The 54,559-nt window shown below is 68.9% G+C and carries 57 protein-coding genes and 1 other RNA gene (2 of these 58 cut by a window edge); 28 read left to right on the plus strand and 30 right to left on the minus strand.

The features are described from left to right. Positions 1-677, plus strand: the final stretch of a protein-coding gene (locus JC881_RS13470; RefSeq protein WP_198786215.1) for a glycosyltransferase family 4 protein. 2,053 nt of this gene lie to the left of the window's left edge; the window shows 677 of its 2,730 coding nt (coding positions 2,054-2,730); the start codon falls outside the window, past its left edge; its stop codon occupies positions 675-677. 17 nt (positions 678-694) lie between these two features. On the opposite strand, the gene JC881_RS13475 is transcribed toward JC881_RS13470, so the two are convergent. The 5 genes from JC881_RS13475 to JC881_RS13495 all read right to left on the minus strand — a co-directional run bounded on the left by JC881_RS13475 (position 695) and on the right by JC881_RS13495 (position 5,143). Continuing rightward, entirely contained in the window at positions 695-1,456 is a 762-nt protein-coding gene (locus JC881_RS13475; protein WP_198786216.1) for an alpha/beta fold hydrolase, read from the minus strand. Positions 1,457-1,506: 50 nt separating this feature from the next. After that, complete coding sequence (locus JC881_RS13480) at positions 1,507-2,205, minus strand: type 1 glutamine amidotransferase domain-containing protein (RefSeq protein WP_198786217.1); 699 nt, start codon at positions 2,203-2,205, stop codon at positions 1,507-1,509. A gap of 104 nt (positions 2,206-2,309) precedes the next feature. Next, entirely contained in the window at positions 2,310-2,915 is a 606-nt protein-coding gene (locus JC881_RS13485; protein ID WP_198786218.1) for a TetR/AcrR family transcriptional regulator, read from the minus strand. A 68-nt stretch (positions 2,916-2,983) separates the two neighbouring features. Next, positions 2,984-4,144, minus strand: a complete 1,161-nt coding sequence (locus tag JC881_RS13490; RefSeq protein WP_233101766.1) for a serine hydrolase domain-containing protein — start codon at positions 4,142-4,144, stop codon at positions 2,984-2,986. Positions 4,145-4,159: 15 nt separating this feature from the next. After that, positions 4,160-5,143: a Bug family tripartite tricarboxylate transporter substrate binding protein gene (locus JC881_RS13495; protein ID WP_198786220.1), complete on the minus strand. Its 984-nt coding sequence runs from the start codon at positions 5,141-5,143 to the stop codon at positions 4,160-4,162. Positions 5,144-5,260: 117 nt separating this feature from the next. Between JC881_RS13495 and JC881_RS13500 the strand changes: the two genes are divergently transcribed. Next, complete coding sequence (locus JC881_RS13500) at positions 5,261-6,169, plus strand: LysR family transcriptional regulator (protein WP_198786221.1); 909 nt, start codon at positions 5,261-5,263, stop codon at positions 6,167-6,169. Between the two features lie 42 nt (positions 6,170-6,211). On the opposite strand, the gene JC881_RS13505 is transcribed toward JC881_RS13500, so the two are convergent. The 3 genes from JC881_RS13505 to JC881_RS13515 form a co-directional block, all read right to left on the minus strand. After that, a complete protein-coding gene (locus JC881_RS13505; protein ID WP_233101767.1) occupies positions 6,212-6,514 on the minus strand; it encodes a hypothetical protein in 303 nt (100 codons plus the stop codon). A 184-nt stretch (positions 6,515-6,698) separates the two neighbouring features. Beyond that, positions 6,699-7,073 carry a hypothetical protein gene (locus tag JC881_RS13510; RefSeq protein ID WP_198786223.1) on the minus strand — a complete coding sequence of 125 codons (375 nt, stop codon included), beginning with the start codon at positions 7,071-7,073 and terminating at the stop codon, positions 6,699-6,701. Between the two features lie 50 nt (positions 7,074-7,123). Then, complete coding sequence (locus JC881_RS13515; RefSeq protein ID WP_198786224.1) at positions 7,124-8,059, minus strand: LysR family transcriptional regulator; 936 nt, start codon at positions 8,057-8,059, stop codon at positions 7,124-7,126. Between the two features lie 129 nt (positions 8,060-8,188). Between JC881_RS13515 and JC881_RS13520 the strand changes: the two genes are divergently transcribed. The 6 genes from JC881_RS13520 (at position 8,189) to JC881_RS13545 (ending at position 14,404) form a co-directional block, all read left to right on the plus strand. Beyond that, positions 8,189-9,208, plus strand: coding sequence for a Bug family tripartite tricarboxylate transporter substrate binding protein (locus tag JC881_RS13520; RefSeq protein ID WP_443083347.1), 1,020 nt, complete (start codon positions 8,189-8,191; stop codon positions 9,206-9,208). A 35-nt stretch (positions 9,209-9,243) separates the two neighbouring features. Beyond that, a complete protein-coding gene (locus JC881_RS13525) occupies positions 9,244-10,290 on the plus strand; it encodes an Ldh family oxidoreductase (protein WP_198786225.1) in 1,047 nt (348 codons plus the stop codon). Positions 10,291-10,298: 8 nt separating this feature from the next. Next, complete coding sequence (locus tag JC881_RS13530) at positions 10,299-11,033, plus strand: ABC transporter substrate-binding protein (protein ID WP_198786226.1); 735 nt, start codon at positions 10,299-10,301, stop codon at positions 11,031-11,033. Between the two features lie 120 nt (positions 11,034-11,153). Next, positions 11,154-12,218 carry a MerR family transcriptional regulator gene (locus tag JC881_RS13535; protein ID WP_198786227.1) on the plus strand — a complete coding sequence of 355 codons (1,065 nt, stop codon included), beginning with the start codon at positions 11,154-11,156 and terminating at the stop codon, positions 12,216-12,218. Between the two features lie 24 nt (positions 12,219-12,242). Next, on the plus strand, positions 12,243-13,670 hold the full coding sequence (locus tag JC881_RS13540; RefSeq protein WP_233101768.1) for a carotenoid oxygenase family protein: 1,428 nt from the start codon (positions 12,243-12,245) through the stop codon (positions 13,668-13,670). Positions 13,671-13,771: 101 nt separating this feature from the next. After that, positions 13,772-14,404, plus strand: coding sequence for a DUF5701 family protein (locus JC881_RS13545; protein ID WP_198786229.1), 633 nt, complete (start codon positions 13,772-13,774; stop codon positions 14,402-14,404). A 180-nt stretch (positions 14,405-14,584) separates the two neighbouring features. On the opposite strand, the gene JC881_RS13550 is transcribed toward JC881_RS13545, so the two are convergent. The 3 genes from JC881_RS13550 to JC881_RS13560 all read right to left on the minus strand — a co-directional run bounded on the left by JC881_RS13550 (position 14,585) and on the right by JC881_RS13560 (position 16,570). Next, complete coding sequence (locus JC881_RS13550) at positions 14,585-15,106, minus strand: RICIN domain-containing protein (RefSeq protein ID WP_198786230.1); 522 nt, start codon at positions 15,104-15,106, stop codon at positions 14,585-14,587. Between the two features lie 38 nt (positions 15,107-15,144). Continuing rightward, positions 15,145-16,176: a patatin-like phospholipase family protein gene (locus JC881_RS13555; RefSeq protein WP_198786231.1), complete on the minus strand. Its 1,032-nt coding sequence runs from the start codon at positions 16,174-16,176 to the stop codon at positions 15,145-15,147. Between the two features lie 148 nt (positions 16,177-16,324). Further along, positions 16,325-16,570, minus strand: coding sequence for a hypothetical protein (locus JC881_RS13560; protein ID WP_198786232.1), 246 nt, complete (start codon positions 16,568-16,570; stop codon positions 16,325-16,327). Positions 16,571-16,725: 155 nt separating this feature from the next. On the opposite strand from JC881_RS13560, the gene JC881_RS13565 reads away from it, so the two are divergent. Beyond that, on the plus strand, positions 16,726-17,142 hold the full coding sequence (locus tag JC881_RS13565; RefSeq protein WP_198786233.1) for a hypothetical protein: 417 nt from the start codon (positions 16,726-16,728) through the stop codon (positions 17,140-17,142). A gap of 12 nt (positions 17,143-17,154) precedes the next feature. On the opposite strand, the gene JC881_RS13570 is transcribed toward JC881_RS13565, so the two are convergent. Together JC881_RS13570 and JC881_RS13575 are read right to left on the minus strand one after the other, a co-directional pair. After that, positions 17,155-17,868, minus strand: coding sequence for a hypothetical protein (locus JC881_RS13570; protein WP_198786234.1), 714 nt, complete (start codon positions 17,866-17,868; stop codon positions 17,155-17,157). Between the two features lie 21 nt (positions 17,869-17,889). Next, positions 17,890-18,921: a saccharopine dehydrogenase family protein gene (locus tag JC881_RS13575; protein WP_198786235.1), complete on the minus strand. Its 1,032-nt coding sequence runs from the start codon at positions 18,919-18,921 to the stop codon at positions 17,890-17,892. A gap of 108 nt (positions 18,922-19,029) precedes the next feature. Here JC881_RS13575 and JC881_RS13580 point away from each other — a divergent pair, with 108 nt between their 5' ends. Continuing rightward, the gene (locus JC881_RS13580) at positions 19,030-19,650 is read left to right on the plus strand and encodes a TetR/AcrR family transcriptional regulator (protein ID WP_198786236.1); all 621 of its coding nucleotides are present in this window, start codon (positions 19,030-19,032) and stop codon (positions 19,648-19,650) included. Positions 19,651-19,665: 15 nt separating this feature from the next. Here the strand turns inward: JC881_RS13580 and JC881_RS13585 are convergent, their stop codons facing one another. Beyond that, the gene (locus JC881_RS13585) at positions 19,666-19,923 is read right to left on the minus strand and encodes a hypothetical protein (protein WP_013539384.1); all 258 of its coding nucleotides are present in this window, start codon (positions 19,921-19,923) and stop codon (positions 19,666-19,668) included. Between the two features lie 111 nt (positions 19,924-20,034). Next, positions 20,035-21,237 carry an amidohydrolase family protein gene (locus JC881_RS13590; RefSeq protein WP_198786237.1) on the minus strand — a complete coding sequence of 401 codons (1,203 nt, stop codon included), beginning with the start codon at positions 21,235-21,237 and terminating at the stop codon, positions 20,035-20,037. A 104-nt stretch (positions 21,238-21,341) separates the two neighbouring features. Here JC881_RS13590 and JC881_RS13595 point away from each other — a divergent pair, with 104 nt between their 5' ends. Further along, positions 21,342-22,262: a DMT family transporter gene (locus JC881_RS13595; RefSeq protein ID WP_198786238.1), complete on the plus strand. Its 921-nt coding sequence runs from the start codon at positions 21,342-21,344 to the stop codon at positions 22,260-22,262. A 126-nt stretch (positions 22,263-22,388) separates the two neighbouring features. Continuing rightward, on the plus strand, positions 22,389-23,219 hold the full coding sequence (locus JC881_RS13600; protein ID WP_198786239.1) for a TorF family putative porin: 831 nt from the start codon (positions 22,389-22,391) through the stop codon (positions 23,217-23,219). 166 nt (positions 23,220-23,385) lie between these two features. Here JC881_RS13600 and JC881_RS13605 read toward each other — a convergent pair whose 3' ends face one another. Further along, on the minus strand, positions 23,386-24,405 hold the full coding sequence (locus JC881_RS13605) for a Bug family tripartite tricarboxylate transporter substrate binding protein (RefSeq protein WP_198786240.1): 1,020 nt from the start codon (positions 24,403-24,405) through the stop codon (positions 23,386-23,388). Positions 24,406-24,546: 141 nt separating this feature from the next. Here JC881_RS13605 and JC881_RS13610 point away from each other — a divergent pair, with 141 nt between their 5' ends. From JC881_RS13610 to JC881_RS13620, 3 genes are all read left to right on the plus strand, one after another. Beyond that, positions 24,547-26,247, plus strand: a complete 1,701-nt coding sequence (locus JC881_RS13610) for an MBL fold metallo-hydrolase (protein WP_198786241.1) — start codon at positions 24,547-24,549, stop codon at positions 26,245-26,247. Next, positions 26,244-26,966, plus strand: a complete 723-nt coding sequence (locus tag JC881_RS13615) for an RNA pseudouridine synthase (RefSeq protein ID WP_198786242.1) — start codon at positions 26,244-26,246, stop codon at positions 26,964-26,966. The genes JC881_RS13610 and JC881_RS13615 overlap by 4 nt, the downstream gene beginning before the upstream one ends. Before the next feature lie 76 nt (positions 26,967-27,042). Next, positions 27,043-27,606, plus strand: coding sequence for a hypothetical protein (locus JC881_RS13620; protein ID WP_198786243.1), 564 nt, complete (start codon positions 27,043-27,045; stop codon positions 27,604-27,606). 10 nt (positions 27,607-27,616) lie between these two features. Here the strand turns inward: JC881_RS13620 and JC881_RS13625 are convergent, their stop codons facing one another. The 8 genes from JC881_RS13625 to JC881_RS13660 all read right to left on the minus strand — a co-directional run bounded on the left by JC881_RS13625 (position 27,617) and on the right by JC881_RS13660 (position 35,675). Continuing rightward, a complete protein-coding gene (locus JC881_RS13625) occupies positions 27,617-28,846 on the minus strand; it encodes a multidrug effflux MFS transporter (RefSeq protein ID WP_198786244.1) in 1,230 nt (409 codons plus the stop codon). Next, complete coding sequence (locus JC881_RS13630) at positions 28,843-30,315, minus strand: efflux transporter outer membrane subunit (protein ID WP_198786245.1); 1,473 nt, start codon at positions 30,313-30,315, stop codon at positions 28,843-28,845. Before JC881_RS13630 ends, JC881_RS13625 begins: the two co-directional genes overlap by 4 nt. Positions 30,316-30,319: 4 nt before the next feature. Next, positions 30,320-31,246 (minus strand): efflux RND transporter periplasmic adaptor subunit, encoded by a 927-nt coding sequence (locus tag JC881_RS13635; RefSeq protein WP_198786246.1) that lies wholly within the window; start codon positions 31,244-31,246, stop codon positions 30,320-30,322. Positions 31,247-31,259: 13 nt separating this feature from the next. Continuing rightward, a complete protein-coding gene (locus JC881_RS13640; protein ID WP_198786247.1) occupies positions 31,260-31,466 on the minus strand; it encodes a DUF1656 domain-containing protein in 207 nt (68 codons plus the stop codon). Beyond that, entirely contained in the window at positions 31,463-33,598 is a 2,136-nt protein-coding gene (locus tag JC881_RS13645; protein ID WP_198786248.1) for an FUSC family protein, read from the minus strand. Before JC881_RS13645 ends, JC881_RS13640 begins: the two co-directional genes overlap by 4 nt. Further along, positions 33,599-34,042, minus strand: a complete 444-nt coding sequence (locus tag JC881_RS13650) for a MarR family winged helix-turn-helix transcriptional regulator (protein ID WP_198786432.1) — start codon at positions 34,040-34,042, stop codon at positions 33,599-33,601. It lies immediately after the preceding gene. 168 nt (positions 34,043-34,210) lie between these two features. Continuing rightward, positions 34,211-34,570, minus strand: an RNA gene (gene rnpB / locus JC881_RS13655) — RNase P RNA component class A. Between the two features lie 43 nt (positions 34,571-34,613). Then, a complete protein-coding gene (locus JC881_RS13660; RefSeq protein WP_233101770.1) occupies positions 34,614-35,675 on the minus strand; it encodes a molybdopterin-dependent oxidoreductase in 1,062 nt (353 codons plus the stop codon). Positions 35,676-35,849: 174 nt separating this feature from the next. Here JC881_RS13660 and msrB point away from each other — a divergent pair, with 174 nt between their 5' ends. Further along, positions 35,850-36,371 (plus strand): peptide-methionine (R)-S-oxide reductase MsrB, encoded by a 522-nt coding sequence (gene msrB, locus JC881_RS13665; RefSeq protein ID WP_198786249.1) that lies wholly within the window; start codon positions 35,850-35,852, stop codon positions 36,369-36,371. Here the strand turns inward: msrB and JC881_RS13670 are convergent, their stop codons facing one another. Beyond that, positions 36,372-37,319 (minus strand): AraC family transcriptional regulator, encoded by a 948-nt coding sequence (locus tag JC881_RS13670; protein WP_198786250.1) that lies wholly within the window; start codon positions 37,317-37,319, stop codon positions 36,372-36,374. Between the two features lie 127 nt (positions 37,320-37,446). Between JC881_RS13670 and tehA the strand changes: the two genes are divergently transcribed. The 6 genes from tehA (at position 37,447) to JC881_RS13700 (ending at position 43,396) form a co-directional block, all read left to right on the plus strand. Further along, positions 37,447-38,412 carry a dicarboxylate transporter/tellurite-resistance protein TehA gene (gene tehA / locus JC881_RS13675; RefSeq protein ID WP_198786251.1) on the plus strand — a complete coding sequence of 322 codons (966 nt, stop codon included), beginning with the start codon at positions 37,447-37,449 and terminating at the stop codon, positions 38,410-38,412. A gap of 67 nt (positions 38,413-38,479) precedes the next feature. Then, positions 38,480-39,400, plus strand: coding sequence for a cysteine synthase A (gene cysK / locus JC881_RS13680; protein ID WP_042578971.1), 921 nt, complete (start codon positions 38,480-38,482; stop codon positions 39,398-39,400). A gap of 107 nt (positions 39,401-39,507) precedes the next feature. Next, positions 39,508-41,154: an NAD(P)/FAD-dependent oxidoreductase gene (locus tag JC881_RS13685; RefSeq protein ID WP_198786252.1), complete on the plus strand. Its 1,647-nt coding sequence runs from the start codon at positions 39,508-39,510 to the stop codon at positions 41,152-41,154. Further along, a complete protein-coding gene (locus JC881_RS13690) occupies positions 41,154-41,711 on the plus strand; it encodes a VUT family protein (RefSeq protein ID WP_198786253.1) in 558 nt (185 codons plus the stop codon). The genes JC881_RS13685 and JC881_RS13690 overlap by 1 nt, the downstream gene beginning before the upstream one ends. A gap of 13 nt (positions 41,712-41,724) precedes the next feature. Further along, positions 41,725-42,348 carry a flavin reductase family protein gene (locus JC881_RS13695; protein ID WP_198786254.1) on the plus strand — a complete coding sequence of 208 codons (624 nt, stop codon included), beginning with the start codon at positions 41,725-41,727 and terminating at the stop codon, positions 42,346-42,348. Positions 42,349-42,412: 64 nt separating this feature from the next. Then, positions 42,413-43,396: a ProQ/FinO family protein gene (locus JC881_RS13700; RefSeq protein ID WP_198786255.1), complete on the plus strand. Its 984-nt coding sequence runs from the start codon at positions 42,413-42,415 to the stop codon at positions 43,394-43,396. Positions 43,397-43,490: 94 nt separating this feature from the next. Here JC881_RS13700 and htpX read toward each other — a convergent pair whose 3' ends face one another. From htpX to JC881_RS13725, 5 genes are all read right to left on the minus strand, one after another. Further along, complete coding sequence (gene htpX / locus JC881_RS13705) at positions 43,491-44,363, minus strand: protease HtpX (RefSeq protein WP_013539363.1); 873 nt, start codon at positions 44,361-44,363, stop codon at positions 43,491-43,493. 150 nt (positions 44,364-44,513) lie between these two features. After that, a complete protein-coding gene (locus JC881_RS13710; protein ID WP_198786256.1) occupies positions 44,514-45,242 on the minus strand; it encodes a DUF3025 domain-containing protein in 729 nt (242 codons plus the stop codon). Between the two features lie 4 nt (positions 45,243-45,246). Continuing rightward, complete coding sequence (locus tag JC881_RS13715; protein WP_198786257.1) at positions 45,247-46,050, minus strand: NYN domain-containing protein; 804 nt, start codon at positions 46,048-46,050, stop codon at positions 45,247-45,249. After that, a complete protein-coding gene (pyrC, locus tag JC881_RS13720; protein WP_198786258.1) occupies positions 46,047-47,078 on the minus strand; it encodes a dihydroorotase in 1,032 nt (343 codons plus the stop codon). Before pyrC ends, JC881_RS13715 begins: the two co-directional genes overlap by 4 nt. A gap of 55 nt (positions 47,079-47,133) precedes the next feature. Further along, positions 47,134-47,862: a peptidoglycan-binding protein gene (locus JC881_RS13725; RefSeq protein ID WP_198786259.1), complete on the minus strand. Its 729-nt coding sequence runs from the start codon at positions 47,860-47,862 to the stop codon at positions 47,134-47,136. A gap of 227 nt (positions 47,863-48,089) precedes the next feature. Here JC881_RS13725 and JC881_RS13730 point away from each other — a divergent pair, with 227 nt between their 5' ends. From JC881_RS13730 to JC881_RS13755, 6 genes are all read left to right on the plus strand, one after another. Further along, the gene (locus tag JC881_RS13730) at positions 48,090-49,769 is read left to right on the plus strand and encodes an ABC transporter substrate-binding protein (protein WP_198786260.1); all 1,680 of its coding nucleotides are present in this window, start codon (positions 48,090-48,092) and stop codon (positions 49,767-49,769) included. A gap of 135 nt (positions 49,770-49,904) precedes the next feature. Next, positions 49,905-50,858 (plus strand): ABC transporter permease, encoded by a 954-nt coding sequence (locus JC881_RS13735; RefSeq protein WP_198786261.1) that lies wholly within the window; start codon positions 49,905-49,907, stop codon positions 50,856-50,858. A 20-nt stretch (positions 50,859-50,878) separates the two neighbouring features. Next, positions 50,879-51,799, plus strand: a complete 921-nt coding sequence (locus JC881_RS13740; RefSeq protein ID WP_198786262.1) for an ABC transporter permease — start codon at positions 50,879-50,881, stop codon at positions 51,797-51,799. A gap of 4 nt (positions 51,800-51,803) precedes the next feature. Beyond that, positions 51,804-52,850 carry an ABC transporter ATP-binding protein gene (locus JC881_RS13745; protein ID WP_198786263.1) on the plus strand — a complete coding sequence of 349 codons (1,047 nt, stop codon included), beginning with the start codon at positions 51,804-51,806 and terminating at the stop codon, positions 52,848-52,850. A 38-nt stretch (positions 52,851-52,888) separates the two neighbouring features. Then, positions 52,889-53,878, plus strand: a complete 990-nt coding sequence (locus JC881_RS13750) for an ABC transporter ATP-binding protein (RefSeq protein WP_198786434.1) — start codon at positions 52,889-52,891, stop codon at positions 53,876-53,878. A gap of 29 nt (positions 53,879-53,907) precedes the next feature. Beyond that, positions 53,908-54,559 carry the 5' portion of an amidase gene (locus tag JC881_RS13755; RefSeq protein ID WP_198786264.1) on the plus strand. 527 nt of this gene lie beyond the right edge of the window, so only the first 652 of its 1,179 coding nucleotides appear in the window; its start codon is at positions 53,908-53,910; its stop codon lies off the right edge, out of view.

Below are 54,559 nucleotides of genomic sequence, written 5' to 3' on the forward strand. Positions count from 1 at the left end.
TCTCGCTGCACCGCGCCGAAGGCTTCGGTCTCTCGCTTGCAGAAGCGATGGCCTACGGCCTACCGGTGGTGGCGACCGGTTGGAGCGGCAACGTCGATTTCACGCACGCCGGCAACGCCGCGCTCGTGCCCTTCGATCTCGTGCCCAGCGCCGTTGCCCATGGGCCCTATCCGGCGGGCACGCTGTGGGCTGAGCCCAGGCTCGACGCCGCAGCCGGGCTGATGCGGCGCGTGTGGCTGGACGCGGCATGGCGCGCACAGATCGCGCTGGCCGGCCAGCGGACCATGGCGGCGAACTTTTCCGCCAGCGTCGTCGGACCCGCCATGCGGGATCGCCTCGATCAGGTGTCGGGTCTGCGCCGAGGCCAGACTGCTGCGCAGCAACGGCAATCGCCCGGGCGCGACCACAAGGCGGCAGGTGCACGCAACGCATCGCTATGGACCCGGGTGCTGCGGGACGTGCTGCGCTATCCCGGCTATTACTTCGTGCGGCTGCCACGGGTGCCCGTGCTCCTTTGGCGCTACGGGATTTCCGGCGTGGTGACCAGGGCTGAACTGGTCGCGAGCGCGGCCGTGGACGTCAAGGGCCAGTACCTCGTGACGCGCATGCTCACGCGCTTGCGACAGCGCATCCAGCGCTGGCGCTACGGCGACGAGTTTCGCCATGACAAGCCCTAGCGCAGCGCACCCACAGGTCACTTCGCGCTGGCATTGACCGCCGCGATGATCACGGCAGCAACGTCCTTGGGCCGCGACTGCTGCGGCACGTGGCTGGTCGGCAAGGTCGTGATGGTCGCGCCGATCTTCCTGGCCATGGCGCGCTCCAGGTCGGGCGAGATGATGCGGTCGTTGGCGCTCACGATGAACCAGGAGGGGCGCGTCTTCCATGCGGCCACGGTCGTCTTGTCTTCGAGGGCCTTGGCCTGGAGCGGTCCCTGGGTCACGGCCATGACGGCGGCCTGCGCGGGCGGCACGTCCTGCGCGAAGTCTTGCGCGATGGCCTTGGGCGGCAGCGTCAGCCAGCCGTTCTTGTCGGCCACCAGTTGCTTGATGCCGGGCGACGGCGGGTAGTCCTTGCCCAGTTCGGCGGAGGTTTGTCCCGCATCGGGCGCGAAGGCCGCGACGTAGACGAGCGCGGCGACCTTGTCGTTCTCGCCAGCCTCGGTGATCACGGTGCCGCCCCAGGAGTGGCCCACCAGCACGACCTTGCCCTTCTGGTTGTCGATGGCGCGGCGGGTGGCGTCGACGTCGCCGGCAAGCGACGCGAGGCCGTTTTGCACCGCGGTCACATGGATGCCCTTGGCCTGCAGCAGCGGGATCACCTTGGCCCAGTCGGAGCCGTCGGCGAACGCGCCGTGCACGAGAACGACCGAAGGCAAGTCGGCTGCGAAGGCATTGCCGCCGAGCAAGGCTGCGGTGGCGAGGGCGACGGAAGAGAGAACGGTGCGGATTTTCATGAGGGATCTCCAGTGAATGTGAGGTTGGGTCGGATCGGTTGGCGAGCGGTTTACCGGCTGGTGTCGGCGGAATTTGCGAAGTGCGCCAGCAGCGCGGTGGCGGCCGAGGCGGAGGACGCGGGGTTCTGTCCGGTGATGAGCAGTCCGTCTTCGACGACGTAGGGCGCCCAGTCCTCGCCCTTGGAATACACGCCGCCCTTGGCCTTGAGTTCGTCCTCCACGAGGAAGGGCACGACGTTCGTCAGACCCACGCCCTCTTCTTCGGAATTGGTGAATCCGGCCACGCGCTTGCCTTCGACAAGCGGCCTTCCGTCGGCGCGCTTCACGTGGCGAAGCACACCGGGCGCGTGGCACACGAGGGCGACGTACTTGCCCGCCGCGATGAACGATTCGATGAGGGCGATCGAGTGCTTGTCTTCGGCCAGATCCCACAGCGGACCGTGGCCGCCCGGGTAGAAGACGGTGTCGAAATCGGCTTGGGAAACGCTGTCCAGGCGCACGGTGCTTGCCAGTTGCGCCGTGGCCTCTGCGTCGGCTTCGAAGCGCCGGGTCAAGTCGGTCTGGAACGACGGCTCGTTGCTCTTGGGGTCCAGCGGCGGCTGGCCGCCCTTGGGCGAGGCCAGCACGATGTCTGCGCCGGCTGCCTTGAACGCGTAATAGGGCGCGGCGAGCTCTTCGAGCCAGAAGCCGGTCTTGCGACCGGTGTTGCCGAGTTCGTCGTGCGAGGTGAGGACCATCAGGACTTTCATTGAGCTTCTCCAAAAAACGTTGACTACTAACAATAGACCGGTCTACTAGTGACACGGCGAGAAAAAAGCACTTCGGCTTGAAGTGCATCCGAGGGCCTGTCCGTTCAGGGGGACAGGTGAAGGATCCGGCGTGTGGTTTTGAGGGCGGTTTCGAAGGGGTCGCCATGGCGCGCGATCTTGACCATCACGCTCGCGCCCATCCAGAGTTGATAGAGGCTTTGTGCCGTCTCTTCGGCGCTTTCGTCGACCGAGAGGGAGCCTTCGGCAACGCCGGCCTCGATCGCCTTGGCCAATCGTTCGACGATGCCGGAGGTACCCTGCTTCATGGCCAGCCGCATGGGTTCGGACATGTCCGCCACTTCGGCGCCGAGCTTCACGGCGAGGCACTTGCCTTGGCAGTCAAGGAACGACTGGGTGTCGCGCCAGCTGGCGAAGTAGGTCATCAGGCGCTGCGCCATGGTCTGCTCCGGAGCTGCGAGGGTCCGGTCGATGTCGGCAAGGTACTCGTCGAAGTAGCCGTGGAGAACGGCTTCGCCGTAGGCTTCCTTCGAGCTGAAGTAGTGATAGAACGACCCTTTGGGCACGCCCGACGTGGTCAGGATTTCGTTCAGCCCGACGGCCGTGAATCCCTTGGCCGCCATCATCCGTTGACCCGCCGCGAGGATGTTGTCGCGGGTGTCGGTGGATTCGGATGCGATTGCTTTGGGCATGGCGCAAGTCTATGCGAGAAATAGACCGGTCGTCTAGTGCCTATCGAAAGAATTTTTCGCATCTCTTTTCAGGCCGCGCGGCAGGCCGTGAGGAAGCTGTTCAGCTCGGCGTCGCGGTCGTGCTCCGCCCCGCTCACATAGCGCGGCTCGGGGTACACGGCCAGGTTCACGACCACCAGGCGCTCTTCCCGATGCACATAGATGCGCTGGCCCGAATGGCCCAGCGCCAGCATGGCGCCGTCGTCGGTCAACCACCAGCCGTAGCCATACCCGGTCACGCCCAGGGAGAGCCGCGACGGATGGAATTCCGCGGGAATCGAAAACGCGCGCCGCGACGCCGACTCGACCCAGCCCGCCGGCAACACCTGCGCCCCATCGAGCACGCCGTCCGCGGCCACCAGCATCGCGAAACGGCCCAGGTCGCGCAGCGACATGCCGGCGCGGCTGCCCGCGATTTCCTGGCCGCCTTCGGATTCGAGCGTGTAGTACGCCTCGTCTTCCATGCCGCAGGGCTTCCACACGGTCTCGGCCATGAAGTCGGCCAGCGTGCGGCCGGTGGCCGCGCACAGCACGCATCCGAGCAGGAAGGTGTCGCCGGTGTTGTAGTGCCAGTGCGTGCCGGGCTCGTGCAATGCGGGCACCTCGCGCAGCATTTGCAAAACGCCGCCGGGCACCTTGTCCGCCAGCGACTTGCTGTAGCGGTTCACGTCGGAGTTCTTGTCGGCGTAGACCTCGGACCAGCCCACGCCCGACGACATGGTCATCAGGTGACGGACCGTGGCGCGCGCATAGCCCGAGCCCGCGAGTTGCGGTAGGTAGCGCACGATGGGATCGTCGATGGACCCGATGGCGCCACCCCGCACCGCCGCGCCGACCAGCAGGCCGGTCATCGACTTGACGGTCGACATGGTGCTCCACCGCTCGCCGGGCGAAAGCCCCAGGCCATAGCGTTCGAGCAGCACTTCGCCATTGCGCGCCACCAGCAGGCCGGCCACGCTGTTGCGGTCCATGAAGTCTTCGACGGTGCGCGCCTCGCCGTCGTGGCGGTAGTTCAGCTGCAGTTCACGGCCGCGCGACAACGGGCGCGCGACGCCGCGCTCGATGGTGCGTGTCGCAAAAAGCCGGTCGACGATGCGGTAGCCGTACGACTGCAGGCATGGCGACCAGAGCAAAAAATCTTCACCGCGCGGCAGATGGGTGCGAGGCAAGGCGAGGCCAGGTTCGTTCATCGCGTGAGCCATCCTTCAATCGTTCTGGATGCCAAGGCGCGTGATCACAGGCCCCCACACCGCGGCCTCTTTCTTCATGGTCTGCGTCACGGCATCGGGGCCGAGCGCGCTCGGCGGGTCCATGTAGAGCGCGTCCATGCGCTGCTTCACGCCGGGGTCGGCCCAGAACTTCGCGGTCTCGCCGTTCAGGCGCGCGACCACCTCCTTGGGCGTTCCCCGGGGCACCATCAGTCCGTACCAGCCGCCGGCGGGATAGTCCTTGAGCCCGGCCTCGAACACCGTGGGCACGTCGGGAAAAGCCTTCGAGCGCTGGCTCCCGAAGATCAGCAGCGGCACCACGCGCCCGCCCTTCACCTGAGGCACCACGCTGACGACGGCGTCGGCGACCAGTTGCGTCTCGCCGCCGATCAGGCCGACCATCGCGGGCGCGGCGCCCTTGTAGGGCACGTGGGTCATCTTCAGGCCGTAGTGCTGCGCGACGAACTCGACATTGAGGTGGGTCGAATTGCCTTTGCCCGCAGAGCCGAAATCGAGCCCGCCCGATTTGCGCTTCGCGGCCTTGACCAGGTCATCGAGAGAACGGATGCCTGTCGCCGTGCTGGTAACGAGCACCTGCGACGTGCCCGCGAGCATCGAGACGGGGTCGAAGTCTTTCAGGGGGTCGTACGACAGCGACTTGTACGAGAACGGATTGAGCGACATGTTCGACGTGCTCGCGAACAGGACGGTGTAGCCATTGGGAGCCTGCTTGGCCACATAGCTCGCCGCCACGCTGCCGTTCGCCCCGGGGCGGTTGTCGACCACCACGGGCTGCCCCAGCGCAGCGCCGACGTGCTCGGCCCAGGACCGCGCCAGTGCATCGGCGGCACCGCCCGCGGCCACCGGGACCACGAGCGTGATCGCGCGGGAGGGGTACGCGGGCTGCGCCCACGCGGCTACGCCGGACGAGGCCATCGCGCACGCCACGACAACGGTGGAACAGAGGGCTCTGCAGTTCATGGGCCGCTTTCGATGAGTGAAAACGCTGGCGATGCTAGGCCTGGTGCCGCAGAACGTCCAATGCATACTCAGTCACATCTGCATTACCTGAACTCATGCCACCAGAAGGGCCGCGCGATGAACCTGCAGCATTTCGAACACCTCCTCGCCGTGATCGACACCGGCTCCTTCAGCCGCGCCGCCGAGCGGCTGCACCTCACGCAGCCGGCCTTGAGCCGCAGCATCCAGGCGATGGAAGACGAGCTGGGCGGCGCGCTCATCGACCGCGCGGGCAAGCGCAAGGGATTGACGCCGCTGGGCGCGCTGGTCGCATCGCGGGCGCGCCGCGTGACGATCGAAGTCTCGGAAATGAAGCGCAGCGCCGCGCTGCTCGCCGACCTCGCGGTGGGCGCGGTGCGGTTGGCGCTCGGCTCGGCGCCCACCGCGGTGCTGGCGCTGCCGCTGCTGCGGCACGTCGCCGAGACCTATCCGCGCCTGAAGGTCCAGTTGGTCGGCGGACCCGCGGAGCAGCAGCTGGCGGCGCTGCGCGATCGCGCGGTCGATGCGATGGTGGTGCACAAGCGGCTGCTGCCGCCGGCCGACGATCTCGACGTGAGGCTGCTGCCCGAAATGCGCATCGGCTTCGTGTGCCGCCGCGATCACCCGCTGTGCGGTGCCAACGCCGTGTCGCTGTCCCGGTTGCGCGACTATCCGCTGGCTGCGAGCGGCATCGGGCTGAGCCGCGAGGCCGCGCAAAGCCTCGACGCGTACTTCGGCAAGGCAATGCACATCAGCGACGCAGTGCGTTTCCAGTCGGACGAGGCGTGGTGCCTGCTCGAGCTCGTGCGAAGCAGCGATGCGATCTTTCTCGGGGCTGTCGAAACCGCGCGCACGCTGATCGATGCGCGTGAACTCGTGGAACTGCGCATGCCCAAGCCGCTGCGGCTGACTTCGCAGTTCGCCTTCATCACGCTCGAAGGCGTGACCGAGGCACCCGCCTTGGAGATCGTGCATGCCTTCTGCGCCGAGCACATGCGCGATCGCTGAATCCCGGGCGTTGATATCCGCTGGCGGGCTTCGCGTGCCGCCTTACTGCGGACTCGGCGTCTGTGCTTGCCCGGTGCCTTGCGTGTTGCCGGCCGCGCCCCTCTTGTCTGACTTTCGCTCCGACTTCATCGCGCCGCCAGACGACTTGGCCCTGCCCGACAGGTTGCCCTCCGCGCTCGAATTGCCCTGAGCCGAGGGCGCGGTCATCGTGCCGTTCGGGTTCGTCGGCCCCGTGCCACCGGTCGTTGGCTTCTGCTGCATGGCGCTGCTGTCGGGGCTGTTCAGGCCCGGGCCGCCGCCGCCGCTGCCACTGCCGCCTCCCCCTCCCCCGCCTGCTTGTGCCATGGCGGACGCAGCGCCCAGGGCGATGCAACTTGCAATGAATGTGGTCGCGATTCGGTTCATGTCTGAAGCCTCTGAAAAGAAGTGGTTGGAGACTTCAATAGAGGGGCTGCGCCTTGGCAACCGGGTCGGGCCGCGTCGCGGTTCCGTGTCAGTGAAGGCCCACCTTACCCAAGGGGTGCGTCGCTTACCCGGCGACCACCGGGCCCGCCTTCTTCTGCGCGGAGATGGCGGCGGGCTTGATGTGCAGCGCCTCCAGCGCATCGCACTCTGTCTTCAACTCGGCAGCGACCTTCTCGGGCGACACGCGCAGTTCCACGATGTCGCGCTCGCCGACGCAGTGGCCGTCGAGCCGCACGTAGATGCGCCTGAAGTTGCCGCCCAGCGCCTTGGCCACATCGCGCAGGCACTCGGGCAGGGTGGCGAAGCCGCCGTTCTTGTAGGAGCTCGGGGGGATCACGCCCTTGGAGCGCGGCGCGCGCACGGCGTACGCAAACGTCGCGCCTTCGCCCCGCAGTTCCACGACGGGCTGGAGGGGCTGGGCTTCGCTGGGGCGCTGCATGGGCTCAGTTTAAGTGCGGCGCTTGCGGCCGCTGCAACCAGCGCGGCCCCTCAGCGGCCGGCCGCCTTCTTGCGCGCCGGCGCGGCGGCCGCGGGCTTGTCGCGGCGGGCGTGCAGCAGCATGTCGTGAAAGAGCCGCGCAGCGGGCATCAGCTCGCGGCCGCGCCGCTTGATGAGGCCGATCACGCGCGTGACCTTGGGGTCTTCGAGCGGGATGCTGATGAGCCCCGTATGCCCCTTGGGCGGCATCGCCAGGCGCGGCACCACCCCGAGGCCGAGGCCCGCTTCCACCAGGCTCACGAGCGCCGGCACATGCCGCACTTCGCAGATCCACTGCGGCTTGTTCTCCACGTGACTGAGCGCCTGGTCGATGAGAAAGCGATTGCCGCTGCCTTGCGCGATGGTGACGTACTCGTGTGCCGAGAGCTCCGCCCACGTCACGCGCTTGTGCCTGGCGAGCGGATGGCCCGCGGGGCAGGCGACGACGAAGCGCTCTTCGAGCAGCGGTTCGAAGTCGATGTCCGACTCCTGCGTGCCGATGTAGGTGAGGCCGAAGTCGGCATCGCCCCGCGCCACGGCCACGAGGATTTCCGCGGACGACTCGTCGATGAGGCGGATGCGCACCCGCGGGTACGCGGCGTGAAAGCGCTTGATGGCCACCGGCAGGAAGTAGCCGACCGCCGAGGGCACGCAGGCGATGGTCACCTGCCCCGAGATGCGCTCGGTCGTGTCCTTGATGCCGACGAGCGCGTCTTCGAGCTCGCGCATCACGTTGCGCGCCCGGGGCACGAACGCGCGGCCGACGGTGGTGAGCTCGACCTTGCGCGTGGTGCGGCTGAAGAGCTTCACGCCCAGCGCCGCTTCGAGCTTGTCGATGCGGCGGGACAGCGCCGACTGCGACAGGTGCAGGTTGTCGGAGGCCGCGCGAAAGCTCGCGAAGTCGGCCACCGAGAGGAAGGCGCGGAGGTCCGCGAGATCGAAATTCATGCGTCGGCTGCAAGAGTAGAGCGAATATTTGCAATTTACACCGGGAGCGGTCGTCACGATCATTCAGTCTTCGATCGCACAAGCAGATGCAGCGCCATGAAGCGCCGCATGAACGACAAGGAGACATGAATGCGTATTTCGACCCGCGCGGGCCTTCGCCATCGGCGCCCGCTTCTCCCGCCCATCGCGCGCCGCGTGATCGGGTTCGCGTCCATCGCCGTGATGACCGCCATCGCCCCGCTGGCCCACGCCGCATGGCCCGAGCGGCCCGTGCGCCTGGTGGTGCCCTACGGCCCCGGCGGCAGCTCCGACGTGATCGCGCGGCTGCTGGCCAATGAAATGGGCAAGACGCTCGGGCAGGCCGTGATCATCGACAACAAGGCCGGGGCCTCGGGAATCATCGCCATGCAGGAGGTCGCGCGCGCCGCGCCCGATGGCTACAACGTGGTGCTGGGCCACGTGGGCACGCTGGCGGTCAACCCGGCGATGTTCGCCAAGCTGCCCTACCGCGACGAAGACTTCGCGCCCGTCGTGCTGCTGGCCAAGGTGCCGATGGTGTTCGCGGTCGGCGCCAAGGTGCCGGCGCAGACGCTGGCCGAATTCGTCGCGCTCGCCAAGGCGCAGCCCGGCAAGCTGAACTACGGCTCCGCGGGCAACGGCAGCGCGGGGCACCTGGCGTTCGAGATGCTGAAGGTGACCACCGGCATCGACGTGACGCACGTGCCCTACAAGGGCACCGGCGCGCAGCTGAACGACCTCTTGGCCGGCAACACCGATGCGGCCTCGGCGGGGCCGCCGGGCTTCGTCGCGCAGGCCAAGGCGGGCAAGCTCAAGATCATCGCGAGCGGTTCGCCGCAGCGGCTCGCGGCGCTGCCGAACGTGCCCACGGTGGCCGAGCTCGGCTATCCGGGGTTCGACAGCTCGCAGTGGTTCGGCATCCTCGCGCCGGCCAACACGCCGCCCGACGTCGTCGCGCGGCTGCACGACGCGGCCGTCAAGGCGCTGAACGTGCCCGCGGTGCGCGCGCGCCTGGAAGAAGACGGCAGCACCGCCTCGCCGATGGGCCCCGCGGAGTTCGCGAAGTTCATCAAGGCAGAGCGCGAGCGGTGGAGCGCCGTGGTGCGCAAGGCCGGCCTGAAGGCCGAGTGACCCGAATTTCAAATCGACATCAACGCAATCACCCAATGAACACCCTCACCGCAGAAAAAACCACGCTCAGCGAATCCGAGCTCATGGCGCTCGGCACCCGCGCCTTCACCGGCCTGGGCCTCGAAGAGAACGATGCGCGCGACGTGGCGCGCATCCTGGTCACGGCCGACCTCTTCGGCCTCTCCACCCATGGCTTGAGCCGCATCGAGTCGTATGGCGAGCGGCTGGCCGTCAAGGGCATCAAGGCGCGGCCGCACATCACGGTCGAGCAGGTGGCACCCGCGCTGGTGCGCGTGGATGGCGACAACGGCGTGGGCCCGCTGGTGGGCATGCGCGCGCTCGAAGCGGCCATGGCCACGGCCAAGCAGACGGGCGTGGGCGTGGCCTTCGCACGCGGCAGCAACCATTTCGGGCCCGTGTCGCCCTACTCGCTCATCGCGGCGGAGGCGGGCTTCGCGAGCATCATCGGCAGCAACGCCACCACCACGATCGCGCCCTGGGGCGGCAGCGATGCGCGCCTGGGCAACAGCCCCGTTGGCTTCGGCGTGCCCAACCCGGGCGGGCGGCCCTTCATGCTGGACATGGCCATCAGCGTGGTGGCCCGCGCGAAGATCCGCAACGCGCTCAAGCGCGGCGAGGCGATTCCCGACACCTGGGCCACCGACAAGGCCGGCCGCCCGACGACGGACCCGGCCGCGGCGCTCGACGGTTTCCTGCTGCCCATCGGCGGGCACAAGGGCTACGGCCTCGCGCTGATCGTGGACATGTTCGCGGGCCTGCTCTCGGGCGCGGCGTACCTCACGCATGTGAAGTCGTGGGTCGATGCGCCCGACGAGCCGCAGAACCTGGGTCACTTCTTCATCCTCATCGACACGCGGCACCTCGGCTCCACCGCGTGGCTGGCCGAGCGCATGAACGACTTCGCGGCGATCCTGCACGACAGTCCGCCGGCGGACGCATCGCGCCCGGTGCTGGTGCCCGGCGAGATCGAGCTGGACAACCTCGCGCGCCACCGGCGCGACGGCCTCGCGCTGGACCCGGCCGTGCTCGCATTGCTCGAACAGCACGCGGCCCACGCATGAGCACGGCGATGACAGTCGACAACGCCCTCCGCGCCGCGCTCATGCCCACCGGCGTGCTGCGCGCATCGATCAATCTCGGCAACCCGATCCTTGCGAACTGGGACGCCGAGAACAAGCGGGCGCGCGGCGTCTCGGTCGATCTCGCGAACGAGCTGGCCCGGCGGCTCGGCGCCGAGTTGCAGCCCGTGGTGTTCGATGCCGCGGGCAAATCGGTCGCGGCCGTCACCGGCGAAGAGGCCGACGTGGGCTTCTTCGCGGTCGATCCGCTGCGGGGCGAAGGGCTGCTGTTCACGGCGCCGTACATCCTGATCGAAGGGGCTTATCTCGTGCGCGAGGGCTCCGCTCTTCGGGCCAACGAAGAGGTCGATGCCGAGGGCGTGCGCGTCATGGTCGGCAAGGGCAGCGCCTACGACCTGTACCTGACCCGCGAATTGAAGCGCGCCGCGATCGTGCGTGCGAACACATCGCCGGCGGTGGTGGACGAGTTCATCGCGCAAGGCGTCGAAGTGGCCGCGGGCGTGCGCCAGCAACTGGCCGCGGATGCGGCGCGGCTGCCGGGGCTGCGATTGCTGCCGGGGCGGTTCATGGTGATCCAGCAGGCGATGGGGCTGCCGCGCAGCCGGGGTGTGGAGGCGGCGAATTTCCTCAGCGGATTCGTGGAGGAAATGAAGGCGACGGGGTTCGTTGCCGATGCGATGGCGCGGCATGGCATCGAGGGGGCGCTGGTCGCGCCAGCCCGATAGAACTTGCCGGCCTGAAGGCGGCGCGGCGCGCCGTTTTTCTTCAAGAAGTTGCTTGACCCTCTCGTTGCGGCACGGTCTAGGATGCCTTTCACTTGAAGACAGAGAGAAGGCAGGCAAGGCATGTTTCTGAGGATCGGCGAACTCGCCCGGCGCGCGGGCCTGACCGTGCGCGCGCTGCGGCACTACGGCGACATCGGCCTGCTGGTGCCGTCCGAGCGCTCCGGCGGCGGCTACCGCCTGTACGACCGCAAGGACGTGGCGCGGCTCTATCGCATCCAGGCGTTGCGGCGGCTGGACCTGTCGCTGGCCGAGATCGGCGCGCTGCTGGACAACGACGCCAACGGTGCCAACGACACGGGCGGCCTGGCCGGCATCGTCGACCAGCAGGTGGCGCAGCTGGACCACGAGATCCGGCAGGCCTCGGCGCTGCGCACGCACCTGCTGGCGATCAAGGGGCAGTTGCAGGCGAGCGAGGAGCCCGCCATCGACGACTGGCTGCTCGCGCTCGAAAGCATGGTGGCGGGCGCCAAGTATTTCAGCGACGACGAACTGCGCACGCTGGCCTCGCAACGCGACGGCCAGGCCGAAGCGGCCGCGCCCGAGCGCGCGGCGCTCACCGCCCTGTTGCATGAGTTGATCTCGGCGGGCGCATCGCCCGAAACCCCGCAGGCACAGGCACTGGCCCGACGCTGGATCGCCATGCTGCTCGCGGAAACCGGGGGCGACGAAGGCCTGTTGATGAAGCTCTACGACATGCACTGGAACGAGCCTGCGCTGCATTCGCTGACCGGCGTGGACCGCGAGGGCATGCGCTTCATCTCGCACGCCATGGCCTTCGCGCGACTGCAGCTGTATGCCCCGCACTGCAGCGACGGCGAGATGGCGACGCTGCGTGCGCACTACGTCGCGCAGACCGATGCGTGGCCGCCGCTCATTGCCGACGTGCGCGAGCAGATGCTGCAAGAGGCGCATGCGGACAGCACCGCCGTGCGCGCGCTCGCGCTGCGCTGGCAGGCGCTCTCGCTGGCCAAGGCGGGCGGCGATGAGGCCTTGCACATCAAGCTGCAGCACGCGTTTCGCAACGATGCAGCCTTGCGCGCCGGCTCCGGCATCGATGCGCCGCTCGCGACCTATATCGGGCGGGCCATTGCGCAAATCGACACCGCTCCTGCTCCGCTCCCCTGAATGAATCCACAAGAAAGAAAAACCTTGAACGCAACGACGCAGGCCCAACCCCATTTCTTCACGGGCAACTACGCGCCACTCACCGAGGAGCACGACATCGCAGCGCTCGACATCGAGGGCACGATGCCGCCGGGGCTTTCGGGCAGCCTGTACCGCGTGGGGCCGAGCCCGCAGTACGCGCCGCGCGACGACCACTACCACTGGTTCTCGGGCGACGGCATGGTGCATGCGTTCCATATCGAGGGGGGCCGCGTGTCGTACAGCAACCGCTGGGTGCGCACGCCCAAGTGGCAGCTGGAGCACGAGGCCGGCCGCGCGCTCTTCGGCACCTTCGGCAACCCGGCCACGAGCGACCCGCTGACGCACGGCCAGAACGGCGGCACGGCCAACACGAGCATGCTGTGGCACGGCAACCGCCTTTTCGCGCTCGAAGAATCGCACCAGCCCTTCGAGCTCGATGCGCGCACGCTGGCATCGACGGGGCACCAGAGTTTCGGCGGCCGCATCGCCTCGCGCTGCACGGCGCACCCGAAGGTGGACCCCGACAGCGGCGAGCTGCACTTCTTCGCCTATTCGCCCGATGGCCCCGGCTCGCCGACGATGCTCTACGGCACGATGGACCGCGACTGCGAAGTGACCGGGCTGCAGTCGTTCACCGCGCCGTACGCGAGCATGGCGCACGACTTCATGGTGACGCGCGGGCATGTGCTGTTTCCGGTGATGCCGCTCACGCTCAGCGTGGAGCGCGCGATGCGCGGGAAGCCGCTGCTGGCGTGGGATGCGCAGCTGCGCACGCACGTGGGCGTGATGCGGCGCGGCAGTTCCACCGACACGCTGCGCTGGTTCGAGGCCGAGGCCTGCCATGTGTTCCATGTGATGAACGCGTGGGACGACGGCGACACGCTGGTGGCGTACGTGATGCAGTCGGAAACGGCACCGGGCCTGCCCGATGCCGAAGGCCGGCCGGGCGACCCCGGGGCCATGGCCGCGCGCCTGTGCAGGTGGACCTTCGATCTCTCCAGCGCCGGCAACGAATTTCGCCGCGAGTACCTCGACGACCTGGCGGCGGAGTTTCCGCGCATCGACGAACGCCACGCGGGGCGCCGCAACCGCTACGGCTTCTACACCTGCCATGCGACATCGCGTGCGCGGGGCGACGACGAAAGCGTTCTGTACGACAGCCTGGCGCGTTTCGATTTCGACACGGGCGAGCGCCGCATGCACACGCTGCCGCCGGGCGACGTGGTGTCGGAGCCGGTGTTCGTGCCGCGCCATGCTGATGCGGCGGAGGGCGACGGCTGGCTGCTCGCGGTGGCATGGCGCGCGCAGGAGCGGCGCAGCGACCTGCTGGTGATCGAAGCGGCCGATGTGGGCGCGGGGCCCGTGGCGATCGCGCGGCTGCCGCATCGCGTGCCGTTCGGCTTTCACGGCAACTGGCGCGGCAACGCTTAAAGAAAGAGAAAGAGAGAGACCGTCCGCGGCGCACGGCCTTGCCGCCGATGCCGGCCTCCGACGACGCAGAATGGCGCCCCTTGAAAACAGGAGGAGACGCGTTGAAAGCCTTCGATGAACAGGTCGAGCGGTTGGCGGCACTCGGGTATCCGGCGATGCTCGGCTGCCCGCCCGGCGAATTCCGCGAGCGCCTCGATGCGTTGCGCGTGCATGTGCCCGCGGAGGCAGCGGCACTGGACGTGGCACAGGGCACGACGGGCTTCGTGCTGGTCGTGCACTGCGCGGCCGCAGCGGCGGCCAAGACCTTGCCTCTCGTCGTGCGCGACGGCCGGGCCGCGATCGAGCGGCTCTTTCCGCGCACGCCCGATTTCTTCAGGCCGCTGCCGTCGCTTTCGATGCCGTCGGGTCATGCCTATCTGTTGCTCGACGTGGACCGCGGCAACGGCTCGCTCAACGCGGTGCCGAAGGAGGCCGAAGCGCGCATCGCGGCCGACGGGCGCACGCCGCTCACGCTCGAAGACGGCATCGCACTGCTGACGCAGCACCCCGAATTTCTTCAGCCCAACCGCTGCTTCATGATGCTCGGCTCGCGCGGCGACGACAAGCGCGTGCCCGCGCTCTGGCTCAGCAACAAGCAGCCGAAGCTGGGCTGGTGCTGGGAGGGCAATCCGCACACGTGGCTGGGCTTTGCTTCGTGCGGTGCGCGGTCGCCGGGCGTGGCTGTTCTCGGATAGGACAAGCCTCGATCGCGAAGGGGCGAGGCGGACGTGGGCCAGAACATGCCGGTGCGCTTCGCGGTGCTGGCCGTCCGGATGGTGTTCACGCGCGCGCCCTGAGCTTTCGCGCGCGTGAACCCGGGTGGGTCGGCTGCCCTCTTTCTCCTCCCTCGTCCTCCCTCATCCTCCCTCTCGCTGCTACCAATACACCGGCCGGAACCCCCACGCCTGCTTCTCGTATTCGACGAAGCTCAGCATCACGGCCGATGCATCGCCGTTGTCGACAAGCCCGATGACGTAGGGCGTCTGGGAGTTGCTCACGATGGTCTTGCTCTGGATGTACCAGTAGCCCAGCTTCTCGGTGGGCACGAGGCTCCAGAGCTGGTTGTCGGCGTTGACCAGTTGCTTTTTCATCATGACGACCGGCACCGGCACGGTGGTCGAGCCGGGCTTGAGCGTCATGACGAAGCCGGTGTCCATCTTCGATTGCAGGTACCACCACCCCGGCGTTTCCGGGCCGGCGGGCACGAAGGTCCATTGCTGGTTGGCTTGCTGGTTCAGTTCGTACGCGATGACCCGCGTCTGGTCGGCAGGCGAGCCCTCCCGCACGTCCAGCACCTTGTGGCCGCCGAGCATGTGCTGGATGAAGTACGGGCCCAGGTTCAGTTCGCCCGTGATGGGTCCGGATGCTGCGGCACCCGCTTTTTCGGTGGTCGACATCGTTTCTCCTTGTCCAGGAATACGTTCGTGGATGCCGCTCAGGTGCGAGCGGCGCCGCCTTTGTTGGGGTTCTTGGCCGGGCCGAGCACGTGGTCGACCCAGTAGGCCTCGAGCAACGCCTCCGCATGCGCGGTATCCGCGGTCTTGCCCTTGTCCTGCAGCAGCTGGATGGCCTCGGGGTAGGTGGTGTTCTCCGGAATGAAGCACGGCAGCGTGGGGTTGATGTTCACGTAGCGGTCGCCCAGCAGGTAGCTGGCCAACTGCGGCATGAGCTCGGTCGACGTGCCGTTCAGGCACATGTCCAGCACGGGCCCGGGCCTGGACTGGTTCATGAGGAACGGCGGCGTGTTGTTGAACGGATTGGCCACGCCGTTCATCCACTGGTCGGCGCCCCAGTCGGTGGTGTCGCTGGCGATCCAGTCGGGCATGTAGCCGGTGCCGATGGTGATAGCGGTGATGTCCTCCAGCGCATACCCCGCGTTCACGGCCAGCGAGATGGCCGCGACCGTCGGGTCGTGATTGAAGAAGGCGCCGTCGACGTTGCCCTGGTAGGAGCCCAGTTGCGCGGGCATGGCGCCGCTGGAAGTAGCCGCCTTCGCGATGGTCACGTCACCCAGGCTCGGGACCATGTTGGTGTACCAGAGCGGCTTCCACGGCGTGGGGGTCTGGATGCCGTCCTGCACCGTGAGGCCGCCGACGTTGAAGGACACGAACAACACCTTGCGCTCGAGCGCGGAAACCTTCTTGTCGGCGTGCAGCGCGAACTGCGAGCCGTAGGCGTCCAGGATCTGGTACGCGGGCTTGTGCGGGTCGGTGTTCATGTTGTCGTAGAACCCGATCTCGCCTTTCTTGTCCTTGGTGAAGAAGGTGATGAGGTCCGATGGCGTCTTTCCCGCCACGAGCTCGCTCGTGATGATCGACCCGGTCGAGCAACCGGCGATCAGGTCGGTGTTGTCCAGCATGTGCGGGAAGCGCTTGTAGAGCTTCTCCAGGATCGTGACCGACATCAGTCCGCGTATGCCACCGCCGACGAACGAGAGGATGGTGAATTTTTTTCCAGGCTCTGCCATGACCAGCTCCTTTCAAATGAATGAACCCCGGGTTGGGGAAGCGGAGTCTCGGCCTTGGGCACATGCATCGTCTACGCGTGAAATCCCGTTCAATCCATCTGCGTAATTCCGAATGCCGCGGAAGATATCGGTTCCCTCCGAAGCATCGTCATACGAGCTCTCGCAGCGCATCGAGCGAGGTCCTAAGTTCGCGCGCTTGCGCATGATCGAGCGATAGTGCGATGCGGCGGAACCCGGCCTCGTAGCACGGAAGCATCAGTGCGGCGGTGAGGGCATGAACGCCGTCGCCGCGCGCGATGTGCGCATGGCATGCGGCGATGCTTCGATGGATGGCGAATGCGCGCTCGACAGGTGTTTGCGCCGTCGCTTCGTCGTCGTTTCTCGTGATGGTCATTGCAGGCTCCTTGTGGCGCACTGCAGATGGCGCCGCATCACGACTCTAGGGATGTGGACGCGCGGCAGGGAGTAACAACATCGTCGTGAATCGGCTGCGATCGGCGATGACGAGGTGCTGGGACAATGGATGACTCCCTGCAAACGAATGCATCCATGTCGACCGAACCCCGCAAGCCTTCTTCTTCCCCCACCGATCAACCGCCAGCCGATGCATCCGCGCCGGCCGCTCCGACGCGCGCCGCGCAGAGCGCGGGCAAGGCACGGCGCCTGCGCACCGAGGCCGACAAGCTCGAGGCGTTCTGCATCATCGTTCGCGCGGCTTCGTCGGCGGCGGACCACGCCGCGTTCGCCGAGGTGAGCCGTGCGGCATCGAAGGCGCTGAAAGCCAAGTTCGGCGGCGGCTCGATCACCTCGGTGTTCGCGTGGCTGACGAGTGCTGCGGGCAAGGACGCGCTGGACAGCGTGCTGGCCGGCGAGGTCGAGTTGACCGGGCCGCTCTCCACCGAGGAGATCGTCGAGGCGGTGGCACTGGCGCAGAAGGCGGAGCTGCTGCGCACCAAGGAAGGCTGAGACTGCTTCGGCTCAGCCGGCCGCGCGCCACGCGCCCGTGTCGGGGCACACGCTGGCGCGCGCGCCGTTCAGCCAGACCTGCTCTTCATTCAGTTGCGATGCGGTCGAGGGGTCGGTGTCGAAGTCGATGCGCAGTGCGCGTGCGACGTCGGCGTTCTCGATGGGGAGCTCCCACGTGAGGAAGAGCTGGCTGCAGTCGACGTCTGGCGCGAAGTGGGTTGCATCGAAGCCCGCACTGCCACGACGGATCACCGCATGCGGCTGCGCAGTGTCGAACATCAGCACCGTGCCGCGGACCAACGGGATGCGATCGCCCGTCGAGGGGAAATGCACATCGAGCCCCTTGTCCTCGCTCACGAAGAGATTGCAGAAGGCCGCGCCGCCGTATTGCTCGCCGTCGTGGTGGTAGCGCGCGCCGCGGCAGGCCATGAGGGCGATGTCGCTTGCGGCGAGCACGTCATCGAGGCCGAGCGTTTGCGTCCACTCGGCCATCACCTGCACGCACTGCTTGTAGTCGGGCCAGCGCATGCGGGCGCGGGCCAGCGGCAAGGGCTCGACGTCGCCCGGTTCCAGAAAGAGCGTCGATGCGATGTCGCGCTCCCAATCGGCCACGAGCCGCGCGGGCGGCGCGGGCACATCGACCATGCCCGACAGCACGACGCCGCCCACGCTGCGGCTGCGCAGGGCGGTGCCGCTCCAGAAGTAGGACGTGTGGCGTTGGCTCATCGGAGCCAGTGTAGTGAGCGCCTAGCGGACCTCGAACGACAGGTGCTCGGGGCCGAGCGATGCGAGGAAGTCGCGTGCATCGAAGGCTTCGCCGGCCGTCAGCACGCCGGGCGTCCTGACCTGCCCGCCGAGGACGCGCGCCAACGCTTCGACGACGAGCGGCGCGGAGACGGCGTAGATGTCGCGCCCGCGCGCGACCGCCCTGCGCTCTTCGCCGCCCTTGCGCGCGATCACTTCGACGACGAAGGTCTGCGACGAGCGGCCGCTTGCGTCGCTGGCCACGGGCGCCTTCGGGCTCGGATCGATCAGGTCCTTGACGGCGGCGAGCGTCATGTACGAGCGGATCTCGGGCACATCGATGTGGCGCGCGATCGTCACCGTGTCGGCCATGGTGAATTCCGAGACGGCCTGCTGCGTGCCCACGGGCGCTGGAAATTCCCATTCGACGACCGGCGCGGCGCCCGTCGCGTGCGCGATCTTTCCGTTCGCAAAGACGACGCGGCGGCCGTCGCGGCGCTGACGGGACACCTGGCCCGCGGCCAAGGTGCCTGCGGTCGGCAGCCAGCTGTCGAGGCCGTAGGCGATGGAGATGTCATCGGCCGATGCCCAGTCGCCCATGGCCGCGGTCGCCAGCAGATCGCCGAGGCCGCCGTAGAACGCCATCGCGTGCACGACGACGATGCCTGCCTCGCGTGCGCGGTCGGCGTACTGCGTGAAGGTGTCGATGTTGGCTTCCACTTCGGCGGCGACGTCGAGGTACGGAACGCGTGCGCGCAATGCCGCTTCGATGACTGGTCCGGCCGTGCTGGCGAAGGGGCCGGCGCAGTTGATGACCGCGGCTGCGCCCTCGAGCGCGCGGTCGAGCGAGGCAGGTTCATCGACCGATGCGGGCTGCACCGTGAGCCCTGGATATTCGGTGGCCAGCGCGTCGAGCTTGCGTGCATCGCGCCCCGAAAGCACGGGCGTCCACCCGCGCTTGCGCAGTTCCGAAACCACGAAGCGGCCGGTGTGGCCATAGGCGCCATAGACGACGACTGATTGATTGGATGCCACTGGAACTCCTCTGATGCAGAGCCATCCGCGGCACAACGCTACAGATCTGTACTCCTCGGCGCGGAGCTTAGAGTACAGATCTGTAGCGTGTCAAGGTAAACTGCGCGAATGAACAAACGCACGGTCGCGACCACCACCGAAGCAGTCGCCAGCGAACGCAGCCCCTCCGTCGCGCGGGCGCGCATCCTCGAAACGGCGGCGGCGCTGTTCTATCGGGAGGGTGTGAGGGCCGTCGGCGTGGACCTGGTGGTGGAGCGCTCGGGCGTTGCGAAGACCAGCCTCTACCGGCACTTCACGACGAAGGACGACCTGGTCGTGGCGTTCCTCGAGCAGGAAGACGCCGAGTACTGGCGCGATTGGGACGACGTGGCCGAAAAGACGAAGGGCGATGCCGCGGCGGAACTCGAAGCGCACATCCGCTGGATCGCCAATCACATCCTCAAGCCCACGTACCGCGGCTGCCCGTTCCTCAACGTGGCCACGGAGTTTCCGGATGCCGCGCACCCTGCGCGCGCCATCACCACGCGGCACAAGCTCGAACTGCACCGCCGCCTCGCCGCGCTGGCGAGGAAGGCGGGCGTGCGCAAGCCCGAAGAATTGGCGGACCAGCTGGGGCTGCTTTTCGATGGGGCCTACATGAACGGCCACCTCACGGGCAAGAAGGGGCCCGTGCGCTCCTTCGTCACGGCTGGGCTCGCGCTGATGCAGCTGGCCCGGGAGCGGAAATAACGCGCGGCTTCTTGATCAGCCCGCGTTCTTCAGCGACTGCTTGGCCTTGTCAGCCGAGCTCTTGGAGCGGTTCTTGTGATAGCCCGACTTGACGTTGTTCACCGCCTTGCCGACCGGGCCGCTCTTCTTGGCCTTGCTGTCGGCCTGCTTCTCGTCGATCTTGTGCTGCGCGGCATCGGTCGCCTCGGAAGCGGCCTTGCCGATCTGCGCATTGGCCGTGCCGGCTGCGAGCAGGGTGAGCGAAGTGGCGAGTGCGATCAGGGTCTTGTTCATGGGGTTTCCTCCGGCTATTGAAATGAAGCCCGATGGTTGCACCCGGGGCCGCTCCACCTTGTCAGCCGCAGCCCCGCGTGCCGTGAGGACCAAGCCTCGCGATGGCGACGTTCACAACGCCGCCGCCTCCGCCAGCAACGCCCCATTGCGCGCCACGACACGCCCACCCGCCACCACCAGCTTTCGCACCGGCCGCGCCACCACCGCATGCGCCAGCGTCTGCGCATCGACCAGCACCAGGTCCGCGCGGTTGCCGGGCACGAGCCCATAGGCCTCGAAGCCGCAGCCGCGCGCGGCCGAATGGGTGACGGTGTCCAGCGCCACTTCGACCTCGTCGTCGCGGCGCAGGTTGTAGCGCAGGCCGATGAGCATCGCGCGCTCCAGCATGTCGGGGTTGCCGTAGGGCGTCCACGCATCGCGGATGCCGTCGTTGCCGCCCACCACCGTCACGCCCGCCTGCCGGCAAGCCAGGAGCGGGGGCACGCTGCGGGACGGCGGCGCGCTGGTCACGAGCACCACGCCGAGCCTGGCCATGCGCGCGAGCAGCGTTTCGCGCTCGCGTTCGGCCACGTCGCCGAGGCAAAAGGCGTGGCTCACGGCGACCTTGCCTTGCATGCCGAGCGCCTCGGTGCGCTGCAGGATGAGGTCGAGTGAGAACGCGCCCATCGCACCCGGCTCGTGCAGGTGGATGTCGATGGGGCGCTGGTGCTTGTCGGCAATGCCGAAGAGCACATCGAGCGACTTCACCGGGTCGCCATCGATGGCGCAGGGGTCGAGGCCGCCGAGCACGTCGGCGCCGAGTGCGAGCGATTGGTCGAGCAGCTCGGCGGTGCCGGGGCGGCCGAGCAAGCCGGACTGCGGGAACGCGACGACCTGGATCTGCTGCACCTCGCGCAGCGCCTCGCGCGTGCGCAGCGTGCCTTCGAGGTGGCGCAGGCCCGCCTGCGTATCGACATCGACATGCGTGCGAAGCCGCGTGGTGCCCAGCGCGAGAAAGGCCTTGGCAAGCGCGAGCGACTGCCCAGCGGCGTCGTGCCCGCTCGCGTGGCGGAAGGCGCGCTCGTTCTCGATCTTGTCGATGAGGTTGGTGCCGACTTCGTTGCGGTACCAGTCCATGCCCCACATCGTCTTGTCCAGGTGCGTGTGGCCTTCGACGAGGCCGGGCAGCAGCAAGGCGCCACCGCCCTCTTCGACCGTCGCATCGGCGGGTGCGGACAGCGCGGCGCCGATCTCCGCGATGCGTCCGTCGCGCACCCGCACGTCGATGGGGGAAGCGCCCATGGGGCGAACGTTGCGGATGAGGAGCGTGAGCATGGTTCTTCTTCGGGAAGCATCGGACGGTTGTCGTGAACAGCGTACCGCACAGTTCGCTCCAGGCCGAAGTGTTGCCCGCGCGCTCTCACGATGATCGGCGCACCATGCAAACGACCGCACTCGATACCACCGGCAAGGCCGCGCCCCACCTCGCCTTCGAATGGGCGCTGCTCGCGGTGCTCGCGACCTGCTGGGGCGCCTCGTACACCTTCATCAAGATCGGGGTTGCGACGCTGCCGCCCATCACGCTGATCGCCGCGCGCACACTGGTCGCCGGCCTGCTGCTGCTTGCGGTGCTGCGCATGCGCGGCGTGAAGCTGCCGACGGCGCCCGCGATGTGGGGGCGCTTCGCGCTGCAGGCGTGCCTGAACAGCGTGCTGCCGTTCACGCTCATCGCATGGGCCGAGCGCAGCGTGGACGCCGGGCTCGCGACCATCCTCAATTCGACCTCGCCGATCTTCATCTTCCTGCTGGGCCTTGGCATGGGCGGTGCCGACAAGCCCACGCTGCGCCGCCTCTTCGGCGTGGGCGCGGGCCTCGCGGGCATCTGCCTGATCGTGGGCTTCGAGGCGCTGCACGGCCTCGGGCATTCGCTGCTCGCGCAGATCGCGTTGGTGGCGGCAGCCGTCTGCTACGGCTGCGCCGCGATGTTCGGCCGCGTGTTCAAGGGGCTGGACCCGATGGTGCCGGCCGCCGGGTCGCTCCTGAGCGGCGCGGCGATGCTGCTGCCCGCGAGCCTCGCGATCGACAGGCCGTGGACGCTCGCGCCCTCGGCCGCATCGGTGATGGCGGTGCTGGCGCTGGCCGTGCTTTCGACGGCGCTCGCCTTCACCCTCTACTTCCGACTCATCAGGACCCTCGGGCCGATGTCCACCGCCGCGCAGGCCTACCTGCGCGTGCCCATCGGCGTCGCGATCGGCGTGGTGTTCCTCGGCGAAGCGCTCTCGCCCACCGCATGGATCGGGCTCGCATGCATCGTGGCCGGCGTGGTCGCGATGACGATGCCCGCGCGCTGCTGCCGCTGACCGGACCGCGAAGCTGACGCACCGCGCCGCGACAGAACTTTTGCGCCCCGGGCCTCATTTTTTACGGGGCCTTTAGACGGGCGCTCCTACGCTTTCGGCTTCTCCATCCGTTAGCGATTTCTTTCGATGAAACACCTTCTCCGCATCGCCCTGCCGGTGCTCGTTCTCCCCACCCTCGCCGCCTTGCCGATGCTCGCGAGCGCGCAACTCAGCGGCAACGTCGCCGTCACCAGCAACTACAAGTTCCGCGGGCAGGACCAGGACATGCTGGGCCGCAACGACTACGCCAAGACCAGCGGCTTCAAGCCCGCGATCCAGGGCGGCCTGGACTACGCCTTCGGCGACAGCGGCTTCTACGTGGGCAACTGGAATTCGAGCGTCAACTGGCTCAAGGGCAACAGCCTGGAGAGCGATTTCTACGGCGGCTACAAGTTCAAGGCCGGCCCGCTCGACCTGGACGTGGGCGCGCTCACCTACGTCTACCCCGGCAACTCGTCGGGCAACACGACCGAGCTCTACGGCAGCGCGGGCTACACGAACGAGGCGATCGGCTCCTTCACGCTGAAGTACTCGCACACCGTGTCGAAGGACTACTTCGGCTACGCGGGCAACAAGGCCGGCTCGGGCCTGAAGGGCACCAACACCGGCTACCTGAATCTTGCGTACAGCAAGGAGATCGCGCCCAAGCTCACGCTGAAGGCGGCCGTGGGCTACACGAACATGTCGAGCGACATCCGAAGCCTCGGCTACAGGAACTACGTCGACTACAACGTGGGCGCCTCGTACGACTTTGGCAACGGCCTCTCGCTGGCCGGCTCGGTGCAGGGCGCGAACCAGAAGAGCGCATACACCGCGGTAAGCAACCCCGGCGTGGACTTCGGCTTCGGCACCTTCGGCCAGACGACCTACTCGCCCAACAAGGCACGCTTCATCGTCACGCTGACGAAGACGCTGTAGTCAGAGCGCTCGTTGATCGCCGCACCCCCAGAGCGTGCCCCTGTGCGCAGGGCGTCGGGTGCTCCCCGCAGCGAAATCAAGGAGGAGGCGAAGCCGGGGGACATTCGCGGAGGGGAGCACCCGGCGCCCTGCGCACGCGCCCCGAACAGAAGCCCCGAACAAAAAATCAGTCGATGCTGATATTCGCAGCCTTCGCCACCTCGGCCCACTTCACGCGGTTCTCATGCACCGTCTTCTTGAACTGCGCAGGCGACTCGATGCGGATGGTGTTCCCCTGTGCCTCGAACTTCTCGCGAATGTCCGGCTGCTCGAGCACCGCCTTCACCGCGGCATTGAGCTTGTCCACGATCTGCGCATCCGTGCCCTTGGGCGCGAAGATGCCGAACCAGATCGAGCTGTCGAAGCCCTTGGTGCCCGGCACGCCGCTGGAGGCGATGGTGGGCACCTCCTTCACCGCGGCCACCGGCGTCGCCGTCGTCACGCCCAGCAATCGCACCTTGCCCGCCTTGTAGTGCGGCAGCACCGTCTGCACCTGGTTCATGATGCAGCAGGTCTCCCCGCGCACCACCGAAGTGATGGCCTCGGGCCCGCCCTTGTAGGGCACGTGCACCATGTTCAGCCCCAGGCGCGAATTGAACTCGGCAAACGCCATGTGCGTGCCCGCGCCATTGCCTGTAGACGCATAGTTGTACTTGCCCGGGTTGGCCTTGACGAGATCGACGAACTCCTTCAAGGTCTTCACGTCGATCACGCTCGAATTGATGGTGAGCACGTTCGACACGTCGAGCACCGGCGCCACCGGCACGAAGTCCGCCTCCACGTCGAACGGCAGTTTCTTGTAGAGCGCCGCGTTGCTGCCGTGCGTGGCCGCGGTGCCGAACGAGAGCGTGTAGCCATCGGGTTTCGAATGCGCCACGTATTCGCTGGCGATGTTGCCGGCCGCGCCCGAGCGGTAATCGATGATGACCGGCCGGCCCAGTTGCTTTGCCAGCGGCTCCTGGATGGTGCGGGCGACCACGTCGACGCCAGAGCCGGCCGGAAAGCCCATGATCAGCGTGACGGGCTGCTGCGGCCAGTCGTGCTGGGCGAAGGCGGCCGGCGAGGCGGCGGCGCAAAGCACGGCCGCCGAGAGCAGCAGCGAGCGGCGTGAAAACAGGCAGAAGGGAGAGGAAGGAGAATGGGCCATGACTGTCTTTCTTCGGGACCGACGGTACAGACGATACAGACGGTGCAAAAAGTGGATTGTGGCGCGCGGCTCATGCCCGTTTCCCCATGAGCTTATGCACCGCGACACACGTGCACAGCACCCGCTCCCCATAATCACCCCATGGTCCGCTTCTCCCAACTGATCCACCCCGCACGCGAGCCCGCGCCCGTGCGCGCCGCCGCCACCGTGCTGCTGCTGCGCGACACGCCCGCCGGCATCGAGGTGCTGATGACCCGCCGCTCGGCCACCGCGAGCTTCGCGCCAGGCGCCTACGTGTTCCCCGGCGGCCACATCGATGCGGCCGACGAGGCCGCCAAGCGCATCGCCACCCGCCGCGCCACCCAGAGCCGCGCGCAACGCACCCAGGCCATCGCGGCGATCCGCGAGGCTTTCGAGGAACTGGGCGTGCTGCTCGCCCACCGCGCCGACGGCAGCCCCGTGAGCGCCGAAGACATCGCCGCGATGGACCGCAACGCCACCGCGGGCACCGGCTTCGCCGACCAGTGCGCCGCGCGCGGGCTGGTGCTGGCCTCGGACCAGGTGTTCACCTTTGCGCACTGGATCACCGACCGCGACCTCCCCAAGCGCTTCGACGTGCCCTTTCTCGTGGCACGCATGCCCGAGGGCCAGGTGCCCACGGCCGACGAGAGCGAGCAGTTCGAGCCCAGCTGGGTGCGTCCGGCCGATGCGCTGGCGCGGCATGCGGCAGGCAACTTCTTCATGATCTTTCCGACCGTGCGCACGCTGCAGCGCATGGCCGCCTACGCGACGGTCGATGCGGTGCTGGCGGCCTGCGCGCCCGGCGGCAATGGCGGAACCGCCGAGGCACCGCTGTGGACCAGCTGCCCCCGCGCCGGCCTCTTGAAGGGCGAGGACGTGCGCTACATGGAAAGCGATGCGCCCTACGGCGAGCTCGCGCTGGTGTGCCCCGACGGCCAGGTGGTGCATGCGCTCGACTGGCAGAGCGAGCAGCCGGTGGCGCTTTTGAAGAACGTGCAGCGCCTCACCGCGCCCAACCCCAGCGCCATGACCGGCCCGGGCACCAACACCTACATCGTGGGCGACGCGGCCACGGGCTACCTCGTCATCGATCCGGGCCCGAACGACTTCGACCACATCGGCCGCCTCTGGCGCGCGACGCGCGGGGACATCCGCATGATCGTCTGCACGCACTCGCATGCCGACCATTCGCCCGGCGCCGCGCCGCTGCAGGCGCTGTGCAAGGCGAAGAAGCCGCCGATCCTCGGCCTGCCCTCGGCACCGACCGCGCGCGCCACGGCGCGCTTCACGCCCGAGCGCTCGCTGGAAAACGGCGAGCGCCTCACGCTCTCGGGCACCACCGCCGAGGGCGAGCCCATCGCCCACACGCTGCGCGTGATCCACACGCCCGGCCATGCGGCCAACCACCTGTGCCTGGTGCTCGAGGAAGACGGCCTGCTTTTCTCGGGCGACCACATCCTGAACGGCAGCACGACGGTGGTCGATCCGCCCGACGGCGACATGACGGCCTACCTCGATTCGCTGGACACGCTGGACGTGGCGTGCGCCGCGGGCGTCGTCGAATTCATCCTGCCGGCGCATGGCTACGTGATCGGCTTTGCGCGCAACGCCATCGCGCACCTGAAGGCGCACCGCTTGAAGCGCGAGGCCAAGATCGCCGCGGCCATGCAGAGGCTCCCCGAAGGCACGCCCGAGCAATGGCTGCCGCTCGCCTACGACGACGTGCCCGAGCGCATGTGGCCGGTGGCCGCGCGCTCGCTGGCCGCGCATGTGGCGCGCATCCAGAAGCAGCAGCAACAACAACAGGCGGGCGCCCGATGAGGAACAACGCTCCGGAAGACGAAGGCATCCGCCTCGCCAAGCGCGTGGCGGCCCTGGCGGGCGTGTCGCGGCGCGAGGCCGAACTGCTGATCGAGAACGGCGCCGTGCGCGTCGATGGCGTGCCAGCCGTGCTGCCGCAGTCGCGCGTGCAGGCGCACCAGCAGGTCGAGATCGCGGCCGGCGCGAAGCCCGAGCCCATCGTGCCCGTCACGATGCTCTTGTACAAACCGGCCGGCATGCCGACCGACAACGCCTTCAAGCTGCTGGTGGCCGCGAACCACCACGAGCCCGAACGCGCCGGCCAGCGCTTCCTGCCCGCGCACGTGAAGGGGCAGCACTGCATGACGCCGCTGGAGACCGGCGCGAGCGGGCTCGTGGCGTACACGCAGGAGTTCCGCATCGAACGCAAGCTCCAGGAAGACGCGGGCATCCTCGAGCACGAGGTGATGGTCGACGTGGCCGGCACGGTGGCCCCCGAGGTGCTCGCGCGCTTCGAGCGTTCGCCCGCGCGCGTGAGCATCGGCCGGCAGGCCGAGGACGGCCAGCAGACGGGCCTGCGCTTCGCGCTCAAGGGCGCGCGGCCCGGGCAGATCGCGCACCTGTGCGACCAGATGGGGCTGACCATCGTCGCGATGCGGCGCATCCGCATCGGGCGCGTGCCGCTCGCGGGGTTGCAGCCCGGCCAGTGGCGCTACCTGGCGCCGCACGAGCGTTTTTGAGAAGAGGCGAAAAAGAAAGACGCGCCGCAGGTGCGCGGCGCCACCATTTTCAGCAGAGAGAGGGGAGATCGAACGCATGAGATTCAGAACGACAGCCGCCGCATTGGCCGCCACGGTGCCTATGGCACTGCTTGCAGGCTGCAGTTTCCTCGCCTCGCTGCAGCCGGCGCCCGAGCCCGCCGCGGGGTCCGCCCCGCCCGCGCCGCTGCCCGCGGTGGTGTCCAGGGACGGCCTCGCGCCGATCACCGGCGAGCAGGTCGAGCGCATCCGCGAAGCCATCGGCGGCAAGACGCCCAGCCCGGCCGTGACCAAGGTGGTGCGCGGCGCGGCGCCCACCATCGAGTCGTTCGTGCGGACCGAAGGCTGCATCACCGCGCGCAACGGCGCGGTGCTCAACCCGTTCGCGGCGCCGGGGCGGCTGTTCGACGGCACGGGCTTCCAGGGCGGCCCGATGCTGCAGATGCAGTACCACGACAAGACGGCCTGCGTGACCGTCAAGCGCATACAGAACTGGAAGATGGTGTCGCCGAAGCTGCTGCGCTTCGACGTGGTCTACGTGGGCGATGACGGCGAGGAGCACTCGATCCGCCGCCACGAGCTGATGCGCCAGCCCAAGGGCGGCTGGCTCTTCACGCGCTGAGCGTTCTTCTTCAGGGCGCGGTCGTTGTGGCCGTCGCGCCGGCCAGCTTCTTCTGGTGGCGCAGCGCCACCGCGAACGACAACTGCGCCACGATGCCCGCCCCGGCCAGCACGAGCGCTGCGGCCAGCGCCGGATTCCGGTGGCCCATGCCGGCGAGCGCCGTGCACAGCGCGCCCACCGCCATTTGCGTGAACCCATAAAGGCCGGAAGCCGATCCGATCACTTGCGGATTGACGCTGATCGCCTGCGTCAGCGCGGTCGGCGAGGCCATGCCCGCGCCGACGGTGTAGAGGAACATGGTGCCAATGACCAGCGGCACCGACAGGTGCCCCGACACCACCCCGCCCAGGAGCACGAAGGCCGAGAGCACGCTGAGCATGTTCGAGCGGATCATGAGGCTGTCGACCCGCACGCGCTGGATCAGGTGGCTCGTGAGAAAGCTGCCGAGCCACACGCCCGACACCAGGATCGCGAGATAGATGCCCGCCTCGTGCGCCGGCCGGTGCAGCTGGTCCACGAAGATGAACGGCGCTGAGGCGATGAACGCGTACATCGAGGTGGTCGCGCAGCCGCCGCCGATCGAGAAGCCGAGGAACGCGGGCGAGCGCAGCAGTTGGCCGTAGTTGCGAGCGAGCACCGAGGCATCGAGCCGCGTGCCCGGCGTGCCGGTCTCGGGCAAGAGGCGCCATGTGAAGAGCAGCCCGACGATGCCGAGCGCGAAGAGCGCGTAGAAGATCGAGCGCCAGCCGAGCGCCGTGGCCAGTGCACCGCCGACCAGCGGCGCGATGCTCGGGCCGACCGTGACCATGAGGTTCATCAGCGCGAGGCGGCGCGTGGCTTCTTGCGGCCCGGCCGTGTCGCGCACGATGCTGCGGCCCAGCACGAGGCCGGCGCAGCCGCCGATCGCCTGGAACAGCCGCGCGGTGATGAGCGCGTGCACATCGGGCGCGAGCGCGGCGACCAGCCCCGCGGCCGAATAGAGGCCCAGGCCGAACAGCAGCACGGGGCGCCGCCCGAACCGGTCGGCCATCGGCCCGTACAGCAACTGCCCCACCGCGAGGCCGAAGATGTAGAGGCTCACCGTCATCTGCATCGCGCCCATGCCGGCGCCGAGGTTCTTCGCGGCGATGGGCAAGGCGGGCACGAAGATGTGCATGGCCAGCGTGCCGCTGAAGGTGACCAGCGCGAGCAGCCAGAGCGGCGCGTGCAGGCGTGGCGACGGCGCTTCTGTAGAGCTCATTGCTTCACGGTGGTTGTGTTCTTGTCGAGCGCGACGGCGCTGGATTCATCGGGCTCCCAGCCGCCGCCCAGCGCCATGAAGAGCACCACCTGGTCGTCAGCCAATTGCGCTTCGCTGGCCGCCAGCGCCGCATCGCTTGCGGCGAGCGAGCGCTCGGCATCGAGCGCGTCGAGGTACGCAGTGCGGCCGTTCTGGTAGAGCTGGCGCGCCTGCGCCGCGACCTTCGCGCTTTCGTCGCGCGAGGCTTGCAATGCAGCGCGGCGGTCGAGCTCGCGGGCGTAGGTGCCGAGCGCGGTTTCGGTTTCGCGCAGGGCAGTGAGCACGGTGCCGTCGAACCTGGCGAGCGCGCCGCGCGTGCCGGCCTCGGCCTCGGCGATGCGGGCCTGCGCGATGCCGGTGTTGGGAAGGGTCCAGGAGATCAGCGGGCCCATGCTGAAGCTCATCGTGTCCTTGCGGCCGAAGTCGGCGACCGTGCCGGCGGACGACGCCGAGAGGCCGAGCGTGACCTTCGGATAGAGATCGGCCGTGGCCACGCCGATGCGCGCGGTCGAGGCGGCGAGCGTGCGTTCGGCCTGGCGGATGTCGGGGCGGCGGCGCAGCAGCGCCGCGCCATCGCCCACGGGCAGCGTGCCGGCCACGCGCGGGGGCACGGTGCAGTCGGCCACCTCGCGCGGGAAGTCCTGCGGCAGTGCGCCGGTCAGCGTGGCGAGGCGGTAGAGCGCGCCCTGGCGCTCGGCCTTCAGCGGCGGCACGGTGGCGTTCAACTGCTGCAGTTGCGCGCGTGCGCGGCCCGCGTCGATCGCGCCCGCGCGGCCTGCGCGCTGCAGGCGATCGGTGACGTTCACCGCGTCTTGCTGGAGCGCGATCGACTTCTGCGCGATCTGCAGGCGAAGGCCCGTCGAGCAGGCTTCGGCATAGGCGCGCGCGGTGCCGGCGGCGACGTTCACGCGCACGAGGTCGAGCGCGGCGGCTGCGGCTTCGGTGCTGGCGCCGGCCGCTTCGATGCTGCGTCGGATCTGGCCGAACAGATCGACCTGGTAGGAGAGCGATGCACCCGCGCTGTAGTTGAAGTGGCTCGGTGGCTCGTAGCCCTTCTGCAGCAGCGAGAGGCCCGACACATGGCCGAACGACGGGCCGCCGCTCACGCCCAGCGTGGGGCGCTCGGCACCGGCCACTTCGGATTCGATGGCGCGTTCGCGCTCGAGGTTCGCGACGGCCTGGCGCAGGTCGGTGTTGTGCGCGAGGGCCTGCGTGACGAGCTTGTCGAGCAGCGGGTCGTGGTACAGGCGCCACCAGTGCGGGGGTAGCGGCGCGGCATTCGCGGGCGCCTCGGCGAAAGGCTTGGCAGCGGCGGGCTGGCTGGCGAGCGCGTCGGCGGGCTGCTTGTAGTCGGGGCCGACCGCCGCGCACGCGGCAAGCCCGGCAGCGAGTGCCAACGAAGCCATGCGGAAAGCGAAGCGGTTCGTCATGGCGTCATCCCTTCTGCGGTGCGGCGGCACCGCGGGCGGCGACACGGTCCAGCACCTGCACGGTCACGGTCTGGCCCGCCACGAGCCGCGCGCCTTCGGGCAGCGGATCGAGCTTCACGCGCACCGGAATGCGCTGCGCGAGCCGCACCCAGTTGAAGGTCGGGTTCACGCTGGGCAGCAGGTTGGCACTGGTGGAGCGGTCGCGGTCGGCGATGCCCGCGGCCACGCTGTCGACCGCGCCTTCGAGCACCGCGCCGCCACCCATCGGCGTGACGCGCACGCGGTCGCCCAGGTGGATGCGCGGCAGCTTGGTTTCCTCGAAATAGCCTTCGACGTAGAACGACTGCGCATCGACCAGTGCGAGCACCGGCCGGCCGGCCGCGGCGTAGCTGCCCTGGCGCAGGTCGAGGTTGGTGACCAGGCCCGCGGCCGGCGCGCGCACCTGGGCGCGCTGCAGATTGAGGCGCGCCGAATCGAGCGCCACCTCGGCCTGCGCGACGGCGGCTTGCATCTGCTCGACGCGGGAGCGCGTCTGTTCGCGCGCTTCCTTGGAGACCAGTTCGTCCAGGCCGGTGTTGCGCGCGTTCTCGCGCTGCACCTGCGCGCTCATCGCGCGCTGCGCCGAGAGCGCGGCCTGCGCCTGGCGCACGGCCAGGTCGTAGCGCGCGCGGTCCACCTCGAACAGCAGCGTGCCGGCGGCGACCGACTGGTTGTCCTGGATCGGCACGGCGGTGACCAGGCCCGACACGTCGGGCGCGATCTGGACCACGTTGGCGCGCACGCGGCCGTCGCGCGTCCACGGCGCGAGCTCGTAGTGGTCCCAGAGCCGGAAGCCGGCCCAGACGGCCGCGGCCACCACGGCCACGGTGAGGAGGACGCGCACCAGGCGCTGCGCCCGGGGGTTGCCTGCGGAAGAAGAACTGGCTGTCATGGGAATCTCTTCGTCATTGAAGGTGGGAGGTGAGGCGGCTGAGCGCATAGAGCAGCAGCAGGTAGAGCGCCATGTCGAACAGCGCCGGGTGCCACACCCAGCGATAGAGGCCCGTGGCCGCGAGCAGGCGGCGCACGCCCCAGAGCGCGACGAGCGCGCCAGCGGCCAGCACCATGAGCCAGGGCACATAGAGGCCGTAGAAACTGGCTTCGCCGATCATGCGGAAGCTCCTTGAAGCACTTGGGGAGGGACAGCGGGAGGGACCGCTGCCAGCGAAGGCGGCGCGTCGGGGAACAGGTTGCGGCGCAGGCCCACAAGCGCGGTGACGGCAGCGCGCGATGCCGGGGATGTGTCGCGCGCGGCGAGCACCGCGTTGAGCGCCTCGTCGATCTGCGGCAAGAGGCCTTGCGGGCGCGGCGTCATGCGGCCCTCGCCGCGCTGGCGGAAGAAGCGCGCAATGCCGCCCAGCAGCGCGGCGGAGGTGGCCAGCGGCAACTGCGCGCGCACGCGCTGCAGCACCGCGATGTCGGCGCCCATGCGCAGGTCGCGCAGCGCATCGTCGGCGGCCACACCCTCGACGCTGCCGCCGGCCTGCGCGATGCGCGGCGCGAGCAGGCCGATGCGGTCGAGCATGCGCACGGCGTAGGCGTCGCTCTGCGCGTACTGCGGTTGCGACGACGCGGCCATTTCGCCGAGCTCGCGCCAGGTCGCGCGCTGGATGCGGCGCGCGCTCCAGTCGGCGCCCACCGAGCGCACAAGGCGCGTGACGCGCGCCGCGACCACCACGCCGACGACCTGGCCGATCATGCTGTTGATGAAGCTCACGAGGTCGGCGCTGGCGGTGTCGTGCATGGCGAGCGTGCCGGCCACGCCGAAGACCATCGCCATCGCGGGCATGAAGTGCGTCGGGCGCGGCAGGTACAGGCCCAGCAGCAGGAAGAGCGGCGCGCAGATCGCGACCAGCATGCCGAAGTCCTGCACCGTGGGCATGAGCACCAGCACGTAGACCGCGGAGATCGGGATGGACCACAGCGTCCACTTCAGGAAGCCGTGGATCGCCGGCACCGGGTCGTCCATGGTCGCGAAGAAGCAGCAGAAGACCGCGGCCATCATGGTGGCGGCCGAGCCCATGGTCCATCCGGTGAAGATCCAGAACGCGCCGCACAGGCAGATGGCGATGACGGCCGCGAGCGCGGAGAGCAGCGCCATGCCGTAGTCGCGGTGCAATGCGCGGCTGCCGAGCGCGGCGGTGCGGCGCAGCGGGGCGGCGCCCTTCAAGCCTTCGTCGATATCGAGGCGCAACTGGGCGCAGGCGGTCCAGCCGTCGACCAGTTCTTCGAGGCGGCCGGCGAGGCCGATGCGCAGCGCGCGGCCCCAGGCGGTGGGTGGTGCGCCGGTGTCGGCTGGCGGCGTGGCGCTCAGTGCGGCGATCGCGTTGCGCAGGGCTTGCAGGCGTTCGGCGCGCGGGGTGGCATCGCTCGTGGGCTCGGCTTCTTCGCGCAGCCATTGCGCGGCCTGCGCGAGCACGGCCGCCACGTCGGGTGCGAGCACGCCTTCGGCCTGTTCGAGCGCGAGCAGCCGGTCTTCGACGGCCGAGAGCGCGGGGGTGAGCGCGGCGACGCGGTCCTGCATCGCGCGGATCGCGCCGGCGGTCCAGCGCAGGTGCGTCGTGTCGAAGGGCACGTGGGTGGAGAGCAGGCGCAGCTGCGTGATGTCGCCCGCGAGGCGGCGGCGGTCGGCATCCAGCCGCCTGGGGTCGGCGTCGCTCTTGCGGCCGACGGGCTGCAGCAGGTCGCCGAGCCACTTGCGCGCGTCCGCCAGCGTGCGGTCGAGCAGGCCCAGCACCGTGGGCGCGAGGCCCGTTGGCAGCACGAGGCTGTGGACCAGCGTCGCGCAGAAGATGCCCAGGCCGATTTCCTCCACGCGCGCCACGGCCGTATCGAACAGCACGAGCGGCGTCTGCACCGACGGAAAGCCGATGAGCGCGGCCGTATAGCCCGCGAGCATGAAGACGTAGGAGCGCGGCGTGCGGTCGAACAGCGAGATGCACAGGCACAGGCCCACCCACAGCGCGAGCACGAGCGTCAGCAGTTCGGGCGCGTTGGAGAGCGCGGGCACGAGCAGCACCGTCGCCGTGCTGCCGATCAGCGTGCCGACGAAGCGGTACACGGCCTTGGAGCGCACCGCGCCTGCGAGCGGATGCGCGACGACATACGTGGTCATGAGCGCCCAGAACGGGCGCGGCAGGCCGGCGCGGCTCGCAAGGTACATCGCGAGCATCGCGGCGGCGAAGCTCTTGACGGAGAACAGAAGCTCCGCGCGGCTGAAGCGCGGCAGGCGGAGCGCGGTCATTTACTTGCGCCCTTCCTGCGTTGCCGGCGCGTTGCGGCCGAGGCGCTCCTGCAGCGTGGCGAAGACGCGCAGGCACGCGGCGATGTCGTCGTCGCCGATGCCTTCGAACAGCGTGCCGCGCATCTCGCTCAGTGCGGCTTCTATGGTGGCGCAGGCGGTCACGCCTGTCGGGGTGAGGTGCAGCGTCTTGGCGCGGCGATCGGCCGGGTCTTCCAGGCGCTGCACGAAACCCGCCTCGACCAGCTGATCGACCGAGCGCACCAGCGACGGTCCCTCGATGCCGAGCACTTCGGCCAGCACGCCCTGGCGCATGCCGTCGCCCATGCGGCCGATCATCACGATCGGCCAGGCCAGGGTCTGCGACACGCCGACGTGGGCCACCGCCTTGTCGGCCGCGGCACGGTAGGCGCGCTGCAACGTGGACAGCGACATGCCCAGGTGCATGAGCGCGTGTTCGCGGGTCTGGGTGTTTCTGGAGGTGGGCACGTCGGATAGCAATTAGTTAGCTTGCTATCGATTATACGGGTTAATACCGATCCGTGCAGCGGCCACGCTGGCGCCCGCCTTGGGCGCCGGAGAACCGGAAAAAGAAAAACGGGGGAAAGAAGAAAAGTGTGAAGCCCGCCGATAAGCCGGATTCTGTGCACCGAGGGCCTCTTGCGAAGCCCTCGGCGTGACCGCCATTACTCTGGGCCGTTTGTCGCCAAACGGCTCGATGCCACCTACCCGCCAGCTCAGCGGAACCACCTCGATACTGGCCTACTTGGTGTTGCTGCGCGCAGAGATTGCCCGTTTCACCCGAACTCAATCGGCTCGTCTCTGTTGCTCTGATCCTCACCTCACGGTGGAGAGTCGTTAACTCCTGCGCTGTCCTGTGCAGTCCGGACGTTCCTCCAGTGCGGTCTTTCGACACGATGCCCGAAGGCAGAGCGTCCCTTTCGGGCTTGCACCAGCGGCGGTCTGGCGTGCTTCACAGGGCGATTATCGCCCGGCGCGCCGATGGCCCCGCACAGCGCTACGGCGTGCCCGCCGCGAACACCTCGATGGCGATGAGGTTCGACACCGAGCGCCCCTGCTTCACCTCGCCCGGCACCACCAGGCGCGCCACGCCGTTCGCGCCCAGCGGCGCGGCGTTCATCTCGTAGGCGATGAGCGCGGTCTTGTTGCCGAAACCCGGATCGATTTCGCCCAGCGACACCGCGGCCCTGTAGCCGTCGCTGCCGGTGGCCACCGCGTACATGCCGAGCGACGCGTTCTTCCCGGCCGGCAGGCGCAGGCCGATACCGTTCAGCAGCGTCCAGAGCGTGACGCCCTTGTAGGTGTTGGGCCCGACGGTGACCCTCGTGGCCGGCAGGCCCTGCAGCGCGGTGATGTCGAAGCGCATCGGCGTGTTCACCTGGCCCGAGACCGCGAAGCCCGAGGACACGCCGCCGCCGACACCGACCGTCGCCGCCGGCGAGGCGCTCACGTCCAGCCGCGTCATGTTCGAGACGTAGCGCCCGCCCTTGATGTCGCCCGGCGCGGTCACGCGGAACGGGCCATCGGTGGCGTTCAGCGGCGCGGAGGCGCCCGCGGTCGTTTCCGCGTACGCGACCACGCTCTGCTTGTTGCCGAAATCCGGGCTCAGCTCGCCCAGCGTGAAGACCACCTTGTAGCCATCGGTGCCGGTGGCCAGTACGTAGCGGTTGAGGATGTCGTTCTTGGGCGTGGCGTGGGTCTGGATGCCCGCATCGCCGAGCAGCGACCAGAGATCGGCGCCCGTGTAGGTGTGCGTCTGCGCGCCGCTGCCGCCGCTGGTGAAGGTCACCGTCTGGGTAACGGCCGCGCGCGCCGCGAGGTCCGCCACGGTGAAGCCGGCCGGGCGGTCGAGGGCGCCCCCCACCTGCAGCGCGGGCGCCGGTGGCGGCGCGGGAGGTGGCGGCGGCGGTGGTGGTGGCGGCGCGGGCGCCGGTGCGGGCGGCGGCACGATCGGAAAGAACGTGCCCCCGTTGTCGCCCCCGCCGCCGCAGCCCGCCAGCGCGAGCGCGGCAACCCCCGAGACAAGTCCTGTTGACCAGCGCATAGCTTGAATCTCCATATCGATGTATTTATTCAGACACAGCGAAATTCGTGCGCCGGCCCTGTAACCCGCCGGCCTTGCCGGACGAACTAAAGACGTAAACGCCGAAATCGCCGGAGCGAATGTACATCGCTATGTTCCAACGGATACATCGAAAGTGCGTTTCCGCCAACTTTCCATGAAAGGGCTGTCATGACGCAAACCACGGGACGCCGCTTCGCCATCGCCGCCGGCGCATCGACGCTGGGCCTGGCCATCGCGCACGCATTCGGCTGGGGCACGCGCCCGGCCGAGGCCGCCGAGGCGGCGGAATCGGCGAAATTCGAAGTCATCCGCACCGACGCCGAATGGCGCAAGCTGCTCGATGCCAACGCCTACGCCGTGCTGCGCAAGGAAGGCACCGAGCGGCCCTACACGAGCCCGCTCAACGACGAGCACCGCGCGGGCAGGTTCGCCTGCGCCGGTTGTGCGCTGGACCTGTTTTCCTCCAAGACCAAGTTCGACAGCCGCACCGGCTGGCCCAGCTTCTGGCAGCCGCTGGACCACGCCGTGGGCCAGACCGAGGACCGCACCTTCGGCATGCTTCGCACCGAGGTGCACTGCCGCCGCTGCGGCGGGCACCTGGGCCACGTGTTCGACGACGGCCCCAAGCCCACGGGCCTGCGCTACTGCATGAACGGCGTGGCGATGAAGTTCACGCCGGGCGCGGCCTGATCAGGCGGTTGCCACATCGTTCGAGGAACGCCGGAAACGCCCCGGCGTGATGCCTGCGTGCCGCGCGAATGCGCGGTTGAACGCGGCCTCCGAGCGGTAGCCGACCGCCTCGCCGATGCTGGCCATGTCCTGCCCGCGCTGCCCGCCCTGCCCGCCTTGCGCGAGCAGGCGCGAGGCCAGCTCCATGCGCAGCGTCGTCAGGAATTCGAGCGGCCCGGTGCCCACGCGCCGCGTGAATTCGCGCGCGAAGGTGGCGCGCGACAGATGGCAGCGCGCGGCCAGCGATGCCACGGTCCAGGGCGCCTCCGGCTGCGCGAGCATCGCCTGCAGGCCTGGCGCCAGACGCGGGCTGGCCATGAGGCCGAGCACGCCGGTGAGCTCGGGCCGCGTCTCCAGGTGCGCGCGCACCGCCAGCGTGAACAGCGTGCCCGACAGCTGCGCCACGATGGCCGCGGCGCCGGCGCGCTGCTGCGCGATCTCCTCTGCCATGAGCCGCACCAACCCTTCGAGCCACGCGGACCCGGGGCGGTCGGCGAAGGCGATCACCATGGGTTCGGGCAGCGCCTCGAGCAGCACGCTGCGCCGCCGGCCGGGGAATTCGAATTCGCCGCAGAGGATGTCGGTGTCCGCCTTCTCGGGGCGCCGCAGGTTGGTCTTGAGATCGATCAGCTCGCCCGTCCGCAGCCGGATCGCGCGGCCCTCGCCTTGCAGCCCGGCGGTGCGCAGCACGTGCGCCGGCCCGCGCGGCAGGATGACGAGGCTGCCCGCCTCCAGCGGCACCAGCGTGCGGCTCTCGGGCAGCCAGAGCTCGCAGCGCCCGCGCAGCACGATGTGAAAGGGCGCGCGCCACGGGCCGATGGCCGCGTGCGGCGCCGCCCAGTCCTCGCCGAACAGGCAGTGCAGGTCCATGCGGCCGCGCAGGCCCAGCCAGTCGACCAGTTCGCTCAAGGGGTCCGCGTGCGGGTTCATTTGAGACGATGGAGCAATTTCCAGAGGCTGTGGAGCATTCAAAATCTTACCTCCGGCGCCCAGAATGCATTCAACGATCTCCCGATCCTCCTTTCAGGTGAAAAGAATGACTTCCGTGCGTGCCCCCATTCCCGTTTCCTATTTCGGCATTGCCGTCGGTGCGCTGGCGCTGGGCGGTGCCTGGCGCGTCGCGGTGCCGCTGTGGCATCTGCCGCAGGACATCGCCGATGTCGCGACATGGGGCAGCCTGGCGGTATGGCTCGCGCTGCTGGCGCTGTACGCCCACAAGTGGCTGCGCCATGGCGACGCCGCGCGCGCCGAGATGAACCACCCGGTGCAGTCGTCGTTCGCCTCGCTGGTCCCGCTGGCCAGCATGCTCGCGGCGATGGCGCTGCTGCCCTACGCGCGGGGCGTGGCGATGGCCGTGTTCGTGGTGTCCGTCGCCGCGTCGCTCGTGCTCGGCCTCTGGCTCTACGGGCGCACATGGCAGGGCGGACTTGCGCCCGAACTCGTCACGCCGGCTTTCTATCTGCCGGCAGTCGGGCAGAACTTCGTGGCCGGCACGGCCGCGGCCGCTTTCGGCTGGCCGCAGCTGGGCATGTGGTTCTTCGGCGCGGGGCTCTTCTCGTGGCTGGCCATCGAATCGCTGATCCTGGGCCGCGCGGCGACGCAGGCGCCGCTGCCCGAGGCGCTGCGCCCCGTGCTGGGCATCCAGCTCGCACCGCCGGTGGTGGGCGGCGTCACGTACATGAGCCTGAACCACGGCGCGCCCGACCTGTTCGCGCAGGTGCTGCTGGGCTACGGCCTCTTCCAGGCGCTGCTGCTCCTGCGCCTCTTGCCGTGGATCGCCAGGCAGCCCTTCACGCCGTCGTACTGGGCCTTCACCTTCGGCGTGGCGGCGCTGCCGACGCTGGCCATGCGGCTGGTCGCGGCCGGCGCCACGGGGCCCGTCGAATGGGTCGCGCCGGTGGCGTTCGTGGCGGCCAACGTGATCATCGGATTCCTGGCGTTCAAGACGCTCGCGCTGCTGCTGCAGGGGCGCCTGTTGCCGGCTGCAACACCCTCGCGCTGAACGGGTCACGGGCTGGTCTCACAATGCGCCCTGTCCGCCTGAACAACCGCATAAGGAGATCCATTCCATGAAGGCCCAGAACATCCTCCAGACCATCGGAAACACGCCGCACATCCGCATCAACCGGCTGTTCGGCAATGCGAAGCAGCAAGTCTGGATCAAGTCCGAGCGCGCCAACCCCGGCGGCTCGATCAAGGACCGCATTGCGCTGTCGATGGTGGAGGACGCCGAGAAGTCCGGTGCGCTCAAGCCCGGCGGCACGATCGTGGAGCCCACCTCGGGCAACACCGGCATCGGCCTGGCGATGGTGGCGGCCGTCAAGGGCTACAAGCTGATTTTGGTGATGCCCGACAGCATGTCGATCGAGCGCCGCCGCCTGATGCTGGCCTACGGCGCCACCTTCGACCTGACGCCGCGCGCTGGCGGCATGAAGGCCTCCATCGCCCGCGCCGAGGAAATCGTGGCCGGCACGCCCGGCGCGTGGATGCCGCAGCAGTTCAACAACCCCGCCAACGTCGAGGTACATGTGCGCACCACGGCCGAGGAAATCGCGGCCGATTTCCCCGACGGCATCGACGTGATCATCACCGGCGTGGGCACGGGCGGCCACATCACCGGCGTGGCGCGGGTGCTCAAGAAGAAGTGGCCCAAGCTCCAGGTGTTCGCGGTGGAGCCGGTGGCCTCGCCCGTCATCTCCGGCGGCGCGCCGTCGCCGCACCCGATCCAGGGCATCGGCGCGGGCTTCATTCCGAAGAACCTGGACACCTCGCTGCTCGACGGCGTGCTGCAGGTCGATGCCGAGCCGGCGCGCGAAATGGCCCGCCGCTGCGCGCAGGAAGAAGGCATCCTCGTGGGCATCTCCTCGGGCGCGACGCTCGCGGCCATCGCGCAGAAGCTGCCCTCGCTCGCGCCCGATGCGGTGGTGCTGGGCTTCAACTACGACACCGGCGAGCGGTACCTGTCGGTCGAAGGCTTCCTGCCGGCCTGAGTCCGGGCCCGATTCGGGCCTGAATTTCGGTGTCATGCCAGCTATCGCTTTCATAGCGCCCCGGCGCGTAAAATCCCCGGTCTGCTTGATAAACACAAGCCACCGCCATGCTGAGAATCTCCGAACTCAAACTCCCGCTCGACCACGCGCCTGAAGCGCTGGTCACCCTGATCGCCCGGACGCTGGACGTCCCGCTCGAAGCGATCGCTTCCCACACCGTCTTCAAGCGCAGCTTCGACGCGCGCAAGGTCGACCTGCTCACGGTCTACATCTGCGATGTGCAGCTGGCCAATGCGAAGCTGGAAGCCGCATTGCTCGCCAAGCACGCCGGCCATCCGCACATCCAGCCCGCACCCGACATGCGCTACACGCCGCCGGCCGATGCGCCCGAGGGCACGAGCCGTCCGGTGGTGATCGGCTTCGGCCCCTGCGGCATCTTCGCGGCGCTGATGCTCGCGAAGATGGGCTTCAAGCCCATCGTGCTCGAACGCGGCAAGACCGTGCGCCAGCGCACCCGCGACACCTGGGGCCTGTGGCGCAAGAGCGTGCTCAACCCCGAGTCGAACGTGCAGTTCGGCGAAGGCGGCGCGGGCACGTTTTCCGACGGCAAGCTCTACAGCCAGATCAAGGACCCGCGCTTTCTCGGCCGCAAGGTGATGGAAGAGTTCGTGAAGGCCGGCGCACCGCCCGAAATCCTGTACGTCGCGCATCCGCACATCGGCACCTTCAAGCTGGTGAAGGTGGTGGAGAACATCCGCGAGCAGATCGTCGCGCTCGGCGGCGAGATTCGCTTCGAGCAGCGCGTGACCGACGTGCGCATCGAAGACGGCCAGCTGCGCGGCCTCACGGTGCTCGACCAGACCACCGGCCAGTCGAGCGAACTGCGCGCCGACCACGTCGTGATGGCCCTGGGCCACAGCTCGCGCGACACCTTCGCGATGCTGCATGAACGCGGCGTGTACATCGAGGCCAAGCCCTTCTCCATCGGCTTTCGCGTCGAGCACCCGCAGGGCCTCATCGACCGCGCGCGCTGGGGCCGGCATGCGGGCCATCCGCTGCTCGGCGCGGCCGACTACAAGCTGGTGCATCACGCGAGCAACGGCCGCTCGGTCTACAGCTTCTGCATGTGCCCGGGCGGCACGGTGGTCGCGGCCACCAGCGAGCCGGGCCGCGTGGTCACCAACGGCATGAGCCAGTACTCGCGCAACGAGCGCAACGCCAATGCGGGCATCGTGGTGGGCATCGATCCGAAGGACTTCCCCGGCGATGCGCTCGCGGGCATCGCGCTGCAGCGCGATCTCGAATCGAACGCCTACCTGCTCGGCGGCAGCAACTACCACGCGCCGGGCCAACTGGTCGGCGATTTCGTAGCCGGCAGGCCCTCCACGGCGCTCGGCAGCGTCGCGCCCTCGTACAAGCCCGGCGTGACGCCCACCGACCTGCGCGAAGCGCTGCCCGCCTACGCCATCGAGGCGATGCGCGAGGCCTTCCCCGCCTTCGGCCGCAAGATCAAGGGCTTCGATACGCACGACGCGGTGCTCACCGGCGTGGAGACGCGCACCTCGTCGCCGATCCGCATCACGCGCGGCGACGATTTCCAGAGCCTCAACGTGCGCGGCCTCTACCCTGCCGGCGAAGGCGCGAGCTACGCGGGCGGCATTCTCTCGGCGGGTGTCGATGGCATCAAGGTGGCCGAGGCGGTGGCGCGCAACGTGCTCGCCGCGGCCGAACGCGAGCGCACGGCGAACGCCTGATGCAGCCCACCTCTTTCGCGCGCCCCACCGCCGGCCAGTTCGCCGTCGCCACGCTGGCGATGGCCGCGGTCGTGCTCGCCTCCAACATCCTGGTGCAGTTCGCGCTCAACGACTGGCTCACCTGGGGCGCCTTCACTTATCCGGTCGCGTACCTCGTGAGCGACCTGGTCAACCGGCGCTTCGGCCCCGGCATGGCGCGCCGCGTGGCGTGGGTCGGTTTCGCGGTGGCCATCGTGGCTTCGCTGCTGCTCGCGCCGGTGCGCATCGCGCTCGCCTCGGGCCTGGCCTTCATCGCTTCGCAGCTGCTCGACATCCGCGTCTTCGACCGCCTGCGCCGCGGCCTCTGGTGGCGCGCGCCGCTGGTGGCCACCGTGATCGCGGCGGTGCTCGACAGCGTCGTGTTCTGGGGCATCGCGTTCGCGGGCACCGACGGTCCCTGGCTCACCTGGGCCGCGGGCGATCTCGCGGTGAAGCTGGGCGTGGGCGTGCTGATGCTGCTGCCGTTCCGGCTTTTGATCGGCCGACAGGCCGCGCGCACCTCGGCCCTGAGTCACTGATTCACTGAAAGCCATGACGAGCGACGATTTCCACTACTACGAACCGGCCAAGGGCCACGGCCTGCCGCACGATCCGTTCAACGCGATGGTCGGCCCGCGCCCCATCGGCTGGATCTCGTCGCAGGACGAGAACGGCGTGCTCAACCTCGCGCCTTACAGCTTCTTCAACGCCTTCAACTACACGCCGCCCATCGTCGGCTTCGCGAGCATCGGCGCGAAGGACAGCCTGCACAACATCCGCCAGACGCGCGAGTTCGGCTGGAACCTCGCCACGCGCCCGCTGGCCGAGCGGATGAACCAGTCGTGCGCGATGGTGCCGCCCGAGGTGAACGAGTTCGAGCTCGCCGGCCTCACGCCCGTGGCTTCCAGGCAGATCGCCGTGCCGCGCGTGGCCGAGAGCCCCGTGTCCTTCGAATGCCGTCTCACGCAATTGATCCAGCTCGAAGGCGTCGACGGCGTGCCGGTGCAGACCTGGCTCATCCTGGGCGAAGTGGTGGGCGTGCACATCGCGCGCCACCTGCTCAAGAATGGCATCTACGACACCGCGGCGGCGCAGCCCATCCTGCGCGGCGGCGGTCCGGCCGATTATTTCGAGATCAGCCCCGACAATATGTTCAGGATGTTCCGGCCGCGCTGACCGCGCGCCACCGGCTTCCTGTTGTTCCTCTTTCCATCCATCGCGCCCACCGCCGATCCCACGTATGACCGACGCATCCACCGCCGCCCCGAACACGAACGCGCGCAACGCACGGCGCCAGCGCCCGGACCTCGCCGAGCAGTTGCAGCAGCTCAAGGCCGGCGCCAGTGCCGACACCGGGGCCGGCGCTGAATCACCCGCCGAGCAGGCGCCGCGGCAGCAGCAAGACCAGCGCCCGCCGCGCGAGAAGAAGCCGCGTCCGCAACAGGGACGGGGAGAGGGGCAAGCCCAGGGGCAGCAGCCCCGGCAACAGCAACAGGCCCGCAGGCCCCAGGCTCCAGCACAGCAGCAACCGCAGCGCGCGCCGCGCAAGGTCAACCCGGTGCTCGAGCGCCTGTTCGAGCTGTACCCGCAGCTCTTTGGCGCGCGCTTCGTGCCGCTCAAGCTCGGCGTGTACGAGGAGCTGATCGCGCGCCATCCCGAAGACTTCAAGGCCGAAGACCTGAAGATCGCGATGGGCCAGCACGCACGCTCCACGCGCTACCTGGAAAGCGTGGCCGCGGGCCTCGCACGCCATGACCTCGACGGCAATGCGCTCGACCCGGTCGCGCCCGAGCATGTGCACCACGCCATCCTCGAGCTGCACCGCCGCCGCATGCACCGCAACCCCGGCGAGGACCTGCGCCCGCAGCTCGTCGCGCGCATCGCCAAGGCGATCGAAGCCTCGGGCCTGGACCGCGAAGCCTATGCCGTGCTCGTGCGCTCGCGCGATGCGAACACCAACGCGGTGGTCGACGAGGCACTGGCCGAACTCGCCCAGCAGGCCGCCAAGCGCGAAGCGCTGCTGCGCGCCTTCGAGGCCAGCGGCCGCACCGAACAGGAATTCGCCGAGATGTACGGCATGAAGCCGGGCGAGGTGGCGCGCACGCTGCAGCACGCGCGCGCCGAGCGGCAGGCACCGGCTGCTGCCGTTGCTGCCGTTGCTGAAGCGTCTGAATCGGTTGAACCGGCTGCACCGGTCGAGCCCACCGAACCCGCCGCCGACTGACACGCCGGGCGCCCCCGGGCCGCAACGGCCCATAAAAAAACCGCCACACAAAGCTGGCGGTTTTTTTTCGTCCGGCGGCAGCGCCGCGGTCGTGTCAGCGCGCGTTCTGCAGCGCGGCGATGCGCTCTTCGATCGGCGGGTGCGTCGCGAACAGCTTGCCGATGCTGCCGGTGATGCCCATGGCTTCCACCGCCTTGGGCAGTTCGCCGGCGGGCAGGCCGCCCAGGCGCGCGAGCGCGTTCATCATCGGCTGCTTCTGGCCCATGAGCGCGGCGGCGCCGGCATCGGCGCGGAACTCGCGCTGGCGCGAGAACCAGGCCACCACCATCGCGGCGGCAAAGCCCAGCACGATGTCCAGCACGATGGTGCTCACGTAGTAGCCGATGCCCGGGCCCGAGGAGCGGTCATCGCCGCGGCGCAGGAAGCTGTCCACCGCATAGCCGATCACGCGCGAGAGGAACACGACGAAGGTGTTCATCACGCCCTGGATCAGCGTCATCGTGACCATGTCGCCGTTGGCGATGTGCGCCACCTCGTGGCCGATGACGGCCTCGACCTCTTCGCGCGTCATGTTCTGCAGGAGGCCCGTGGACACGGCCACGAGCGAGGAGTTCTTGAAGGCGCCGGTGGCGAAGGCATTGGGCTCGCCCTCGAAGATCGCGACCTCGGGCATGCCCACGCCCGCCTTGTCGGCGAACTTGCGCACGGTGGCCACGATCCAGGCCTCATCGGGCGACTGGGGGTTGTCGATCATGCGCAGGCCCGCGGTCCACTTGGCCATCGGCTTGCTGATGAGCAGAGAGATAAACGCGCCGCCGAAGCCCATGATGAGCGCGAATCCGAGCAGCGCCGTCAGGTTCAGGCCGTTGGCCGTGAGGAAGCGGTTGACGCCGAGCAGGCTCGCGACGATGCCGAGCACTGCGACGACCATCACGTTGGTCAAAACGAACAGAAGGATACGTTTCAAGTTGAATTCTCCGTGGGGGAACTGCCGCTCAGATGAGGGCCGGCGGGCCCTCTTCAAGCCATGCGGTGTGCGGGCGCTTCTTTGTTGTTGGAATACTGACGCGGCCCCGGCATGGCGGCTGCGGGTAGAGCAATGATAGGAGCAAAAGTTCTACGGACGGGGCCGGAAGACCTTCGGATCGTCGTAGTACTCGGCCGTCACATTCTCTGCACACCACCCCGGGACGCCCAGCACGGGAAGCGGCACGAAGGGCTTCTGCGCGAGCCATTCCGGGTCGAGGCGCCGCGCCAGCGCGACGTCGTCGAGGGCGTTCGAACGCGCCGCGTCCGGCAGCAACACGTGCGCCGTCGCGGCCTTGCGGGGCGCGACGAGCTTTTCGAGCAGCGCGTGGCCGAAGACGAGCAGCCGCGCCTCGGACCACAGCGCGCGCCGCGTCACGAACAGCGCCTGCCAGTCGCGCGCCGCGAGCGCTTCCCACAGCGCGGGCGGCGCATCGAGCACCGCGCCGTTCTCGTCGAACAGCGTGAGCGCGTCGCGCAGCGGGCCGCGCGTGGCGCCGACGCCGGTGCGGGCGATCTCGGCGGCCTGCAGTTCGTTCAGGCGCCGCTTGGCCTCGGGAAACGCGAGCCAGACGAGGCCGTTGAAGAAGTCGTGCAGGTTGTCGCGCGTGGGCACGGTGCGGGTCTGGAAGATATGCGCTTCGTAGGCCTGTCCGGCGGGCAGATGGTCCTGGTGCACGAAGTCGGGCGCCGGGGGCGGCTTGAGGGCCTGCAGCGCCGAGGCGACCGAGGTCTCGCCGTTCGCGGCCCGCGCCGCCGCTTCGCCATGGGCGCGATAGGGCGCGAGCCAGGGCTGCGCCCAGTCGAGCGCCGGCAGCATCGGATCAGGCGGCGGGCGCACCCGTCCAGCGGATGCGGTCCGGATGCTGCAGCACGGCGAACTCCGCGGTGAGCTTGTCGAAGAGCTTGAGCGAACTGCCGCTCTTGCTCAGGAGGCCCGCGGTGCGCAGGGCTTTGGCCACGTCGTTGAGCGGCACGTCCTTGCCGCTGCGCAGCGCCGGCGCGGCGGCGAGGATGAACTCGGCGGCTTCGGAGACTGGCGGCTGAGCCGGTTCTGCGGCGGCCCGCGCCGTCTTGCGCGCGGCGGTCTTCGTCGCCGCTTTCTTCGCGGGCGCTGTCGTGCGCTTGGCGCGCGCAGTCTTCACGGCAGGCACCTTCGCCGCGACCTTCTTTGCAGCCGTGGTGCGGGCCGCCGGCTTCGCGCTGTGGTGCGCCAGATCGATGAAGGTGTCGTAGATGCCCACCGTCTCGTCGCCCGTCTTGCCCTGCTGCCCGATGCCGCAGACGCGGCAGCCCTTCTCGCGCAGCCGGCTCACGAGCGGCGCGAAGTCGGAGTCCGAGGACACCAGCACCACCACGTCGGGCCGCTCGGCGATCACGAGGTCGATCGCATCGACCGCGAGCGCGATGTCGGTGCTGTTCTTGCCGGCCGAGAGATTGACCATCGGCCGTACCGAGAGCTGCTTGAAGAGCCCTTGCCGATTCACCGCCATCTCGGCATTGCAATAAGCGCGGCGCACGTGGATGGCGCCGTACTCGTCCATCGTGCGCTGCACGGCCTGCTCGATCACGTCGGCCGAGACGTTGTCGGCATCGATCAAAAGCATCACGCGCAGCGTCGGTGTCATGCGAGTTTCCAGTGGATCGTTTCGCCGCCGCGCAGCGGCTTGAGCGTGGCTTCGCCGTAGGGCACGGTCTCCGGCACGGTCCACGTTTCGCGCTTCAGGGTGACGGTGTCGGTGTGGCGCGGCAGGCCGTAAAAGTCGGGGCCGTGGAAGCTCGCGAAGCCTTCGAGCTTGTCGAGCGCGTTCACGCTGTCGAAGGCCTCGGCGTAGAGCTCGATGGCCGTGAGTGCGGTGTAGCAACCCGCGCAGCCGAGCGCGTGCTCCTTCAGGTGCGCGGGGTGCGGCGCGCTGTCGGTGCCGAGGAAGAAGCGGTCGCTGCCGCTCGCGGCCGCCTCGACCAGCGCCACGCGGTGCGTCTCGCGCTTGAGCACCGGCAGGCAGTAGTAGTGCGGGCGGATGCCGCCGGTGAAGATGGCGTTGCGGTTGTAGAGCAGGTGGTGCGCGGTGATGGTGGCGGCCGTGAAGCGGTCGGCATCGCGCACGTAGTGGGCGCCCTCCTTGGTGGTGAGGTGCTCGAACACCACCTTGAGCTCGGGGAAGTCGCGGCGCAGCGGAATCATCACGCGGTCGACGAAGACCGCTTCGCGGTCGAACAGGTCGATGGCCGGGTCGGTCACCTCGCCGTGCACCAGCAGCAGCAGGCCGTGCTTTTGCATCGCTTCGAGCGTCTTGTAAGTCTTGCGGATGTCGGTCACGCCGGCATCGCTGTTGGTGGTGGCGCCGGCCGGGTAGAGCTTGAGCGCGCGCACGCCGGCTTCGGCGGCAAGAGCGATTTCCTCGGGCGGCAGCTTGTCGGTGAGGTACAGCGACATCACCGGTTCGAAGGCGCTGCCTTCGGGCACGGCGGCAAGGATGCGGTCGCGGTAGGCCAGGGCCTGGGCGGCGGTGGTCACGGGCGGACGCAGGTTGGGCATGATCAGCGCGCGGCCGAACTGGCGCGCGCTGTGGGGTACGACGGCTTCGAGCGCGGCGCCATCGCGCACATGCAGGTGCCAATCGTCGGGGCGGGTGATCGTGAGGGTGTCTGTCATGGCGCGGGGATTGTCGCACCGCCTCCCCGGGGCGCTGCCCGCATCCTGCACCGGGCTACGCGTGCAGGAACACCCGGCAGATGGCGCCGTCCGCCTGCCGGCGCCACTTCGCATGGTTCACCGAGCACCGCGCGCCCTTGTTCGGCGGCCAGGGATCGAAGATGCGCAGCGTGGTGCCGGCGTCGCCATCGCCGCGGATGCCGGCCACGACCACCATGTGTCCCGGGCTGCCGGCGCGCTCGGCGCAGCCCTTGGCGCCCCAGCGCAGGTCGAACATCAGTAGGCCGTGCTGCAGCGCCGCGCGCATCGCGCCGACCGTCCAGGGCGCCGCCGGTTCCATCGGTTGCAGCGCCAGGCCGTGCGCGGACGCGAAGAGCGCATCGGCCGTCATCGCCTCGTCGGTGTCCGCAAAGGTGCGCAGCCCGCCGTCCTCGGCGACGAGCTCGGGCGGCGTGCGCGCGACCACGGCCTGCACGGTGGAGCGGGTGACCATCGCGGTGGCAGCGGCCCAGCACAGCGCCGGAGCGGGCTGCGGGATCAGCGCGACGGGATGCAGGATCGGCGCGCAGCCCTCGCTGCCGAACACGACGCGCTGCGTGCAGGGGCCGGCCTCGCCGTCCTCGACGAGCCAGTTCGCAGCCTGCAGCCGGCGCACGGCCATCCGGGTGAACGGGCCGTAGTCGCCGTCGATCACGAGCCCGGGCGCCGGCTGGAGTTTCCTGTTCAGGGCCTCCTGCAGCCTGCGCACATCGGCCCCGCGCGAGCCTTGCCTCAGTGTTGTCATCGGTTCTTGCCCCCTCGCCCACGCGGCGCTGGCTTTCGAAGCGGGGCGTGGCTGCATTGTGGAAACCGGCGCCGCGCCGCGTCTATCGGTCGGACGGCATAGCCGGGATGGCGACGTCGCAACGCGCCGCAATGACCAGCGCATGCCTGGGGACTCTGTGCCGGTTGGCACATGTCGTGCTTGAGCGCTTCCTTCGCCTTTCCGTCATCCCCCAACCGGAGTTCCATGTGAAGCGTGCCGCCCCCGCCCTGTCCCTGAAACGCCTGAAACGCCTGAACCCCCTGGCCGCCTGCGCGGCGCTCGCCGTCCTGGTCCTGGCGTCGCCCGCCGCGCTGGCGCAGGAAAAAACGCTGCGCATCGCGATGACCGCGGCCGACATTCCGCGCACCCTCGGCCAGCCCGACCAGGGCTTCGAAGGCAACCGCTTCACCGGCATCCCGATCTACGACGCGCTCACGCAGTGGGACCTGTCCAAAGCCGACGCGCCCAGCGTGCTCATTCCCGGCGTCGCCACTTCGTGGGCGGTCGATGCGAAGGACAAGACCCATTGGGTCTTCAAGCTGCGCCCCGGCGTCAAGTTCCACGACGGCTCGGCCTTCAATGCCGATGCGGTGGTGTGGAACGTGCAGAAGGTGCTCGACAAGGACGCGCCGCAGTTCGACGCGAGCCAGGTCGGCGTGACGGCCTCGCGCATGCCCACGCTCAAGTCGGCCCGCAAGATCGACGACATGACGGTGGAGTTCGTCACCAGCGAGCCCGATGCGTTCCTGCCGATCAACCTGTCGAACCTGTTCATGGCCTCGCCCGCGCACTGGCAGAAGAAGTTCGACGCCGCCGCCGGCGCCACGCCCGCCGACAAGGCCAAGGCCGCCTGGACCGCGTTCGCCGCCGACCCGGCCGGCTCGGGCCCGTTCAAGGTCACGCGCTTCGTGGCGCGGGAGCGGCTGGAGCTGGCCGCCAACAAGACGTACTGGGATGCGAAGCGCGTGCCGAAGATCGACAAGGTCGTGATGATCCCCATGCCCGAGGCCAACGCGCGCACCGCCGCGCTGCTGGGCGGACAGGTCGACTGGATCGAGGCGCCCTCGCCCGACGCCATGGCGCAGATCACGCAGCGCGGCTTCAAGATCTATTCGAACGCACAGCCGCACGTGTGGCCCTGGCAGCTGTCGTTCGCCGAGGGCTCGCCCTGGCTGGACAAGCGCGTGCGCCAGGCGGCCAACCTGTGCATCGACCGCGGCGGCATGAAGCAACTGCTGGGCGGCATGATGGCCGAGCCCAAGGGCACGGTGCCGCCGGGCCACCCGTGGTTCGGCAAGCCCGCCTTCGACATCCGCTACGACGTGAAGGCCGCGCAGGCCCTCATGACGCAGGCCGGCTACTCGGCGGCCAAGCCGATCAAGGTGAAGGTGCAGATCTCGGCCTCGGGCTCGGGCCAGATGCAGCCGCTGCCGATGAACGAGTTCGCGCAGCAGTCGCTCAAGCAGTGCTTCTTCGACGTGCAGTTCGACGTGATCGAATGGAACACGCTCTTCACCAACTGGCGCAAGGGCGCCAAGGACCCGTCGGCCAACGGCGCCAACGCGGTCAACATCAGCTTCGCGGCGATGGACCCGTTCTTCGCGATGGTGCGCTTCGTGAGCACCAAGGCCTTTCCGCCGGTGTCGAACAACTGGGGCTACTACGGCAGCCCCGAGGTCGACAAGCTGGTGGCCGATGCGCGCACCAGCTTCGACGACAAGGCACGCGACGCCGCGCTGGCCAGGCTGCACACGCACATCGTGGACGACGCGCCTTTCGTGTGGATCGCGCACGACGTGGGCCCGCGCGCCATGTCGGCCAAGGTGAAGAACGTGGTGCAGCCCAGGAGCTGGTTCATCGACATCGCGACCATGACCATGGACTGATGCCCGAGATGCGCTCAAAGAGCTGAAACCCGAACCGTTCACGCTGAGCCTGTCGAAGCGCTGCGCGAGGCTTCGACAAGCTCAGCCCGAACGGTTCCCGATCGATTGCCTGCCAGATCCAACGATGTCCCCACGATGCTCACCTACCTCCTGCGCCGCGTGATCTACGCCGTGCCGATCATGATCGGCGTGGCCCTCGTGTGCTTCCTGCTCGTGCACATCGCGCCCGGCGATCCGCTGGTGTCGATCCTGCCGCCCGACGCTTCGGCGGACCTGCAGGCGCAGCTGCGCGAGCTCTACGGCTTCAACCGCTCGCTGCCCGAGCAGTTCGCCATGTGGGTCTGGCGCGCGGTGCACGGCGACCTGGGCGTGTCCATCGCGAGCAACCGCGCGGTGGCCGGCGAGGTGTTCACCGCCGTGGGCAACACGCTGCGGCTGGCGGTGGTGGCCACCTTCATCGGCTTCGTGCTGGGCTGCCTCTTCGGTTTCGTGGCGGGGTATTTCCGCAACTCGTGGATCGACCGCCTCGCCTCGATGTTCTCGGTGCTCGGCGTGAGCGTGCCGCACTACTGGCTGGGCATGGTGATGGTGATCGTGTTCTCCTCGCAGCTCATGTGGCTGCCGGCCACGGGCGCGGGCCCGAGCGGCTCGAGCGACTGGGCCTGGAACTGGGAGCACCTGCAGTTCCTGCTGCTGCCCGCGCTCACGATGTCGGTGATTCCGATGGGCATCATCGCGCGCACGGTGCGCGCGCTGGTGGCCGACATCCTGGAGCAGGAGTTCATCGTGGGCCTGCGCGCCAAGGGGCTCACGCACTTCGGCGTGTTCCGGCACATGGTGAAGAACGCGGCGCCCACGGCACTGGCCGTGATGGGCCTGCAGCTGGGCTACCTGCTGGGCGGCTCGATCCTGATCGAGACGGTGTTCTCGTGGCCCGGCACCGGCTTCCTCCTGAACTCGGCCATCTTCCAGCGCGACCTGCCGCTGCTGCAGGGAACGATCCTGGTGCTGGCGATGTTCTTCGTGGTGCTGAACCTCTTGGTCGATGTGCTGCAGACGCTGCTCGATCCGCGCATCGCGCGGGCCTGAAGGAAGGGAACCGCCACGCCATGTCCACCGTGCTCGCCTCTTCTTCCTCCTCGTCTCCATCCTCCGCCGCTGCCGCCGTCGAGCCGCTGCCGGCGCACCGCTCCCGCGGCTACTGGGCCTCGGTCTGGCTGCGCTTTCGCCGCGACCCTGTGGCCGTGGGCGCGGCCATCGTCGTCCTGCTGCTGATCGCGCTTGCGGTGTTCGGCCCATGGCTCGCGCCGTCCGACCCGTACCAGTCGTCGATGCTCAAGCGCCTGAAGCCCATCGGCACCGAGGGCCTGCCCCTGGGCAGCGACGAGCTGGGCCGCGACATGCTCTCGCGGCTGATCGTCGGGGCGCGGCTGTCGCTCTTCATCGGCATCACGCCGGTGCTCTGCGCGTTTGCGCTGGGCACGGTGATCGGCATCGTCGCGGGCTACGCGGGCGGCATCGCCAACACGCTGATCATGCGCACCATCGACGTGTTCTACGCGTTCCCCTCGGTGCTGCTGGCCATCGCGCTGTCGGGCACGCTGGGCGCGGGGGTGGTCAATTCGCTGATCTCGCTGACCATCGTGTTCATTCCGCAGATCGCGCGCGTGGCCGAGAGCGTGACCACGCAGGTGCGCACCCGCGACTACGTGGAAGCGGCGCGCGCCTCGGGCGCGAGCCCCTTCACCATCGTGCGGGTGCATGTGCTGGGCAACGTGCTCGGGCCGATCTTCGTGTATGCCACCAGCCTCATCGCGGTGTCGATGATCCTGGCCTCGGGCCTGTCGTTCCTCGGCCTGGGCGTGAAGCCGCCGGAACCCGAATGGGGCCTGATGCTCAACACGCTGCGCACCGCGATCTACGTGCAGCCCTGGGTGGCGGCGCTGCCGGGGGCGATGATCTTCATCACCTCGATTTCCTTCAACCTCCTGTCCGACGGCCTTCGCTCGGCCATGGACAACAAGGGCTGAGGCGATGCAAGCTCTGAAAGACATCGGCGGCCCCGCGCAGCCGCTCCTCACGATCACCGGGCTGGTCAAGCACTTCCCGCTCAAGAAAGACCCGCTGGGCCGCGGCGGCGGCGTGGTGCGCGCCGTGGACGGCGTGGACTTCGACGTCATGAAGGGCGAGACGCTCGGCGTGGTCGGCGAATCGGGCTGCGGCAAGTCGACCACCGCGCGCCTCTTGATGCAGCTCATCGAGCCGACGCGCGGCGAGGTGATCTTCGACGGCCGCGAAGTCGGCAGCCGCGACCTGCCCCTGAAGGAGTTCCGCCGCCAGGTGCAGATGGTGTTCCAGGACAGCTACGCCTCGCTCAACCCGCGGCTGACGATCGAGGACTCGGTCGCCTTCGGGCCGCAGGTGCATGGCCTCTCGCGGCGCGAATCGGTGGCGCGGGCGCGCGACCTGCTGGCGCGCGTGGGCCTGGCGCCGCAGCGCTTTGCCGAGCGCTATCCGCACGAGCTGTCGGGCGGCCAGCGGCAGCGCGTGAACATCGCGCGCGCGCTCGCGTTGCAGCCGCGCATGGTGATCCTGGACGAAGCCGTCTCGGCGCTCGACAAATCGGTGGAGGCGCAGGTCATCAACCTGCTGCTCGATCTAAAGGCCGAGTTCGGCCTCACCTACGTGTTCATCAGCCACGACCTGAACGTGGTGCGCTACGTGAGCGACCGCGTGATGGTGATGTACCTCGGGCAGGTGGCCGAGATCGGCCCGGCCGATGCGCTGTACGAGACACCCGCGCATCCGTACACGCGCGCACTGCTGTCCTCGATGCCCTCCATGGACCCGGACCACCGCACCGAAGTGGCGGCGCTCGCGGGCGACCCGCCGAACCCGATCGACCCGCCGACCGGCTGCCGCTTCCACCCGCGCTGTTCCATCGCGGCGCCGGTGTGCAGCCAGGTCGTCCCCGAGCGCATTGCGATGAATTCGCAGCATGCGGTGAGCTGCCTGGTGCACGAGCCGGGCAGCGGGCATCCGATGGCACAGCCGCAACCCTTTCAAAGGCAGGCCGCATGAGCGCAGCAGCGACGACGCAAACCCCCGGCCCCAGCCCCATGGTGCGGCTGCGCGACCTCAGCGTCACGTTCGGCGGCGGCCGCAAGCCCGTGCATGCGGTCAGCGGCGTGAGCCTGGAAGTACAGCGCGGCGAAGTGGTCGCGCTGATCGGCGAATCGGGCTCGGGCAAGAGCGTGACGCTGCGCACGCTCCTGCGCCTGCACCCCGAGCGCCGCACGCGCATGGGCGGGCAGGTGGAAGTGGCGGGCCGCGACGTGCTCGCGATGCCGCAGCGCGAGCTGGCCGGCTTCCGCGGCAAGGTCGCCTCGATGATCTTCCAGGAGCCGCTGCTCGCGCTCGACCCGGTGTACTCGGTGGGCGCGCAGATCGCCGAGTCGATCCGCCGCCACGAGTCCGTGCGCCAGGCCGAGGCGCACCAGCGTGCGCTGGCCCTCTTCGAGCGCGTTCGCATTCCGAGCCCCGAGCGGCGGCTTGCAGCCTATCCGCACGAGATGTCGGGCGGTATGCGCCAGCGCGCCATGATCGCGCTCGCCCTGGCCTGCAGGCCGCAGTTGCTGCTGGCCGACGAGCCGACCACCGCGCTCGATGCCACGGTGCAGATCCAGATCCTCCTGCTGCTGCGCGAGCTGCAGCGCGACCTCGGGCTCTCGGTGATCTTCGTCACGCATGACATCGGCGCGGCCGTCGAGGTGGCCGACCGCATCGCCGTGATGTATGCGGGCCGCATCGTCGAGGAGGGCACGGCGCGCGAGCTGATCCGCTCGCCGCGGCATCCGTACACCATCGCACTGCTCAAGAGCCGGGCGCACGGGGCGCTCGCGCGCGGCACGCGGCTGGAGACCATCGGCGGTGCGCCGCCCGATCTTTCGGCCTTGCCGCCGGGCTGCGCCTTCGCCGAGCGCTGCGCGCTCGCGAGCGATGCCTGCCGCGCCGCGCAACCGCCGGTGATCGAACTGGCGCCGAACCACCGTGTACGCTGCATCCACACGGCGGCCGCCGCGGCCATTGCGCCCGCGCTGGTTGCCTGAACTTCTCCTTCTCATTCATCGCCATCGCCATGCCATTGCACGACCCCGCCCACGCCTTCGTTCCCTACCCCGATGCGCCGGTGCCGCGCGCGGGCACCGGCCCTTTGTCGGACCTGAGCTTCGCGGCCAAGGACCTGTTCGACGTGGCGGGCTACCCCACCGGCGGCGGCAACCCGATCGTGCTGGCGATGTCGGGCATCAAGACCCGCACCGCGCCCACGGTGCAGAAGCTGCTCGATGCCGGTGCGCGCTTCGCCGGCAAGACGGTGACCGACGAGCTCGCGTTCTCGATGAACGGCAACAACGCGCACTTCGGCGCGCCGCTCAATGGCGCCGCGCCGCTGCGCATCACGGGCGGCTCGTCGTCGGGCTCGGCCTCCGCGGTGTCTTCGAATCTGTGCGACTTCGCGCTCGGCACCGACACCGGCGGCTCGGTGCGCGCGCCGGCCAATCACTGCGGCCTGTACGGCCTGCGCCCGACGCACGGCCGCGTGAGCCTGGAAGGCGCGCTCGACCTCGCGCCGAGCTTCGACACCTGCGGCTGGTTCGCGCGCGATGTCGGCACCTTCGCGCGCGTGGCCGATGTGCTGCTGGGCGCCGACGCGGCCGCCCTGCCCGAGCGCGTGCGGCTGCTGCGGCCCGACGACGTATGGGCGCTGGCCGCGCCCGCCGCGACGGATG

It is taken from the genome of Variovorax sp. IB41 (assembly GCF_016405905.1).
In the GTDB taxonomy this organism is placed as follows: domain Bacteria; phylum Pseudomonadota; class Gammaproteobacteria; order Burkholderiales; family Burkholderiaceae_C; genus Variovorax.

What these genes read in the sequence shown, in the direction of transcription:
- JC881_RS13525 (WP_198786225.1), top strand. Translation starts at nt 9,244, where the DNA reads ATGAACACCCTCACCGCAGAAAAAACCACGCTCAGCGAATCCGAGCTC.
- JC881_RS13745 (WP_198786263.1), top strand. Translation starts at nt 51,804, where the DNA reads ATGCAAGCTCTGAAAGACATCGGCGGCCCCGCGCAGCCGCTCCTCACG.
- JC881_RS13630 (WP_198786245.1), bottom strand. Translation starts at nt 30,315, where the DNA reads ATGACGAACCGCTTCGCTTTCCGCATGGCTTCGTTGGCACTCGCTGCC.
- JC881_RS13505 (WP_233101767.1), bottom strand. Translation starts at nt 6,514, where the DNA reads ATGGCACAAGCAGGCGGGGGAGGGGGAGGCGGCAGTGGCAGCGGCGGC.
- JC881_RS13615 (WP_198786242.1), top strand. Translation starts at nt 26,244, where the DNA reads ATGAGGAACAACGCTCCGGAAGACGAAGGCATCCGCCTCGCCAAGCGC.
- JC881_RS13530 (WP_198786226.1), top strand. Translation starts at nt 10,299, where the DNA reads ATGACAGTCGACAACGCCCTCCGCGCCGCGCTCATGCCCACCGGCGTG.
- JC881_RS13560 (WP_198786232.1), bottom strand. Translation starts at nt 16,570, where the DNA reads ATGACCATCACGAGAAACGACGACGAAGCGACGGCGCAAACACCTGTC.
- JC881_RS13610 (WP_198786241.1), top strand. Translation starts at nt 24,547, where the DNA reads ATGGTCCGCTTCTCCCAACTGATCCACCCCGCACGCGAGCCCGCGCCC.
- JC881_RS13510 (WP_198786223.1), bottom strand. Translation starts at nt 7,073, where the DNA reads ATGCAGCGCCCCAGCGAAGCCCAGCCCCTCCAGCCCGTCGTGGAACTG.
- JC881_RS13650 (WP_198786432.1), bottom strand. Translation starts at nt 34,042, where the DNA reads ATGCACCTGGGCATGTCGCTGTCCACGTTGCAGCGCGCCTACCGTGCC.
- JC881_RS13685 (WP_198786252.1), top strand. Translation starts at nt 39,508, where the DNA reads ATGCTGAGAATCTCCGAACTCAAACTCCCGCTCGACCACGCGCCTGAA.
- cysK (WP_042578971.1), top strand. Translation starts at nt 38,480, where the DNA reads ATGAAGGCCCAGAACATCCTCCAGACCATCGGAAACACGCCGCACATC.
- JC881_RS13550 (WP_198786230.1), bottom strand. Translation starts at nt 15,106, where the DNA reads ATGTCGACCACCGAAAAAGCGGGTGCCGCAGCATCCGGACCCATCACG.
- JC881_RS13570 (WP_198786234.1), bottom strand. Translation starts at nt 17,868, where the DNA reads ATGAGCCAACGCCACACGTCCTACTTCTGGAGCGGCACCGCCCTGCGC.
- JC881_RS13520 (WP_443083347.1), top strand. Translation starts at nt 8,189, where the DNA reads ATGCGTATTTCGACCCGCGCGGGCCTTCGCCATCGGCGCCCGCTTCTC.
- JC881_RS13475 (WP_198786216.1), bottom strand. Translation starts at nt 1,456, where the DNA reads ATGAAAATCCGCACCGTTCTCTCTTCCGTCGCCCTCGCCACCGCAGCC.
- JC881_RS13590 (WP_198786237.1), bottom strand. Translation starts at nt 21,237, where the DNA reads ATGCTCACGCTCCTCATCCGCAACGTTCGCCCCATGGGCGCTTCCCCC.
- JC881_RS13585 (WP_013539384.1), bottom strand. Translation starts at nt 19,923, where the DNA reads ATGAACAAGACCCTGATCGCACTCGCCACTTCGCTCACCCTGCTCGCA.
- pyrC (WP_198786258.1), bottom strand. Translation starts at nt 47,078, where the DNA reads ATGACAGACACCCTCACGATCACCCGCCCCGACGATTGGCACCTGCAT.
- JC881_RS13580 (WP_198786236.1), top strand. Translation starts at nt 19,030, where the DNA reads ATGAACAAACGCACGGTCGCGACCACCACCGAAGCAGTCGCCAGCGAA.
- JC881_RS13625 (WP_198786244.1), bottom strand. Translation starts at nt 28,846, where the DNA reads ATGAGCTCTACAGAAGCGCCGTCGCCACGCCTGCACGCGCCGCTCTGG.
- JC881_RS13645 (WP_198786248.1), bottom strand. Translation starts at nt 33,598, where the DNA reads ATGACCGCGCTCCGCCTGCCGCGCTTCAGCCGCGCGGAGCTTCTGTTC.
- JC881_RS13695 (WP_198786254.1), top strand. Translation starts at nt 41,725, where the DNA reads ATGACGAGCGACGATTTCCACTACTACGAACCGGCCAAGGGCCACGGC.
- JC881_RS13740 (WP_198786262.1), top strand. Translation starts at nt 50,879, where the DNA reads ATGTCCACCGTGCTCGCCTCTTCTTCCTCCTCGTCTCCATCCTCCGCC.
- JC881_RS13515 (WP_198786224.1), bottom strand. Translation starts at nt 8,059, where the DNA reads ATGAATTTCGATCTCGCGGACCTCCGCGCCTTCCTCTCGGTGGCCGAC.
- JC881_RS13620 (WP_198786243.1), top strand. Translation starts at nt 27,043, where the DNA reads ATGAGATTCAGAACGACAGCCGCCGCATTGGCCGCCACGGTGCCTATG.
- JC881_RS13595 (WP_198786238.1), top strand. Translation starts at nt 21,342, where the DNA reads ATGCAAACGACCGCACTCGATACCACCGGCAAGGCCGCGCCCCACCTC.
- JC881_RS13635 (WP_198786246.1), bottom strand. Translation starts at nt 31,246, where the DNA reads ATGACAGCCAGTTCTTCTTCCGCAGGCAACCCCCGGGCGCAGCGCCTG.
- JC881_RS13535 (WP_198786227.1), top strand. Translation starts at nt 11,154, where the DNA reads ATGTTTCTGAGGATCGGCGAACTCGCCCGGCGCGCGGGCCTGACCGTG.
- JC881_RS13750 (WP_198786434.1), top strand. Translation starts at nt 52,889, where the DNA reads ATGGTGCGGCTGCGCGACCTCAGCGTCACGTTCGGCGGCGGCCGCAAG.
- JC881_RS13660 (WP_233101770.1), bottom strand. Translation starts at nt 35,675, where the DNA reads ATGGAGATTCAAGCTATGCGCTGGTCAACAGGACTTGTCTCGGGGGTT.
- JC881_RS13485 (WP_198786218.1), bottom strand. Translation starts at nt 2,915, where the DNA reads ATGCCCAAAGCAATCGCATCCGAATCCACCGACACCCGCGACAACATC.
- JC881_RS13480 (WP_198786217.1), bottom strand. Translation starts at nt 2,205, where the DNA reads ATGAAAGTCCTGATGGTCCTCACCTCGCACGACGAACTCGGCAACACC.
- JC881_RS13725 (WP_198786259.1), bottom strand. Translation starts at nt 47,862, where the DNA reads ATGACAACACTGAGGCAAGGCTCGCGCGGGGCCGATGTGCGCAGGCTG.
- JC881_RS13600 (WP_198786239.1), top strand. Translation starts at nt 22,389, where the DNA reads ATGAAACACCTTCTCCGCATCGCCCTGCCGGTGCTCGTTCTCCCCACC.
- JC881_RS13715 (WP_198786257.1), bottom strand. Translation starts at nt 46,050, where the DNA reads ATGACACCGACGCTGCGCGTGATGCTTTTGATCGATGCCGACAACGTC.
- JC881_RS13710 (WP_198786256.1), bottom strand. Translation starts at nt 45,242, where the DNA reads ATGCTGCCGGCGCTCGACTGGGCGCAGCCCTGGCTCGCGCCCTATCGC.
- JC881_RS13690 (WP_198786253.1), top strand. Translation starts at nt 41,154, where the DNA reads ATGCAGCCCACCTCTTTCGCGCGCCCCACCGCCGGCCAGTTCGCCGTC.
- JC881_RS13500 (WP_198786221.1), top strand. Translation starts at nt 5,261, where the DNA reads ATGAACCTGCAGCATTTCGAACACCTCCTCGCCGTGATCGACACCGGC.
- JC881_RS13735 (WP_198786261.1), top strand. Translation starts at nt 49,905, where the DNA reads ATGCTCACCTACCTCCTGCGCCGCGTGATCTACGCCGTGCCGATCATG.
- JC881_RS13605 (WP_198786240.1), bottom strand. Translation starts at nt 24,405, where the DNA reads ATGGCCCATTCTCCTTCCTCTCCCTTCTGCCTGTTTTCACGCCGCTCG.
- JC881_RS13565 (WP_198786233.1), top strand. Translation starts at nt 16,726, where the DNA reads ATGTCGACCGAACCCCGCAAGCCTTCTTCTTCCCCCACCGATCAACCG.
- JC881_RS13555 (WP_198786231.1), bottom strand. Translation starts at nt 16,176, where the DNA reads ATGGCAGAGCCTGGAAAAAAATTCACCATCCTCTCGTTCGTCGGCGGT.
- msrB (WP_198786249.1), top strand. Translation starts at nt 35,850, where the DNA reads ATGACGCAAACCACGGGACGCCGCTTCGCCATCGCCGCCGGCGCATCG.
- JC881_RS13700 (WP_198786255.1), top strand. Translation starts at nt 42,413, where the DNA reads ATGACCGACGCATCCACCGCCGCCCCGAACACGAACGCGCGCAACGCA.
- tehA (WP_198786251.1), top strand. Translation starts at nt 37,447, where the DNA reads ATGACTTCCGTGCGTGCCCCCATTCCCGTTTCCTATTTCGGCATTGCC.
- JC881_RS13640 (WP_198786247.1), bottom strand. Translation starts at nt 31,466, where the DNA reads ATGATCGGCGAAGCCAGTTTCTACGGCCTCTATGTGCCCTGGCTCATG.
- JC881_RS13490 (WP_233101766.1), bottom strand. Translation starts at nt 4,144, where the DNA reads ATGAACGAACCTGGCCTCGCCTTGCCTCGCACCCATCTGCCGCGCGGT.
- JC881_RS13495 (WP_198786220.1), bottom strand. Translation starts at nt 5,143, where the DNA reads ATGAACTGCAGAGCCCTCTGTTCCACCGTTGTCGTGGCGTGCGCGATG.